Raw genomic sequence first — 57671 nt, 5'->3', positions numbered from 1 at the left:
GGGCTTCGACTTCGCTCAGCCTGACAAAGCAGAACGAAGTAAAATTTTATTTATATGTCACCCTGAGCGAAGTCGAAGGGCGCACAAAGAACGTCGACTTCGTTTAGCCGGAGATAACGAAACGAAAAAAGCTTTGTCAAAGTTTTTTAGACGAAGTTTTGTCATTTCGACCGAAAGGAGAAATCGCACTAGAAGCTCCGTAAAGAATGTCGTCAATCTTTGTCGAATCCCGTGTGCGATTTCTCCCTTCGGTCGAAATGACAAACTTTGAGCAAATATATAATTTGTAGTAATTTTCTTTTATTTTTTAATATATTTGAAGTTCCTATAAATGTCAAATATATGAAACTCAAAGAAATTTTGCCCGTGTGGTATGGTGGCGGTATTGGAAACAACCGTAACGCTTTTGACGGCGTAGGACACCTTAGCTATGCGGGTTTTTACTTCCTAATCGTCAAAATTATGAACACAAACGCCCTTTCAAAAGAAACAGAATTGAGATTAAATGATTTTTTCAACAATTCAATCGATCCTAAACTTATGGCAAAAACCATTCGAAAAGTAAATTATATACTTGCTTTAAGTATAATGCGGGATTGTGAAACAATGGAAACCGAGAAAATGAATCTTGAAGAAGGTTTTTATTGGCTGAATGAATTAGCCGAAATTCTGAACCCTTATCTGGATGTTGAATGATCAAAAACAAGAAAGGTTGTCGTAATTGACAGCCTTTCTTGTTTTGCACAAAGTCTTGTCACCGTGAGCGATCCCGAGGCTTCGGGAGAAGGGTGTGCCAATTGGAACTGGGCTTCAACTTCGCTCAGCCTGACAAAGAAATGTCAATGTCTAATAGATTATTCACATGTCACCCTGAGCGAAGTCGAAGGGCGCAATGAGCGTCGACTTTGTTTTGTCATTTCGACCGAAGGGAGAAATCGCACTAGAAACTCCGCATAGAATGTCGTCAATCTTTGTCGAATCCCGCGTGAGATTTCTCCCTTCGGTAGAAATGACAAACTTTGGGGTTATTTAAATGAAAAAAGCTTTGTCAAAGTTTTAAACTTTGACAAAGCCTATGAGAAAAAATCTTAGCACCTTAGTATCTCAGAACCTCAGAACCTTTCTACAAAAAATCTGCATCCGAAACTCCTTCATTAATCTTGATATCTGTCATTTTGATATCTAATTCAAAACCTACATTTTGAACCAAATTAAAAGGAACTTTTACACCTTTTACTTCTCTGTAATCGTTGAAGTTTGTTATTTGAGAAACCGATTTTCCGTCTTGTTCACGTAGTTTTGATTTTGCAACTTTCAATCCAGATTTCACATCATAATAATGAGTTGTGTTGCCATCTTTAATTGCATAAGCATCACTTCCGTTAATTGGTTCAATGCTGTCAACTTTAAGATCTGTTCTTTTTACCAATTGTAATTCTTCAAAAGGAGCGGCGTTTGCTTTCATTTCTTTAAGATCTTCGCCTTCAAGGTTTTTACGTTTTCCTTGCTGTTCGATATAAGCACCTTTATCATTTACAACCTGTTTCATCAAATTCATAGTTCCCATAGAAAGAGAAATCATCATTTTTCCTTTAGAATCCAATTTTGAAGTAAAAGTCAACGGAGCCGGAGCTTGCGGAACTTTTGTTGTTCCGTCCATATAAAGTGTTTTTACGGCCGTTACGGCTTTTTCTCCGCCAATGGCTTTGATGTAATTTTCGAAAACCGTTTTTGCTGTAATTCCTGCTGGAGCTTCTTTTTTAACAGCTGGTTTTTCAATTGGATTTCCGTATTTATCAAAATAATAAATCGGAATTTGAAGTTTTTCTAAACCAGCAATCACATCAGAACCTTTTCCAACAACAACAATTCGCATGTTGTCAAGTAAAAAGTATTTGTTTGCCACACGATAAATATCATCAGCGGTTACGTTTGTAATCGTCTGAATATATTTTTCGTAGAAATCAGCCGGAAGTTTTTCTGTTTCAATGTTTAAAGCATAACGCGCCACAGCCTGAGGTTTTTCAACCTGCATAACAAAACGGCCGATATATCCTGCTTTTACATTTCTTAAAACTTCCGGATCAACTCTTTCGGTACGAACTCTTTTAATTTCTTTTATAAACTGAACCACGGCGCTGTCTGTAACAGCATTACGAACCGCAGACGAAGCTTTGAATTTAGTTACATATTTTCCGCTTCCAATGCTTGAATTTGCGCCATAAGTCCAAGCGTGCTGCTCGCGTAAATTCATGTTTAAATAACTGTTGAAATCACCTCCTAAAATTTGATTTGCAATTACAGCAGGGAAAAAATCAGGATCGCTCATTCTTAAATTTACCGTATTTACCAACGAAATCTCTGATTGAACCGCATTTGGAACATCTACAAAATCAATTTGAAGTTTAGAGGCGTTTTCAGGATTTGGATAGGTATTTTTTGGAGCGGTTTGTTTTTTCCATCCACCAAAAAGTTTTTCTACAGATGCTTTAGTTTCCTTGAATTTTACATCTCCAATGATAACCAAATAGGCATTTTCAGGCACAAAATAAGTAGCATAATTTTTTTGAACATCTTCAAGTGTCACATTTTTTACGGTTTCTTCAGAAAGATATTCTCCAGAAGGATGATTTCTTCCAAAAGCTAAAACGTCAACAACACGATTTGCAATTGCCGGAACGCTTTTTTCATCGGCTTTAAGCCCTTCTAATAATTTTGCTTTTTCTTTATCAAATTCAGTCTGTGTGAAATTTGGCTGTAAAGTACCTTCGGCTAAAAGCTCTAAAACACGTCCAGAATATTTAGATAATGAGCTTGCAAAAGCACCTTGCGATGTAAAATTGATGTTTGCACCATAAAAATCAATTTCTTCATTAAAAGCTTCTTTTGCAGTTTTTTTAGTTCCGTTACCAATTAAACTGCTGGTTAATTCATCAACACCTTTTTTATTTCCTTCTGTAAAAGGAGCATTGTCCAGCGTAAGGTTAAAACTTACTCTTGGTAATTTATGGTTTTCGACAACCAGAACTTTCATACCGTTTGCCAAAACAAAGGTTTGAGGTTTTTTAATATTAACTACAGGCGGGTTTCCTGGTTTTGGTTGTGGACGATCTTGTGCTTGCATAATTCCAGTTAGGAATAAAATGATTAAAAATGTATATAAATTTTTCATGATTCGATATTCTTAGTTCTGAGATTTTGGGGTAGGAATGTAATCTAAAATTAAGCGCTGATTAGGGTTTAGATACTTTTTGGCTACTTCTCTAATTTCCTCTCTTGTAATAGAATGGTAAATATCAATTTCGGTATTAATTAAATTTACGTCTCCGTAAAGTAAATAATACGAAGCCAGATTTTCTGCAATTCCTTCTACGCTTGCATTTGCATTCACAAAATTGTTATCGAATTTGTTTTGTAATTTTTCGTAATCTTTCTCAGAAATCAAATCGGTTTGAAGTTTTACGATTTCTTCATCCATTTCTTTTAAAATATCGGCTGTCGTATTTGGAGCCATTGGCAATCCATATAATATATAGGTTCCGTAATCTTCCTGACTAAAACCAACAGCACCAATTTGAAGTGCCATTTTTTTATCGTCGACAATTTTTTTGTACAATTTAGAGCTTTTTCCGTCGCTTAAATAAGATGAAATCAAATCTAAAACTCTGGCGTCTCTTGTTTTCATAGATGGCGTTCTATAAGAAGCCACAACCATTGGAATCTGAATATTCGGATCTTCGTAAGTTGCTTTAATAGTTTGCGTAATTGGTTCTTCGGTATAAGTTTGCTTTTTAACGTCTTCACCTTTTGGAATTGGTCCAAAATATTTCTGAACCCATTCTTTAGCTTTTGTTTTGTCAAAATCTCCTGCAATTACTAAAACTGCATTATTTGGCGTATAGAATTTTTTATTAAAAGCCTGAAATTCTTCAAGAGTTGCCGCATCCAAATCTTTCATAGAACCAATTGTAGTCCAGCGATACGGATGGTTTTTGAACATATTCTTTTTAACTTCCGGAAGAATATTTCCGTAAGGCTGATTGTCGTAACGCATTCTTTTTTCTTCTTTTACCACTTCATTTTGCGTGTCAACTCCAATTTTATTGATAATTGGGTGCATCAATCTTTCAGATTCCATCCATAAACCTAATTCTAAATTGTTAGATGGAAAAACTTCATAATAATACGTTCTGTCGTCAGAAGTATTGGCGTTGTTTACTCCGCCGTTTGCAGTAACGATTTTCATCCATTCGCCGCGTTTTATATTTTGAGTTCCTTCAAATAATAAATGTTCGAAGAAATGTGCAAAACCTGTACGATCCGGACGTTCGTCTTTTGAACCCACATGGTACATTACAGAAGTAATAACCACGGGTGCCGAAGGATCGTTATGCAGAATAACATGCATGCCGTTATCTAAATTGTATTCTTCAAAAGCCACCTTTTGAGCATGAGCTACTCCGCCAAGCATTAGTGCTGCACTTAACATCATTATCGAATTTTTCATAAAGATTAATAAATTTAAATACCTAATAAAATATGTAGGTAGCCAAGAGTTGATTATAGTTACATCAAAAATAACTTTTTTTAATTATCAATTAGAGGTTTATCTTTGTTTTGATTACAATTTAACAATCTTTTACCTCTAATTGAGGGTGAAATTCTTTTAAAAAGCCTTGAAAAACAACGGTTAAACTACTTAAAATATTTTTAGTGTAAGAGATTGCACAGTAAATTATTAGTTGTATATTTGCAACCTTAAAAATCAATAAATCAATTTGGTATGTATGCAATCGTAGAGATAGCAGGGCAACAATTTAAAGTAAGCAAAGACTTAAAGGTTTATGTTCACCGTTTAGCTAATGAAGAAGGTTCAAAAGTTTCTTTTGACAAAGTTCTTTTATTAGATGATAATGGAAATGTAACTTTAGGCGCCCCAGCTATAGAAGGTGCTTCAGTAGAAGCTAAAGTGTTACAACACTTAAAAGGTGATAAAGTTATCGTTTTCAAAAAGAAAAGAAGAAAAGGATACAAAAAAAGAAATGGTCACAGACAATATCTTACACAAATTGTAATTGAAGGTATTACTGCAGCAGGAGGAACTAAAAAAGCAGCAGCTAAAAAAGCGGTTGTAGCAGAAGAAGCAGCTACTGAAGAAGTAGAAGCTCCTAAAGTGAAAAAAGCAGCAGCTCCTAAAGCGAAAAAAGAAGCTACTAAAGAATAATAACAATATTTAAACTCATACGTCATGGCTCACAAGAAAGGTGTCGGTAGTTCGAAGAATGGTAGAGAATCAGAATCAAAACGTTTAGGCGTTAAGATTTATGGTGGACAAGCTGCTATTGCTGGGAACATCATCGTTAGACAAAGAGGTTCAAAACACAATCCAGGTGAAAATGTTTACATTAGTAAAGATCACACACTACACGCAAGAGTAGCTGGAGTTGTTAAGTTCCAAAAGAAAAGAGATAACAAATCTTATGTTTCTATTATTCCTTTCGAGGCATAATTAACAAGATTTACTTTTTATAAAAAACCCGTTCTGAAAAGATCGGGTTTTTTGTTTTTAGTCATTGCGAGGAACGAAGCAATCTCACGAGCTAAATCAATTGCGGGTCATTGTTAGTGCGGTTGCTTCGTTCCTCGCAATGGCGAAGATTGGTTTTTATTGTTGAGTTTGATAAACGTAAAGCAAGACCTGACAGGTTTTTAAAACCTGTCAGGTCTAACTAACATTGTCGAATTTCTTTATAGAGTTTCATGCGGAGATTGCTTCGTTCCTCGCAATGACAAATCGCAAAAAAACCTTTGTCAAAGTTTTAAACTTTGACAAAGGTCTATAAGATTTATTCTAAACTGATGAGAATTGGAATTTGGAATTTAGAAAATTGAAATTTTAAATTTATCTTATTCAGTATCCTTAGTCTCCTCCAAATCCTCAGTTTTACGTCCCACTTTTACTTTAGGATTATCCTGAGTTCCGGTAACAGTTAACGGGATTCCAAATATTCCCAATGGAGGTAAACCTAAACGCATTTTTAAATTCAATTTTCCGTCTAAGCTTGTTGTTCCTTCAATTCTTGGTCTAAAGCCCGCAAACTTAAATTTAAAGCGTTCTACGGTCATAATATTATTCTTGATCGTACTTTTGATGTCTACTTTTGAAACATCAGGATTCTTCATCGATTCAGAACTGGTTTGTTTGCTTACAGCATTAAACATTTTCAATCCTCGTACTTTTACATCTTTTACAGAAAGTGTTCCACCGCCAACAAGCGAAGGATAAACAGGTTCCATATTTCCGTTTAAACGCCCTTTTAATTGATAATCTAACGAAACAATTCCCTGGGCTTTTTCAGCAGCGCTTGCCATTTTTCTAAAAACTTCAATTTCGTTGTACGCTCTTTTAATGTCAAAGTCAGATGCTTTTATAGAATAATCAAAATTTGCTTTTTGCGGCGTTACAGCTTGATAATTCGCATTCATGGCAACCTTACAGCCAATTAAATCAAATCCGGTATTTTGCATCGTCAATTTACCTTTGTTCATGGTTAAATTACCCGTTGCATTTTGAAGGTTTAACTTATCGAAATTTACTTTTTGGGCATTGGCTAATAATTGTAAATTCAGATTTGTTGGAATAATAATAACGCCAGTTTGTGCAGCTTCGGTTTTTGTTTCTGGTTTTGGAGCTGCATTTTTTGTTACAGAAGCATCTGCTGATGTATTCGACATAAATTCATCAACATTAATATATCTTGCCGAAACATTAAAAGAACCTTTTAAAACTCCTGTATTTGTTGTAGCATAATTGAAAACATTTTGAAGATAACCATTCATTTTAAAATCAGATTGTCCGTATGCTGCCGTGAAATTATTAAACGACATTTTATCCTGATTGATTTTGAAAATCCCTTCTTTGATAATGAATTTTTTTGGCAGATATTCTGATGCAATCCCAATATTTCTTAACTCAAGCGTTCCTTTGTTATACAATTTGCTGTAGTTTCCTTTTTCGGCATCGCTTTGTTTTCCTTTTAAAACTAAATCAGCTTTTACGAAACCATCTAAATCTAATCCTTTTTGAGAGAAAACTTTATAGATTCTGTTTACATCCAGTTCTCCTTTTGCTTTAATATCGTAAGCTAAATCATTAAAATCACTTAAATCAGCTTCTACAAAAACAGGTTTTCCTTCAAAAGTAAATTGAGCAGGTTTTAGTTTTATTTTTAAATCGTCAAAAGTTCCTTTTTGATTGTCGATTTTAGATTTTATAGTAATATTGGTAATTGGATTTGGATAGTATTTTGTTTTCACATACCCATTTTCTAAATCAAAAACACCTTTTGTAACAGGGAAAAGTTTATTTTTTTGATCGAATTTTCCATTTGCCTGAATATCTCCGGCTAAAGAACCTTTTAATTCAATATCTGGAATTCCAAGTGCTTTTGTTAGTTTGCTAAGGTCGATTTTAGCTTTAAAATCGGCATTAATTTCTGGCGCGTTTACACCTTTTACAAAGAATTTAGATTTTATATAATCCTTATTAATATTTAAGGATAAGTTTTTAGCATCAACCGTTAAAAGATCCGGATTTAAAGACGGAACTTTTGTTTTTACTTCAAAATTTAAATTAGAAACCGGAAATGCACTTTTGTTATAATTCACAAATCCGTTGTCGATTTTTACGTCAAGATTTAAATCTGGAGCAATATTTTGCGAAGTAATATAATCCCCTTTTAAGGTAAAAAGCAAAGTCGTATTTCCTTTTAATTCTGTTTTAGAAAGCCATGTAATGTATTTTGGCGGAAAAGCTGTAAATACATCGTACAAATCACTGTTATCAGATTTAATGACAAAATCCATATTGTAACCATCTTTCAAAATATCAAATTTCCCTTTAAAATCGACCAAAAGCTGATTGATTTTTAAGTTGTTCTGCTGGAAGAAAAAGGATAAAGAGTTAATGTTTACTTTGGTAATTAAATCGGCATCAATTTTTTTATTCATTAAATACGGTTCATCTTCATAAATGATATTTAACTTTTCGATTTTTGCTTTTGAAGATAAATCGAAAACCGCCTTATTCAAATCGCCTTTTCCTAAATAATTAAAGCCTAAAGCGTCAAAATGAACTTTTGTTGATTTGTCATCATAGATAATCTTACTGTTTAAAATCTCAATTCTTTCCAGTTTTAAAGCGGTATCTGTACTGTCTTTTGTTTCTGTGGCTTTGGCCTGGGATTTATAAATGTTGTAATTGGCTTCTCCGTTTGGGTTAACTTTTACATTGATAAACGAATCTGATAAATAAATCTGGTCAATTTTTACCGATTTACTAAAAATTAAACTGGCTACATTTATTCCAAAAGAAACCTCTTTTGCCGTAATGAATTTTTCGTTTTTGTATGGCGCTGAACCGTTAAGACTCAAATTGTCTAAAGTTAAAGTCAGTGACGGAAAATGACGAAAAAACGAAACTGAAACATCAGAATAATTCAATTCTGCGCTTAGTCTTTCGTTGGCTGTTTTTTTGATCTGTTCTTTTATCTGATCCTCAAAAACGATTGGCGTTAAAAATAATAGTGCTAAAATAACAGCGAAAGTTATCCCTATATACTTCGCAATTTTGAATACGATTGATCTGGATTTACTTTTTTGCATAGCAATTTGTGGTGTTTAAATAATAGAGTGAAAAAGAGCGTAGTTTATCCGTGAACGGTTTCTGATTTACCGTAATTGGTAATAATAGAACCTTCATATTCAATCCATTCTTTCCATCGTTTATCGATGTCGATATTGTCTTGGTATTTTCTGGCGAATCCTAAAAAAGTAGTATAATGTCCGGCTTCAGAAATCATTAAATCGCGGTAGAATTTAGCTAATTCTTCGTCTTTTATGTTTTCAGAAAGTACTTTAAAACGCTCACAGCTGCGGGCTTCGATCATGGCCGAAAATAATAAACGATCGCAGAGCGCATCACGTCGGCTGCCGTCTTTTTTCATGAATTTAAAAAGCTCATTTACATAATGGTCTTTTCGTTCGCGTCCTAAAGTAAGACCACGTTTTTTTATAACATCATGAACCATTTGTAAATGCTCCAGTTCTTCGCGGGCAATTACAAGCATTTCGGTAACTAATTCTTCTAATTCAGAGTTGTAAGTCACGATACTGATTGCATTTGAAGCTGCTTTTTGTTCGCACCATGCATGATCAGTTAAAATTTCTTCAATATTTGACTCGACGATATTGACCCAGCGAGGGTCTGTAGCTAATTTTAATCCCAACATAATTTCCCAGCATTTAATTCTTGCAAAATTAGTGATTTTTATTACTAAAAGTCAGGAAATGTCGTGCGATTGCGCTGAAAAAAGCATTATTTTGTATGTTAAAATAAATAACCATGAATCAGATAAAAAAACTTCTTATAATTGGGTTTGTCTGGCCTGAGCCAAATTCTTCTGCGGCAGGCGGAAGGATGATGCAGTTAATTTCCATTTTTAAACAAAATGAATTTGAAATTACATTTGTAAGTGCGGCTCTGGACAGTGATTTTATGGTTGATTTATCTGAATTTGGTGTTACCAAAAAAAGTATCGAACTTAATTCTGCCAGTTTTGATGATTTTATAATGGATTTAAATCCAGATGTTGTTTTGTTTGATCGTTTTATGATCGAAGAACAATTTGGTTGGAGAGTAACAGAAAACTGCCCGAATGCAATCCGAATTTTAGATACAGAAGATTTGCATTGTCTGCGAACAGCAAGGCAGAAAGCTTTTAAAGAAAATCGAAATTTTGAAATAGTAGATTTGTTTTCTGAAGAAGTAGCAAAACGTGAAATCGCCAGTATTTTAAGATGTGATTTATCCCTAATTATTTCTGAATTTGAAATGAATATCCTGCAAGATGTTTTCAGAATAAACAAAGATTTGCTTTTCTATCTTCCTTTTCTGGTTGATAAAATATCTGAGAATGATCTTTCGAAATTACCTTCGTTTGAAGATCGCAAGAATTTTGTTTTTATTGGAAATTTTCTTCATGAACCCAATTGGAATACGGTTCAATATTTAAAAGAAGCGATTTGGCCTTCAATAAAAAAAGATTTTCCAGAAGCTGTTTTAGAAGTTTATGGCGCGTATCCGTCGCAAAAAGTATTGCAATTGCATCAGCCTAAAAATGGATTTTTTATTATGGGAAGGGCAGAAGATGCAATTGAAGTAGTAAAAAAAGCACGAGTTGTTCTGGCGCCAATTCGTTTTGGAGCTGGTTTAAAAGGAAAATTATTAGAAGCGATGCAATGTGGAACGCCAAGTATAACGACTTCAATTGGTTCAGAAGCGATGCATGCTAATTTGCCATGGAACGGATTTGTTGAAGATGATGCTTCTGAATTTGCTAAAAAAGCAATTGCACTTTATCAGGATGAAAATCTTTGGAAAGAAACTCAAAAAAACGGCATTGCTATTATTAATGAATGTTATCAGAAGGATAAATATTCAGATGAATTAGTGTCTTTGGTGAATTCATTATTAATGGATTCCAAAAGCCATCGACTTCATAATTTTATGGGGAATTTATTGCAGCATCACGCCTATAAAAGCACAATGTATATGTCAAAATGGATTGAAGCGAAGAATAAAAATTAGGCTTCCATTTTTCCAAAACCTACCGTTTCACGATAAATTTGCGGCGAAACATCGGCATTTGTTTTAAAAAATCGGCTAAAATAATGTTCGTCGTCATAACCCAATTCATAAGCGATTTCTTTTACCGTTTTGTTGGTCATGTATAACTCTCTTTTTGCTTCAATAATGATTCTTTCGGCAATTAAATCGGTTAAGGTTTTGTTGAAATAATTCTTGGATAATTTTGCCAGAGCTTTAGGTGAAATGTTCAGTAAATCAGCATAATTTCCGGCGGAATGCTTGGTTTTGAAGTTGAGTTCAATAGCGTCTTTTAAATTTTGAAGAATCACAGGTTCTTTAGAATCCGGAACTGATTTCATTTCTTCTAATTGTTCTGTTTTTAATCGGGAAGCTGTTATTAAAAAGATTTTTAAATAGGAAATAAGCAATTCGTATTGTGCTAGTTCTGCATTTTGAATTTCAGTTTTCATTTGGTCTAAAACCATTGCAAAAGTCTGCGTTGCTTGTTCTGTAATTTTGGTATATGGCGGCTGGTAAACGTTGTTGAATAAAACGCCGTTACAGGAAACTTCTTTTTGATGCATGTGAATGCAGAAAAAATCAGGGTGAAAATGAATCGCAATTCCTTCAATTGGTTCGTTTACGCAAAGCATAAAAGGCTGATAAGGAGAAAAGGCGAGGAGTGAGTTTTCTTCAAATTGATGTTCAGCAAAATCGGCTTTTACTTTGCCTTTTCCTTTAGTAACCCAAATTAATGAGAAAAAATTATTTCGCTGTAAATGATCAAAATGGCTGTTGTCATCAAATGGCAGCAGTTTAAAAGCTAAATTTCCATTTTGCGGATTAATTAAAGTGAAAACATTCTGACTCATGATTTGTTGTGGTTTTTGGAAATATAAAGATAGTCATGAATTGAATTCACAACTATCTTTATAAATTGTTTTTTGTTTGAATCTTTTTGAAGTTATAGGCTTGAAACCTCTGGGAAATCGATTTGTGTATTAGCAGTATTGTTGAAGTAGTTTGTTAAAACATTCAATGCTACATGTGCTACAGTTTCTGCAATTTCAGCATCAGAAACTCCTGCGTTTTTGGCTTTGTTTACATCTTCATCACTTACTAATCCGTTTTTGCTGATTAATGTTTTAGCTAATTGTAAAATAGCTTCTGTTTTAGCATCTGCTGAATTTCCTTTTCTTGCGTCTTGTAAAACTTGTGCGTCTGTTTTTAATAGTTTTCCGCCAATAAAAGTATGAGCTGCCACACAGTAATCACATGAATTGCTTTCTGAAACTGCTAAGGCAATTAATTCGCCTGTTTTTGCGCTCAATTTTCCGTGGCTTAATGCACCGCTAAAGTTTAAATATCCTTCAAGAACTGCTGGTGAATTTCCCATTGTTCTCATCATGTTTGGAACTACACCTAATTTTGATTGTACTGCGTTGAATAAATCTTTAGTTTTTCCTTTTACTTCGTCTGGGTTTAATGCTGTTAATCTTGTCATTTTATTTAATTTTTTATATTATTTATTAGTTGTTGTCTTTTGACATTACAAAGGTGCGACGATTACAGATTTTAGAACATGGAGAATTTACGCTATGTGGTGGACAATTTTCCCTGAGGTGTTTTTTGAATGAAAAAAATCCCCAATTACATTCGTAATTGGGGATTTAAATAATTATTATTTATCCCAAAGGGATTACATATCGGTAGAAAAAAAATTGCGATCGTTTTTATTGTCCCGTTAGGGACTATACATTACAGCGAATAGTTTAGTCCCTAACGGGACAAATGATCATAATGCATAATATTTTTTCTACCGATATGTAATCCCTTCGGGATATAAATTGTACACGGAATTCGTGTTTGTTTTATTTCAAAATACCTTCAACAGCCTGAATGGTTGTTGCATGATAACCAGATTTTGCTTTTTCGAAAATTTGATTTGCCCAAACTTTTCCTTCTGGTGTTTTAACCATTTCTTTATAAAGCATCATTACAGAACCTGTTCTGCTGATTCCAATTAAAAATTGTTCAATTGCAGGATAGGCAGGTTTATATTGGTGAATTAGTGCCTGAACAAACCATTGGCGTTTAATGATGAAATTGCCTCCTTTTGTAAAGTTAAATTCACTGTCAATCGCTTCCATTTCTTTTGCTGTAATATCGGCCGGAAGATGATCTATAAAGTGCTGTTTTTCTGCTGTAGTTGTAATTTTTTTGCTTAAACCTGCGACACCAGTTTCTCTCCAGCTTTTTTGGATTTTATCGATAGCATCAAAATCTACTGAACTTACCGGAAGAATATTTGATGGAATTCCCGGTTTGTAAATCCAGTCTTCTAATTTGATTTTATCCGCTAATGCTTTGTCGCCTTTGATAAGGTTTTCGTTTAAATATTTCACGAAATCTTCTGTAGTAATTGATTTGAAAGCATGTGAATCAAAATAATTCTTAATGAACGGATCGAATTTGTCACGTCCAACAGCATTTTCGATAACTCTTAAAAAGGCATATCCTTTTACGTAAGGAATTTGACTGATTCCATCATCAGGGTTTCTTCCTGTCAGCGAAACTTTAAGTCTCGTGTCTGGACTTGTGTCTCCGTATTCTGCTACATTATCAACTAATTCTTTGTTTGTGATAACGTTTTGCATTTCAAATTCTTTCTTTCCGAAAATAGCTTCTCCAATGCGGTGTTCTACATAAGTTGTGAAACCTTCGTTTAACCAAATATCATCCCACGTTGCATTTGTAACTAAATTTCCGCTCCAGCTGTGACCTAATTCGTGTGCTAATAAACTAGTTAATGAACGGTCTCCGGCGATAACTCCCGGAGTTAAGAAAGTTAGGTTTGGATTTTCCATTCCTCCGTAAGGAAAACTTGGAGGTAAAACCAAAACATCGTAACGTCCCCAACGGTAAGGTCCATAAAGTTTCTCGGCAGCTACAACCATTTTACCAAGTTCAGCAAATTCCCAAGCTGATTTTTTCAGCATTGATGGTTCTGCGTAAACTCCGGTTCTGTTGTCGATTGCTTGAAATTCAATGTCTCCAACGGCAATTGCCATTAAATATGACGGAATTGCTTTGTCTTGTTTAAAAGTATAAACTCCAGTATCATTTTTCTTCTGCGGATTTACGGCGCTCATTACGGCTAATAAATCTTTAGGAACAGTAACTTTTGCATTATAGGTAAAACGAATTCCCGGTGAATCCTGACATGGAATCCATGTTCTTGACCAAACGCTTTCTCCTTGAGAGAAAAGGAAAGGTTTCTTTTTGTCTGCAGTTTGTGCAGGTGAAAGCCATTGTAATGCAACAGCATCTTTAGTTGTGCTGTAATAGATGTTTACTTTGGTTGTATTTGGTTCAATGGTAATGTGAAGAGGTTTTCCGTGAAATTCGACGTCTTTTCCAAGTTCAAATTTGGTTTCTTTTTCGTCGTCGCCTAAAGTTACTTTGGTAATGTTTAATGTGTTTTCATCGAAAATAATCTCGTTTCCTTTGCTGATGTTGTCAATTGTCCACGAAGCTTTTCCTGAAATAGTTTGTGTGTCAAAATCAACTTTGATGTCAAGATCAAGGTGTTTTACTACAGCAAGTTCAGGTTTAGAATAACTGTGTTCATCAACAACGCTGGTTGGTTTTTCTGTTTGTTCTTTTTTCTGGCAGGCTATTGCTGTAAGAAACAAGATTAGAAGGGTTAGTTTTTTCATATTATGAAGTATAGAATTTTGAGGATGAAAATTAAACAAAAAATCCCGTTTTGAACAAACAAAACGGGATTTAATTATAAAATTAACAACTAATTACGCCAGCATTGTAACTGGGCTTTCGATGTATTGTTTTAATGTTTGTAAGAATTGAGCGCCAGTTGCACCGTCAATTGTTCTGTGGTCACAAGCTAATGATAACATCATTGTGTTTCCAACTACTATTTGACCGTTTTTAACTACTGGTTTCTCAACAATTGCACCTACAGAAAGGATTGCAGAGTTTGGCTGGTTGATAATTGAATTGAATTCAGTAATACCAAACATTCCAAGGTTAGATACTGTAAAAGTACTTCCTTCCATTTCTTGTGGTCCTAATTTTTTGTTTTTAGCTCTTCCAGCAAGATCTCTTACAGCAGCACCAATTTGAGATAAACTCATAGCGTCTGTAAATTTCAATACAGGAACTACTAATCCGTCTTCAACAGCTACAGCTACACCAATATTTACGTGGTGGTTGATGATGATTGCATCTTCTTTCCACTGAGAGTTAATTTTTGGGTGTTTTTTCAATGCTAAAGCACAAGCTTTAATTACCATATCGTTGAAAGATACTTTTGTATCCGGAACAGTATTGATTGTTGCTCTTGCGCCCATTGCTTCGTCCATGCTTACTTCGATCACTAAGTTGTAGTGAGGTGCAGTAAATAATGATTCAGCAAGACGTTTTGCGATAATTTTACGCATTTGAGAGTTTTTGATCTCTTCTGTGTAAACTTCTCCGGCAGGAACAAATACTTTTGGTGCAGCAGGAGCAGAAGCTTCTTGCTTAGCAGCAGGTGCAGATGTAGCAGCTTGTCCTTGTGCAGATGGAGTAAAGTTTTCGATATCGCTTTTTACGATACGTCCATTTTCTCCAGAACCTTTAACTTGGTTCAATTGAATTCCTTTGTCAGAAGCGATTTTCTTAGCTAAAGGTGAAGCTAAAATTCTTCCTCCGTTAGAGTTGTCAGCTACAGCTTCTGGTGCTTTTTCAGCAGCAGGTGCAGCTTTTGTTTCTTCTACAGCAGGAGCACTTGCAGCGCCTCCGGCAGTATAGTTGTCAGCAATTCCAGAAATATCAGTTCCAGCTGGCCCAATAATAGCTAATAAGCTGTCAACTGGTGCAGTGTTTCCTTCTTGAATTCCGATGTATAATAATGTTCCAGCATTGAAAGACTCAAACTCCATTGTAGCTTTGTCTGTTTCAATTTCCGCTAAAATATCACCTTCAGCTACAGTATCACCCACTTTTTTCAACCAAGTTGCTACTGTACCTTCAGTCATAGTATCGCTCAAACGTGGCATAGTTACTACTATAACGCCTTTTGGCAATTCAGCTGCAGCTTTTGCAGGAGCAGCAGTTTCTGTTTTTGCTTCTGCAGCAGGAGCGTCCGCTTTTGGAGCTTCAGCAGCAGCAGGAGCGTCACCACCAGCTAAAAGAGCAGAAATATCTTCTCCTTCTTTACCAATGATTGCTAATAATGAATCAACCGGAGCAGTTTCTCCAGCTTGAATTCCAATATGTAAAAGAGTTCCTTCGTTAAAAGATTCGAACTCCATTGTTGCTTTATCTGTTTCAATTTCAGCTAAGATATCTCCTTCGCTAATTTTGTCGCCTACTTTTTTTAACCAAGTCGCTACCGTTCCTTCCGTCATAGTATCGCTCAAACGAGGCATTGTTACTTTAATCGCCATGATGTTATAGTTTATGAGGTGTAAATGGATAGTCTTCTTGTGCGTATACTACATCGTATAATTGTTGTAAGTCTGGGTATGGAGATTCTTCAGCAAATTTCTGACATTCTTCAACCAAGTCTTTAACTCTTTGGTCAATTACTTCAATTTCTTCTTCAGTAGCATATTTTTGATCCAAGATTACATCAAGAACTTGCGTAATTGGGTCAATTTTTTTGTACTCTTCTACCTCTTCTTTAGAACGGTATAATTGTGCATCAGACATTGAGTGTCCTCTGTAACGGTACGTTTTCATTTCAAGGAAAGTTGGCCCGTCTCCGCGACGTGCTCTTTCGATAGCTTCGTGCATTGCTTCGGCAACTTTTACAGGATTCATTCCGTCAACAGGTCCGCAAGGCATTTCATAACCTAAACCTAATTTCCAGATATCAGTGTGGTTTGCAGTTCTTTCTACAGAAGTTCCCATTGCATAACCGTTGTTTTCAACGATAAATACAACTGGTAATTTCCATAACATAGCCATGTTGAAAGCTTCGTGTAAAGAACCTTGTCTCGCAGCTCCGTCACCAAAGTAAGTCATAGTAACTCCGCCAGTATTGAAATATTTATCAGCGAAAGCTAAACCTGCACCAACAGGAATTTGACCACCAACGATTCCGTGACCTCCATAAAAACGGTGTTCTTTAGAAAAGATGTGCATTGAACCTCCCATGCCTTTAGAAGTTCCTGTAACTTTTCCTAAAAGTTCTGCCATTACGTTTCTAGGATCAACTCCCATACCAATAGGCTGAACGTGATTTCTGTATGCAGTAATCATTTTGTCTTTAGTCAGGTCCATAGCGTGCAGAGCGCCCGCTAATACAGCTTCCTGACCATTATATAGGTGTAAAAAACCTCTAACTTTTTGTTGAATGTATAATGCTGCAAGTTTGTCTTCAAACTTTCTCCAAAGCAGCATGTCTTCGTACCACTTTAAATATACCTCTTTTGTAACTTCTTTCATCTGAATTCTTTCTTTTGCTAAAGTTGTTTGTGTTATCAATTGTTGCCTGTAACGCAAAATAGTTTCCTCCCACAAATTTGCGCCCGAAAGGTCGGGATGCAAAAATAAGACATTCCGTTTAAGAACTAAAATTTAAAAGGTCTTTTTTGGCTTTTTTTTACAAGAACTTTTTATCAAACATAAAAGGGAGCAGATTTTTTAGGGATGCCGATTTGTAAACTTCGCCAATTTCGCCCATAAAATAAATTTCAATAGGGGTGTCTTGTTTGATTTCATATTCTGCAATCGACTGACGGCAAGAACCGCACGGTGGAATTGGAGCCTGAGTTTGATTTGTATCTGAAGCGGCAGTAATTGCCATTTTTAAAATTTTGGCTTCGGGATAAGCACTTCCTGCATAAAAAATGGCTGTTCTTTCTGCACATAATCCTGACGGATATGCAGCGTTTTCCTGATTAGATCCTAAAATTACTTTACCATTATCAAGAAGTAAGGCCGCTCCAACTCTAAATTTCGAATAAGGGGCGTAAGCTTTTTTACGAATTTCGATGGCCTGATTCATTAAATCTTGTACATCTTGAGAAAGCTCATTGATGTTATCGTAAATAGTGAACGACGATGTAATGCTAATTTCTTTCATTGTTTTTATGGGAAAAAAAATCCAAATTCCTAAAAATTTAGAAATTTGGATTGTAATTGTTTTTTATATCGTTTGTTTAATAAACTTCGTATTTGTCGCCAAAGTTAAAAGTTAAAGAGAAACGAAGTGTGTTTTCTAAAGGATTTTTAACTTTTGATGCCGAAAATAAGTAAGAAACATCAACTTTTATAATATTGTATTTAAAACCTGCGCCTAAAGAGAAGAATTGTCTCGCGCCTTTTTCAGGGCTTTCGTGATAATAACCTAATCGCATTGCAAATGAATCCTGATACATGTATTCTGCTGCTGCGCTATACGTTATTTCTTTAACTTCTTCGCTGAAACCTCCCGGAGCATCTCCAAATGATTTGAAAATTCCTTCTACCCAGCCAGTGTCTTTGTATTTGTTATAGCTAATCGCGTTTGCTTCTGATTGTGAAATGTCATCAGGATCTGTAAAATCGCCATCTCCATTTGCGTCAAAAGGTGTTCCAGGCCCCGGAGGAGTTGGAACTAATAGTTTAGTAAATTCAGCACTTACGCTAACTTTATTATAATCGTCTAAAATAAAATCAAAACCTCCTCCTAATCTTAAGTTAGCTGGTAAAAAGTTTGAGCTTAAATCATCATTATCATAACTGATTTTTGGACCTAAATTTTGAAAGTTGAAACCTGCTCTCCATCTTCCGTTAAAATCACTGTATGCAATTTCTTCTGATTGATAAAAACCAGCAACATCTACAGCAAATGATCTTGCAGCGGAAGCATCAACTTCTCCGGAAGGAATTTTTAAATTTGAGCTGATAAATCTACCGGCAACTGCCATCGAGAAAGTTTCACTTAATTTAAGAGAGTAAGAACCGTCTAATGCAAATTCATTAGGGCTTACTTCTCGTGTTGCTTCATTTGGATCTCCGGTTTCTCTTAGTTCAATTCCTCCAAAACCAAAATAACGAAAACTTGCTCCAAAGGCACTTTTTTCGTTGATTTTGTTATAATAGGTTAATTGACCAAGCGAAATATCGTTGGCAAGATCCGTTAAATACGGGGTGTAACTAATTGAAAGTCCCTGTGCATCTTCTGCGAAAGCATATTTTGCAGGATTCCATTGTTGTGAAAAAACATCTGAAGAAGTAGCAACTCCCTGGTCTGCTAAACCGGCTGCTCTTGCATCGGCTGCGACTAATAAAAAGGGAACTCCAGTTGTAATAGGTTCAATGTTTTGGGCTTTGGCGAAGGAAATTACTAATAAACAAATTAATAAAAGTGATATTTTTCTCATTTTTGGGACTAATGGTATTTATGTTACAAATATATATAATATTATAGAATGACAAGTTTTTCGTATTTTTCTGCTTTTTTATTTGTTAAGTTCGATTTTACAGTCAGTTTGTAAATGTAAACTCCTTTTCCAATTCGGTCGCCAAAATCATCTTTTCCATCCCATGTTATTTCCCTTGATAAAAAGCCTTCAGTTGTAATGATTTGGTTTTTTGTCCAAACCACTTTGCCTGTAATTGTCATAACCTGAACCTGAACATCTAAAGGTTCATACGGTCTATTATGTGAAAACCAAAATTGTGTGTATGTTGAAAAAGGATTAGGATAATTGAGCACATGTGTCAATTTTAATTCTTCGTCACCAACCACAACAAATTGTATTTCGCTTGTTACGGGATTGTTATAAACATCCCATGCCGTAAAACTAATGGTATGCAATCCGGCAGATAAATTTCGTAACGGAAAACGTAAATTTCCATTTGTATAATCATCTAATTTTGTTTGATAATAATCATTCAAAATATACGGATTACTTACGTCTCCATCCAGAACTGCTATGATATCATGACCAATTCCGCTAGCTGTATTTATACCATTTTCATCTTCTAAAAACGCTAAAAGAAAGGGCGATGCATTTGTAATTCCGCCAGATACAAAAGTTTCATCGTTCATATATAACTTAACTTTCGGACTTATATTGTCCTGAGGTGCATTTTCATTTATTCCTCCAATTTTTATCACATTATTATAGCCCGATTGATTCTCAAGTGCTTGGCTTTTTTTAGAATAAAAACTAATTCGGCCATTGTCAACAGGAATACGAATATCTCTTGGTACAACAAAGCTAAACTCAAACTGGCCGTTGGTTACAGAAGCATTTCCTCTAAATATAGTTTCTCCAAGAGTTTTGAATGACATTGCAGGGCTATATCCATCGTTATTTAAGGTCGAAGACGTAATCATTTTATCGAAAATCGCTGTAGCAAGTTCTCCGTTATAATTGCTTAAAAGTACATTGTTTTCGTCTGTAATTTCACCCGTAATTTTAATTTTTGATAAGGATTTAAAGTCAGGAATTGGCTGAGAAATCACAATATCGTTTACTTTCGTTAAATTAATTCGTGGTTTTGGAATAGCTAACATCAAAGCCGGATCTCCCAGATATACAACAACATTACTCGAAGAACTCGGGTTTTCATTTTTTGAAATTCGCAGCGATTCTGCAATACTATTATATTGATTTGAGCCGTATGAAAGCAGGTTTTTACTTAAACTATCATTGAAATTTTCAGCATTAAACTGTCCGATAGTTCGAATTGTTGTCAGCATAGAAATTGCTCCGCCCTTCGGATTCCAAAAAGTATATTCGCCGGCAGTTGGTCGGGTAGGGTCGTCAAATCGGGAAAATTCGCAGGTAATGGTTATAAATAACGGATATTTATATTGATTGTTCAGATTTTGCCCGTCTGATTTTTCCCAGATTCTTTCACCTGCTAATCCGTCTTCACCTCCATGACCTAAATAATTAAAGACTAATGCGCCTTTTTCAAAAGCATTAAAAATATCAGTTCTTGCTTTTGGATATCTTGATCCTCCGGCAGAAGCTTCTTGTGTATAAGAATCTAAAAGTATCTTGTCGATATTTAAAAATGGTTTTTCAGTTGCAATTACATCGGCTAAACTATTTTGACGTGATTGTAATGAAGCGTCAGAACTTTGATCAGAATCATCACTGATTAGGACAAAATTATTTCTCCAGTTTCCGTATGATTTAGTATCATGATATTCTAAAACTTTATTGACCATTTCCTGGGCTTGTGCATTGTCTGAAACTAACATTCGGCCAACAGCAATGTCTATTCCTCCAAAAGGATAAGCCACAATTCCTTCAGTCGGATCCATAAGTCCGAAAAAGTCATCAGATGCAAAAGAGGCTTCGCCAGTTGTGTTACTGCTTAATGATTGATATATAGGTACAATATTGGTATTGTTAGAAATTCGGTCTTTATAATCGTAAGAAGCATCACCAAATAAGTTTACGTATTTGATTCTTTTATCTGGAGAAGAAGCGTTGTCATATATATAACGTATACAATTTCTAATGGCAGCAATATCTTGTTTTCCTGATGAAAATTCTTGATAGATATCTTCTAATGAAATAACTTTTACAATTAAACTGGAATTGGTCCTGTGGAAATTCGCCAGTCTCTCAGCTTGTGATGCTAATGATCTTGGAGTTATAATAGCGTAATCAATATCCTGAAAACTATTCTGATTGTTTTTTAAGAGTGTTCCTTTTAAATTTTGATTGGCAATTTTTGACTGATTTTCTTTTAATGGAGTGTAATAATCAGCAGGATCAATGGCGATGTAATTTCTAATTTCGCCCAGATTAGCTTTAAAGCTAAAAGAAGCTTGATTTGCATTTTCAACCTTTGATACATTATATAGGTCTGTAATATCCCAAATTTGAGAAATTCCCGAAGCACTTCCAATAGTGTAGTTTACAATTCCTGCGGTTGAACCTGCTAAATTGTACTGAAATTTAAATTGTTTGCCTATTCCTAAAAGTTTTCTTTTTGCAATTAGATTGATGTAATCTAAATATCCTTTTGAGCCCGGTACACCATTATTATTATAGGTAAGTTTTATTTTTACACTTTCTGCGCCTGTAAATGTCGTATTTGCGGGAGTTTTGTTCGTTAGATACTTAATTTCTGAACTAGCTGTTAAACTTGCAAAATTTAGCGTTGCGATGTTTTGTCCGTTTGCAGCAACAACGAATGAAGTTGGCGTAAAAGCAGCCGAAGCGGCGTTTAATTCAATTTTTACAGGTATAGTCGTGTCAAGATTAGGGAAATTAAAGGTAAATTCCTGTTCCTGATTAATATCAAATGATTCTCCAAGCCATTGACGTCCCAAATGAACAATATTGGTTTGGTCGATTTCATGATATTGATAGTCATCAAACGTGTTCAGTTCCAGAGTACTGTTGGCTGTTGGCTGACCTAGATTTGTAATTCTTTTTCCATCGTTTCCTGATGCGGTAACATAATAATAAGACCTATTACTATATAAGTTTAAATTAGTCTGGCTTTCATCGTTCCATTTATCTACACCCTCGGCATAAAATAAGATATAATCTTCGTTGTTAAAAGTACCATCGCCTTCGCCAATAATTTGAATGGCATTTTCGGTTAAATCTTCCGGATAATAAGAGTTGTTGGCTAATGGAACCATTCTTCCGCCATTTCCATAAATTTTAATCCTTCTTGGATCAGTTTTACTTGCGTCAAAACCCAGACTTTGCAGAAAGGCTCGTGTAATTCTATAAACTCCGGATTTTTCTACATAAAAGCGATACCAGTCTCCAGAAGCTAAAACAGAATTTGAAATAACCGCTGCTTTTTGAAATACCGATGAGTTGCTGCTTTTTGCTGAAGAAGTATTTATATTGTAAGAAAATGATCTAATTCTTTTATAGCTACTTCCGTCTTTTATAATAGGATAGAGAGACAAAAATGCCTGTTTTGTATCTCTTGAATTAGTGATTTTTATCGTTTCGGTTATCTTATTCGGAATGTTTTCTATGGTTAAATCTCCTAAATCAGTTCTCGAAATGGATTCGAAATTTATATTTGTGATTTCTACAGAACTATTACTTGCGACGTTTGACTGATTGAGATTAAGCAGCAGTGTTATGCTTTTTTTTGTAATGTCGAAGCGAAAAGCGTTTCCGGAAAAGTAAGGAATAATAATTTTACTATCGCCGTAATTCATCTCTTTTTTACTCTGCCAATCGAGCGTTAAGCTACCATTTATCTGGGAAAATGATAAGATAGGAAGTAGAAAAATGTATAGGATTATGGCTTGTTTCATTAGCTTAAAAACCGAAATTTAATTAAAATAAAATTAGTAAGTAAAAATATAGTATTTCATGTTACAGTAAATAATAAAAAGTATATTTTTGCGTTCGTAACTATAGGTTATTTTCTGGTAAAAAACAGCTAAATAAAATTATTAGAACAGATGTTGCTAATTAAATGTTAATTATTATATTGCAGCACCTAAATTTATCACCTAAGAATGAGTATGAAAGTAAACAAAATTGTAGTCTTGCAATTAATGATGTCAATGGTATTGATGTTGGGCACGGCTAGTTGTAGCAAAAAATCGAGTTCGAGTCACGCTTCTAGAGCAACTGGCTGGGATGTAGATAGTCAGAACGGAACAGCTGCTAGAAATGCTGGGAAAAAACAACAAGCTGGACCTGGTTTAGTTTTTGTTGAAGGAGGTACGTTTACTATGGGTAAAGTACAGGATGATGTTATGCACGATTGGAATAACACACCAACTCAACAGCACGTTCAATCATTCTATATGGATGAAACTGAAGTTACGAATGGTATGTACTTAGAATACCTTGAGTGGTTGAAAAAAGTTTTTCCTCCAACAGAAGAAAATTACAAAAATATTTACGAAGGAGCATCGCCAGATACTTTAGTTTGGAGAAATCGTTTAGGTTACAACGAAACGATGACTAATAACTATTTAAGACATCCTTCTTATGCTGACTATCCTGTAGTTGGTGTTAACTGGATTCAGGCTGTTGAATTTAGTAAATGGAGAACAGACCGTGTAAACGAGGCTGTTTTAGAAAAAAACGGATATCTTAAAAAAGGAGCTAAAACACAAGATGTTAGTGCAGAAAGCTTATTTAATACAGAAACTTACTTAGCTTCTCCAACTACTACTTATGGTGGAAACGAAGAGTTAGTTTTAAAGAAAAATCCAGCTGGAAGAAGACCAAAAGCAGGAAAAGATGGTGTTGTACCTGAAGAGCATAATGTTTATGCACAACGTTCTTCTGGTGTAATTTTACCAGAATACAGACTTCCTACTGAAGCAGAATGGGAATATGCCGCTGCTGCAGATGTTGGACAAAGAGAATATAACATTTACAAAGGACAAAAGAAATATCCTTGGTCTGGAGATTATACTCGTTCAGCTAAACGTAAAAATAAAGGTGATCAATTGGCTAACTTTAAACAAGGAAACGGTGATTACGGTGGAATTGCTGGTTGGTCTGATGATGGTGCTGATATTACAAATAAGGTAAAAAGCTATGCTGCAAATGATTTCGGATTATACGATATGGCAGGAAACGTAGCAGAATGGGTTGCCGATGTTTACAGACCTATTATTGATAATGAAGCAAATGATTTTAACTACTACAGAGGAAATCAATATGCTAAAAACAAAATTGGTAAAGATGGTAAAATTGAAATCGTTTCGACTACTTCAATTAAATACGATACTTTAAGTAATGGTAAAGTGATTGCAAGAAACCTTCCTGGAGAAATTGCTCAGGTTCCGGTTGACGAACAAGAAACTTACTTAAGACAAAATTTCAGTACAAGCGATAACATCAACTATAGAGACGGAGATAAACAATCTTCAAGATTCTTTGACTTTGGAGAGTCTGAATCTGGACCTAAAGCTGATCAGGCAATGTACAATTCTCCTAAACATAACGTTACAGTTGATAGTTTAGGTAAAATGATTAGAAAATATGATAACTCTAGTAAACGTACTACTTTAATCGATGATAAAGTAAGAGTTTACAAAGGAGGATCTTGGAGAGATAGAGCTTACTGGTTAGATCCAGCTCAAAGAAGATATTTCCCTCAGGATATGGCAACTGATTACATTGGATTTAGATGTGCAATGTCTAGAGTAGGTGCTAAAACTGAAAGAAGAAAATCACCAAGAAACTAAAGTTTAAAAAACTCAATAAAAAAATTCCAAATTCCATACTGAAAATTCAGATTTTGGAATTTGGAATTTTTTTATTTTTATAATTTAAAGTGTTATAAATGAATATTCAGGAAATTCATAACTTGTTTTTAAAATGCAGATCTCTTTCAATAGATACTAGAAAAATTGAAAAAGATTCTATGTTTTTTGCTATAAAAGGCGAAAATTTTGATGCAAATACTTTTGCTAAACAAGCGCTTGATTTAGGTGCTCTATATGTTGTTATTGACAACGAATCTTATTTTATTGACGATAGAACGATCTTGGTAAATAATAGCTTAGAAACGCTTCAGGAACTTGCAAAATTTCATCGTGCTTATTTAAAATTGCCTATTATTGCGCTTACAGGAAGTAATGGAAAAACGACGACAAAAGAATTGATAAATGCTGTTTTGTCTCAAAAATTTAAAACCAAAGCTACTATTGGGAATTTAAATAATCATATTGGAGTTCCTTTAACACTGCTTTCTTTTACAAAAGAAACAGAGATTGGAATTGTTGAAATGGGAGCAAATCACAAAAAAGAAATTGAATTTTTGTGTGAAATCGCCCAGCCTGATTTTGGTTATATAACCAATTTTGGAAAAGCACATTTAGAAGGTTTTGGAGGTGTTCAAGGTGTTATTGAAGGAAAAAGCGAAATGTATCAATATTTAGCAAAAAACAATAAAATTGCTTTTGTTAATCTTGAAGATGCGATTCAAATTGAAAAATCAAACGGCATAAAATCTTTCACTTTTGGAATAAATAAAGAAAATGCAGATTTAAAAATTAAAGACATAAAGGCTAATCCTTTTGTAGTGATTGACTACAATGATTTTGTAGTAGAATCGCATTTAATTGGACTTTATAACGCGAATAATATTAATGCTGCTACTGCAATTGGAAGATACTTTAAAGTAAAAGACGCTGCGATAAAACATGGAATAGGAAATTATATTCCGGAAAATAACAGATCTCAATTACTGAATAAAGGTTCTAATCAAATTATTTTGGATGCTTACAATGCAAACCCAAGCAGTATGGCAGTTGCAATTGCGAATTTCCTTCAATTGGAGAATCAAAATAAAATTATGATTCTGGGCGATATGTTTGAGCTAGGAGATGAAAGTCCGCAGGAACATAAACTGATTGTAGATTCTTTAGCAAATCAAAAAGAATCACTTTGTTATTTGATTGGAAAATCATTTTATGAAAATAAAATTTCGAGTGATACGATTCAGTTTTTTGAAACTTTTGATGCTTTCGCAGCTTATTTAAAAACAACTCAATTTAAAGATAATACTATTTTGATAAAAGGATCGAGGGGAATGGCTCTCGAGAGAACTTTAGAATATATTTCGTAAACAAAAAGGCCTTCTGTAACAGAAGGCCTTTTTTCTTTTATATACTCATTAAAAACCCAATAAGGTTTTCCTTTTTATTTAATCCGAGTTTTTTTCTCAAACGATAACGGGCTAATTCTACTCCTCCGGTTGAAATATTCATGATTTCGGCAATTTCTTTGGTAGACATATTCATTAATAAATAAGTCGATAAATCGAGTTCGCGAGGAGAAATTGTTGGATATTTTTCCTTTAAACGTTTTAAAAACTCAAAGTGAACATTCTTGATGTGTTTTTCTAAATCTTTCCAGCTTTTATCTGTATTTACTTCTTTTACAATACTCTTGTTTAGTTTGCTTACTTGAAACTTAGTAGAGTCGTCTAACGCTTCGACATCAATTTCTTTCAATTTGTGAATAATTCCGTTTAGGATTTTATTCTTTTTTACTACCTGCAAAGAGTTGTTGACTAGTTCCTTGTCTTTTGCTAAAATCTTAATTTGCAGTTTGTCGTTTTTTAATTTTTCGATTTCTTTTTCAAGATCATATTGTTCCTGTCTAATTCTTGATTCTTTTTCCAGATAAAGTCTTCGCTGCTCAATAGTTTCATAATACTTATTCTTTCTAATTTTCATTTTAATTCGACTAGAAATTACATAAATGGCAATTATTAAAACGATGAAATAAAACATAAAAGCCAAGAAGTGTCTGTACCAAGGCGGAGAAACTGTAAATGAAATTGTTGATGGTTCAGATTGAACTCCGTAACTATTTCGCACTTTTACATTCATCACATAATCACCTTCACGAAGGTTTGTGTACTCTTTAATTGAAATGGTTGACCAATTGCTCCACTTTTCATCAAAAGGCTCTAATTGATAAGAAAACTGCACGTTTTCAAGGTTTTCATAGGTAGGTGACGAAAAAGTAAAACGAACATGATTAGACGAATAAGGAATCCGTATGTTTTCGGTTCTGTTTTGATTATTTCCAAGAATTATGGTATCACCCGGAAATGAAAAGCTGCGAACGAATGCTTTTGGTTTCGTTACAAAATTGTTTAGAAGTTCAGAATCGTAATGCGCCAAACCATCTGTTAATCCAATAAAGATATTTTTAGAGTCAATCGTATTTACCGAAAGATAATTAGTGACCAAGTTACCGGTTAGGTTAGAAAATGGTGCCACAATGTTTTTATAACCATTATTCTGCTTCATTAAAACTCCTAAAGACTCATCATAAGCATACCAAAGATTAGATTGCGAATCCTCACTTAGTGCATTTATGACTGGAATATTTTTAAAAAGACTGGTTAGTTTTTTGTCTTCATAAAATATTTCCTGTTCCGAAGAATATTTATAAAAATGATTGTTTGTTTGGAAGTATATTTTACCATCAATTTTTTGAAGACTTCCTATATTCTTAAACTGAGTTGTTAAGTGATCAATTTTTTTGATGCTTGAAAATCTTGTCAGATCATTGCTTAAAGACATTTTATATATGGATTCGTCTTTTTTAAGCCATAAATAAGATTGATCAAGTTCAAAACTATTTGATGATTTATCAAATCCTGCGACTTGATTTTTAAATGAAAATCCGTTTGCTGTTTTCTCAAAAATGGCAAATCCATCATAATTTGAACCAATATAGAAACCGGGATGGCTTGGGATTTTTTTAAATCCAAAATACCCTTTTGAATCTATAATATTAGTAACTCTTCCTCCTTTAATTATTAATGCCCCTCTGTTGTTGGCACAAATTAATTCATCGTCGATAACCTGTACGTTCCATGATTGGGCAGTTGTACCTTCAACAAGTTTAAAAACATCTTCCTTAAAACTGTTATTCCAGGCATGATAAAAAACACCCTGATTGGTTGCAACATATAAATTACCCTGATGAACTACGGATGCATAAACGGTACTAATGTCATAACTAAATCCGAAATAAGTAAATGGAGAACTTTCGTTAACGTAAGTAATACCATTGTCTAGTCCAAGCCAAAGATTGTTTTTGTTGTCAATAAAAGAAGTTAAAACCGTGTTGTTTTGCAGGCCTTTTTTTCTATTAATATGCTGGATAATTTTACCGTCAAAATCGCAGATAGCAATTCCGTCCAAAACCGAATTCAAAACAATAAATTTATTGTTTATGAGAACACCTCCAAGCGCATTGTTTCGTTTTACAAAATTATTAGCTTCCGTATTCCATTGTGTTAAGGTATTGTTCTCGTAAATAAATAAACCTCTTTCTAGTGTAATAATTAAGATTTTGTTTTTGCCTATAGAATACATTGCCCAAATCTCTGTGTTATTTAAACTGGTAGTATTTGGCAGGGGATAAAGTTTTCCGTTTCTATATTCTAAAATTCCTTTTCCTTCATCTTGAAAATAAAGTTTATTATTTACTACAAATGAGAATTGAAAACGTTTTGGAGCTTTTAATATTGATAATTTTCCTTCTTTAAAGATATAAGCTCTTGCAAAAGATTGAAAAACGGTTTGGTTGTCTATGGAATGAATTTTCCATATAAAGTCAATGATTTTGATTTTATTCTTATCCACTTTTTTAGAAAGTGATGTGTATTTGAGTTTTCCTTTATTATCTGGCTGAAAATATCCAAATTCATTATAACCTCCCACATATATCTTTCCTGAGTTATCAATCTTTAAGCATCGTACAGAAGTTAAATTTGGCAGTGGATATTTTTTCCATGAAGAGCCGTCAAACTGTAAAAGACCATTATTGTTAGCAAAATATAAATTTCCATTCTTATCCTGATCAATATTCCAGTTTTGGGTTCCTCCTTTATATTCATTACGCTTGTAATTTCTTACATCAGGCAATCCGATGTTTTTGACCTGCCCAAAAATGGCAATTGTGAATAATGTAAAAAAAGTAATATAAAAATATGATATTGTTAATTTCATTAATTATTCGATTTAATTTGTTTTTTGGATTCTAAGTTGTTTGTTTTTAGGTATTTACGAGCATATTTCCTCTACTATCACGTTGTAGAAAAGCATTTCGTTTATAAAAATAAGCAATCTTATATAATTGTAGTGTTTATTTTTTCAATTAACATTTTCATAACATCTTATTTTTTGTTTTTAAATATCACTATATTAGTTATTTATAAAAAAAATGATGTGTTTTTGTAATGTATAAAATTTTAGTTTGATGTGTTTTTGTAATGAAATTTAAATGTTGATAGTAAAAAAATAACATTATTATTGCATCAAATTACTAATTAATTAACCAAAATTTTTAGAAAAATGAAATTAACAAAATTACTTATTTTTTGTGTTTCGTCTTTGTTATTCTCGGTTATAGCTGTGGCTCAGGATGTCACAGTAAATGGAATGATAAACGATGAAAGTGGAATGCCGGTTCCGGGCGCAACAGTTGTCCTTAAAGGTACAACAAAGTCGACCGCATCAGATTTTGATGGGAAATTCCAAATACAAGTACCTTCAAACGGAGTTTTGACAGTTACTTTTATAGGATACACTACAGTTACTGAAGCTGTAAACGGAAGAACAAAAATTACAATTCAATTAAAACCAGAATCACAATCATTAAATGAGGTTGTAGTAGTTGGTTACGGTACTCAAAAGAAAGCAGTAGTTACTGGTGCAATTTCAAGCGTAAAAGCTGCTGATTTAGAGAAAGTACCAAATGGTAGAGTTGAACAGGCTTTACAAGGTCGTGTTGCCGGTGTAACAATCGCTTCCAGTTCAGGTCAGCCGGGTTCAGGATCTACAATACGTGTACGTGGTATTACAACGTTTGGAGACGGTGGAAATAACCCACTTTGGGTTGTTGACGGTAACGTTGTTGATGCTGGTGGAATTGGTTACTTAAACCAATCAGACATAGAGTCTATCGAGGTGCTTAAAGATGCTGCTTCTGCTGCAATCTATGGTACACGTGCTGCCACAGGGGTTATTTTAGTTACTACTAAAAAAGGTAAGGCGGGTAAAATTACAGTAAACTATAATGGTTTTGCTGGTGTATCTTCTCCAGCAAAAAAATTAGATTTATTGAATGCTACAGAGTATGCTACAATAATGAACGAAAAATCAGTTGCTGATGGCGGAGGGATTCTTTACTCTAATCCAGCTGCATTTGGAAAAGGAACAAACTGGCAAGATGCTATTTTTAATGACAGCGCTTTCAGATACACACACGAATTAAGTATTAGTGGTGGTGGAGAATTTTCTACTTTCTATGCTTCATTTGGTATTCAGGATCAAGAAGGTATTGTTGCTACAGAAATTTCTAATTATACTAAAAAGAATTTCCGTTTAAACTCTACTCACAAGATTTCTAAATATTTCACATTTGGACAAACTTTTGGATATACAAGACAAAAGACTGTTGGAATTGGAAATACAAACAGTGAGTTTGGGGGGCCTTTAAGCTCTGCTATCAACTTAGATCCATTAACTCCACTTGTAGTTACTGATCCAACTGTTGCAAATTCAGCTCCATATTCTACAAACCCTGTAGTTCGTGATGCTAACGGAAATCCTTATGGAATTTCAAGCGTAGTTGGTCAGGAGATGACAAACCCACTTGGATACATCCAAACAAGATTAGGAAGATATGGATGGTCTGATGATTTCGTTGGAAATGCTTATTTAGAAGCTGCTATTACTCCACATTTAAAAGTTAGATCTACACTTGGTGGTAAACTTTCTTATTGGGGAGACCAAGGATTTACTCCTGTATATTTCTTAAGTTCAAACGTGAATGTTCTTAAAAACAGTTATTACCAAAATAACAATAAATCATTCAACTGGAATATTGAAAACGTTCTTACTTACTCTAACAAATTTGGAGATCATAACTTAAGCGTTTTAGCTGGACAAGGATCTTATGTTGATAATATTGGTGGATACGTTGGAGCTACAATGTTTGGTTTACCTGTTACAAGCTATAAAGATGCATCTTTCAAATTTGATATACCACAAGCTGATAGAAACAGTGCTACAGATGATTTTATTCAGCACAAAGTAACCTCTTTATTTGGTCGTATAAACTACGATTATATGGAGAAATATCTTTTAACTGGAGTTATTCGTCGTGATGGATCTACTCGTTTTGGAGAAAATCATAAATTTGGAGTTTTCCCATCATTCTCTTTAGGATGGGTTGTTTCAAAAGAAGGTTTCTGGAAAGAAAATAATGCTGTAAATTCATTAAAACTTAGAGGAGGTTACGGAATTGTAGGTAATGACCAGGTTGCTGATTTTAGATATATTTCATTAGTATCTGGAGGTTATAACTATTCTTTTGGAAATACTGGTTCAATTACAACAGGTTATGCTAACGTAACTCTTGATAACCCTGATTTGAAATGGGAAGAGACTTCTCAGGCAAGTATTGGTCTTGATGCAAGAGTATTTAATGATTTCACAGTAACATTAGATTTCTACAAAAAGAAAACAACAGGTATCTTAAGACCAGTTGTAATTCCTGGATATGTTGGAGTTGCTGAGCAGCCATGGGCTAACGTTGCTGATATGAACAACAGCGGTATTGAATTTGAATTAGGTTGGAAGAAAAAACTTGGTGATTTTAATTTAGGTGTTAACGGAAACGTGGCTTACTTGAAAAATGAAATTACTTACGTAGGAAAAGATAATGACTTTATTATTGGAGATGCTTCTTTCCAATCTATGGGACCTGTTACAAGAACTCAAGTTGGTCATTCATACAATGAATTCTATGGATACAAAACTGCAGGTATTTTCCAAAACCAAGCAGAGATTAACGCTTATAAAAATGGAGCAGGTGGTTTAATCCAGCCAAATGCAAAACCAGGCGATTTCCGTTGGGTTGATAACAATGGTGACGGATCTATTTCTGATGCAGATAAACAATTCTTAGGAACAAGTATTCCTAAATACACTTTCGGTTTAACATTAAACTTAGATTACAAAGGATTTGATTTTATGACATTTGTTCAAGGTGCTGCTGGAAGCAAAATCTTCCAAGGATTACGCAGATTAGATATCTTGAATGCTAACTATCAAACAGAAGCATTAGGTCGTTGGACAGGAGAAGGAACTTCAAATGATTACCCAAGACTTGCTAATAATGATGGTAATGGTAACTTCAGCAAAATGTCTGATTTTTATTTAGAAAGCGGTGATTATGCTCGTTTGAAAATCGTTCAGGTAGGATATACTCTTCCAGTTGATCTTTCTTCTAAAATTGGGGCAGACAGAATTCGTTTCTACTTAACTGGTGAGAACTTATACACTATTACAAAATATACAGGATATGATCCAGAAATTGGAGGTCAGGTATTTGGTGTAGATAGAGGTGTTTATCCACAAGCAAGAACTTTTATGCTTGGAGCGAACGTACAATTTTAATAATTAAAGAATGATGAAAAATAAATTTAAATATATATACGCTGTTGTAGCTTTGGCAGCTTTAGCAGGATCTTGTTCAGAAGATTTCGTGAGCGTTGACCCAAAGGGATCTTTCCTATCAACTAGTTACTACAAAGACGAACAGCAAGCTACTGCTGCTCTTGTTGGGGTTTACGATCCATTAAGAAAAAATACTGGAGGTTTTGAAAACTTGGTTGCTATGCTAAATGCCGGTTCAGATGATTTCTATGCTGGTGGTGGTGGAGCTTCAGATGGTCAGGGAATTCAAAATTTTTCAACTCACTCATTAACTTCATTAATTATTCCTGGAAGTTTCTGGAATGATCATTATCAAGGTGTTTACAGAGCAAACGTTTTGTTATCAAAAATGTCTGGAGTTAATATGTCAGATGCATTAAAAGTTAGATTCACAGGTGAAGCTAAAGCTTTAAGAGCATTATACTATTTCAATTTAGTTAGAATGTTTAAGAATATTCCATTAATCTTGGAACCGCTTACAACATCAACTATGTTAAATGTCGAGCAATCAGCTCCAACTGCTGTTTATGCTCAAATCGAAAAAGATTTGGTAGAAGCTATTCCAGCTTTACCTACTAGTGTAGATGCTGCTACAGGATCAGGTCGTTTAACAAGAGGAGCTGCTCAGGCATTACTTGGAAAAGTTTATTTATATGATGGGAAAAATGCAGAAGCTGCTGCAATTCTTGCTCAAGTAAATGGTACACCAGGACAAGCTAACCAATATGGAAATAAATTACTTGCTAAGTTTAGTGATTTATGGGTTGTGGCTAACAAATTTAATTCAGAATCACTTCTTGAAGTATCTCATACTAGTGCTGGAAACTCTGATTGGGGATTCTGGGGGTCTGGAAGAGACGAAGGAAACTCATTAAACGTAATGGTTGGACCTAGAGGTTATTCTAGACCTGCAAATTCTACTGCAGCAGACCTTCCTTCTGGATGGAGTTTTAGTGTTCCAACACAAAAACTATACGATGCAATGAAAACTGATCCTAGATTTGACGCAACTATTTTTGACTTAAAAGCGTTAAAAGCTGCTGGTAAAGCTGATTATATTCCAGGTTACCAAGACACAGGTTATTTCTTGAACAAATTTTTACCAAGAAAAACTGATGTTCGTACGGGTGGTGGAGCTGCTGAGTTGAACTACAAACAAAACTCTTATGTTATCAGATTAGCAGATACTTATTTATTAGAAGCTGAAGCATTAGGTGCTACTGGTGCTAGAGCACAAGCTTTACTTGATGCAGTAAGAGCGAGAGTTGGCCTTGCTTCAATTCCGGTAACATTAGCTGCTATCAAAAATGAAAGAAGAATGGAGCTTGCAGGTGAAGGACACAGATTCTTTGACTTAGTAAGATGGGGTGATGCTGCTACTGCTTTATCTGACAGAGGATTCAATGCTGGGACTGATGAAATCTTCCCAATTCCTTACGTAGAATTAACAGGGACTAAATTAAAACAAAATCCTAACTACGAATAACAAAAAAACTATCTAACCAAAAACCAAAAAGAAAATGAACCTAAGTATAATTTTAAAAAGAAGTGCTTACCTAATGCTTGCGATAGCATTAGGTTCGCTTACTGGCTGTGATGATGATCCGGCTAATAACGGTTTAACAGCTGCAAATGTTGATGCTGCTTTTACAATTGCTCCTGTTGCAGGAAAAGTAAATACTTATCTTTTAACTGCTCAGGAAAATGGAGTAATTTCATCAAAATGGGATATTGGATATGGAGCATATATGGGTAAAATGACAGAAGAAGTTGTTTTACCAGATGCCGGTACTTATACTGTAACTCATACAGCTATTGCTGCTGGAGGTGCTACATCTAAAGTTTCTCATGATATTGTAGTTGCAGCTTCAGATCCTGCTAAACCTAATTTAGTTAGAGGAGGATTCTTTAATAACGCAGCTGATATAGCTCAATGGTCATCAGCAAAATTAAGCGCTACTGGTGCTGCATTTTGGTCATTTAATTCAGGAACTGCAACAATTCATTCTCCAGGAGGATGGGCGCAAGAAGGAATTTATCAAGCAATTGATGTTGTAAAAGATAAAGAATATACAATTGATATGCTTGTTTCTTGTCCAAGTGGATCTGATGAAACATGGTTTGAAGTATATGCTGGGAAATCTGTACCTAAAGATGGTGTTGAATATAAAGATAACAAAGTAATGGGTCTGAGCACTTGGGATGGCTGCGCAAAAGGAGCTTTTACAGGAAGGCTTTCTTCAGTTGGCTGTGTTAAAAATGACGGAACAGCTTCTGTTTCAAATGTTGTAAAATTTGATACTACAGGTAAAATCTATCTACTAATTCGTTCTGGTGGTAATACTTTCACAAAAGATGGAATTACTGTGAGCAGAATCGAAATGAGAGGAAAATAAAAGTTTAAGTTAAGTTTAAGTTTGGTTGTAAATAGCCCATAATCATTATGAGTATGGGCTATTTTTAAATCCTAAGCAATCAGAGAACGAGTTTCTGAAAACTTCTTTTAGAATTAAAAAATCAAAGAAAAGAATGAAAAAAAATACTTTAAAGTTTCTGTGCTTTTTGTTTACAGTCACCGCTCTTGCACAGCAGACAAAAGCAAAGAAAGAATTTACAACCAACGGGAAAAAGATAACGGTTTATACTACTGCCGAAAATTCAAAACTAAGATTAACATCAACAGATAATTTGACTTTTTCAGCATCAAAACAACCTCTTGAAACGGAGATTTCTGTTTTTGTAGAACCGTCTAAAAAGTTTCAAACCTTTATGGGAATTGGAGGTGCCATTACTGATGCAAGTGCCGAAATTTTTGCTAAACTTTCAAAAGAAAAACAAACAGAATTTTTAAATGCCTACTACGATAAACAAAAAGGAATTGGCTATTCTTTGCTAAGAACCACAATTCAAAGTTCTGATTTTAGCAGTGGAAGCTACTCTTATATCACAGAAGGAGATAAAGATTTAAAAACGTTTACTATTGATCACGATAGACAATTTCGTATTCCGTTAATCAAACAGGCAATCCAGACTGCAGGAGGAAAATTATTGACTTATGTTGCACCTTGGTCACCAAATGCTTTTATGAAAAGCAACGGAAACGTACTAAAAGGAGGAACATTATTACCAGAATATTACCAAACTTGGGCAAACTTTTATGCCAAGTTTATAAAAGCATACGAGAAAGAAGGAATTCCAATTTGGGGAACATCAACTCAAAACGAGCCAATGGCTGTTCAAACTTGGGAATCGTGCATTTATACAGCTGAAGCTGAAAGAGATTTCATTAAAAACTTTTTAGGTCCAACTTTGAAAAAAGAAAAACTTGGAGATAAAAAAATTATCGTTTGGGATCACAATCGTGACCTAATGAATTACAGAGCAAACGTAATTTACTCTGATCCGGAAGCAGCAAAATATGTTTGGGGAATGGGTTTTCACTGGTATGAAAACTGGTCAGGAGGAGATTCAATGTTTGACAATGTTGCAAAAGTAAATGAGGCATATCCAGACAAAAAACTTTTGTTTACAGAAGGATGTGTTGAGAAATTTGATGCTGCAAAATATCAGTTTTGGGGTAATGGAGAACGTTACGGAATTTCTATGATTAATGATTTCAATAACGGAACCGTTGGATGGACAGACTGGAACATTCTTTTAGATCAAAACGGAGGGCCTAACCATGTTGGAAATTTCTGTTTTGCACCAATCCATGCTGACACAACAACAGGAGAGTTAATTTACACACCATCTTACTATTACATAGGGCATTTTTCAAAATTCATTCGTTTAAATGCAAAAAGAGTTAGTTCTGCAGTAAGCAGAAGCGGTTTGTTAAGTACATCATTCTTAAATACAGATGGTACAATGGCAACAATTGTAATGAACAAAACAGATAAAGAAATTACATATAATTTGATAATAGCAGCAGAAAAATCAGTAATCAAAATTCCTGCACACGCTATACAAACGCTTGTTTATTAATATTTTTTGAGTTAACAGAAGAGGGCTGATTTGAATCATCCAACCCAGCCCTCAATTTTTTAATTTGAAATAAAATGCTTTTTGAAGTAACAATGAAAACCATCAATAGAATCTTATTAGTTTTAATAATAATTTTGCAAGTAAGTTGTTCAACATCAAAAACTGCAAACGGATCAGCTGTTTCTGCATCCAAAACAAATAAAAAAATTACGGTTTATACTACAGCCGAAAATACCAATTTGAGATTATCATTATCAGATAATCTAATTTCAAATTCTACTACACAACAAACAAAATCAACGGTTTCTATTTCTTTAGATGCCGATAAAACAGATCAGACTTTCTTAGGAATTGGCGGCGCAATTACAGACGCAAGTGCTGAAGTTTTCGCGAAGCTATCTCCAAAAAAACAACAAGAATTCCTAACCGCTTATTACGATAAAAATAAAGGAATAGGATATACTTTAGCCAGAACAAATATTCACAGCTGCGATTTTAGCAGTGACAGTTATACTTATGTTGCCGAAGGTGATAAAGATTTAAAAACCTTCAACATTGATCACGATCGAAAATATAGAATTCCATTAATAAAAAGTGCAATTGAAACTGCCGGCGGAAATTTAACATTATTTGTTAGTCCATGGAGTCCCCCAGCTTTCATGAAAGACAATAATGATATTTTACACGGCGGCGTTTTGTTGCCAGAGTTTGCACAATCATGGGCAAATTATTATGTTAAATTTATAAGAGCTTATGAAAAAGAAGGAATTCCGGTTTGGGGATTAACCATTCAAAATGAGCCGATGGCAAAACAAAGATGGGAATCTTGCATCTATACTCCAGAAGCAGAAAGAGATTTTCTTAAAAACTTTCTTGGACCAACTTTAGAAAAAGAAGGACTTAGCTCTAAGAACGTTATAATCTGGGATCACAATCGCGGAGATATGTTAACCAAAAGAGCCAATCTTGTTTTCTCAGATCCTGAAGTTTCAAAATATGCATGGGGAATTGGATTTCATTGGTACGAAACATGGAACGGCGGGACACCCAAATTCGAATCAGTAGGTGAAGTACATCAAGCTTTTCCAAATAAAAATTTACTTTTTACTGAAGGCTGTATTGAAAAATTTGATGCTTCAAGATTTCAGTTTTGGGGAAATGCAGAACGATATGGACTTAACATGATCAACGATTTCAACAACGGAACCGTTGGCTGGACAGACTGGAATATTCTTCTGGATCAAAACGGAGGCCCAAATCATGTTGGAAACTTCTGTTTTTCACCAATTCATGCTACAAAAGACGAATTAATCTACACACCGATGTATTATTACATTGGACATCTTTCGAAATTTATTCGTCCAAATGCAAAAAGAATAATTCAGACAATAAGCGACAAAAAATTAATAAGCACCTCTTTCAAAAATTCTGATGACAAAATAATAACCATTGTCATGAACCAATCAGATAATGAAATTGTTTACACACTAACTAACCACAACTCACAAAATACTATAACTATTCCGGCACATGCTATACAAACCATTGTATACTAGATGCTGAACTAAAAAACTATTAAAAATGAAACTAAATTTTAAAAACACTATAAAAATATTGTTCTTTTCAATGGCAGTATTTTCTCAGGTAAAATGCTCTACATCAAATGACGCAGTTGACCCTGTGGTAAATCCACCAGTTGTAAACCCGCCAGTAGTAGTAACAAACGATGTTGATTTTTGGTTAACTAAAGGAGATCAAAGCGTATTATTAGCAAAACAAAGTGGAACATTAGGATTTGGTACAATACCAAATTCATATAATAATATTGAAGTTAATGCAGCACAAAAATATCAAACTGTAGATGGTTTTGGATACACATTAACCGGCGGAAGTGCTGATGTAATTAATCAGTTAACTGCGGCAAAGAAAAGTGCACTTCTACAAGAATTATTTGGTACTGGAGCTAATTCAATTGGAATTAGTTATTTAAGAATCAGTATTGGAGCGTCTGACTTAAATGCAACACCATTTACATATGATGATCTTGCAGCAGGCGAAACTGATTTGACTTTAGCAAAATTTAGTTTAGACAAAGACAAAGCAGGAGTAATTGCACTTTTAAAAGAAATCTTAGCGATTAACCCGAAGATTTTAATTTTAGGCTCACCTTGGTCAGCACCGCTTTGGATGAAAGATAAAGACAGTTTTATTGGAGGAAAATTGCAAACGCAATATTATGATGTCTATGCAAAATATTTTGTAAAATACATTCAGCAAATGAAAGCAGAAGGAATTACAATTGATGCAATAACTCCGCAAAACGAACCTTTACATGACGGAAATAATCCAAGTATGTATATGTCTGCAGCAGAGCAGGCTAACTTTATTAAAAACAATTTAGGGCCGGCTTTTAAAGCAGCAAATCTTAATGTAAAAATTATTGCTTACGATCATAATTGTGATAACCCAAATTATCCAAAAGCAATTTTGGCTGATGCCGATGCATTTCCATTCGTAGACGGATCAGCATTCCATTTATATGCCGGAGATATCAGTGCACTAAGTAATGTTTACAACTCTTACCCAACAAAAAATGTGTATTTCACAGAACAATGGACATCTTCAGCAGGAGATTTTGCAGGAGATTTAAAATGGCACACTCGAAATGTGGTTATTGGTTCGATGAGAAATTACAGTAAAAACGCATTAGAATGGAATTTAGCTAACGACGGAGCTTTTCAACCTCATACAAACGGCGGCTGCTCCATGTGTAAAGGTGCGTTGACCGTAACTTCAAGTGAAAACGTTCAACGAAATGTTGCCTATTATATTATTGCACACGCATCAAAATTTGTTCCTACAGGATCTATTAGAATTGCTAGTAATTCAAGCGGAAGTTTACAAAACGTTGCCTTTATAACACCATCTGGATCAAAAGTTTTAGTGGTAGTAAATGATTCATCAGTAAGTGAAATTTTCAATGTTAAATTCAATGATAAATGGATCACAACTTCTCTTGAGGCAGGAGCTGTTGGAACTTATACTTGGAAATAAAGTAAAGGCAAAGTAAAATTGATTTTCAAATGAAAAAAGCAATAATAGCATTACAGCTTTTGTTTTCTGTTACAATTTTTGGACAAGGATTTCTGCATAGAGACGGACAAAAAATTGTTGACGGAAACGGAAAGAACGTTATTCTAAGAGGCTTAGGTCTTGGCGGATGGATGGTTCAGGAAGGTTATATGTTACAAACACAGCCTTTTGCAAGCCCGCAATACCAAATCAAGCAAAAAATTGAAGAAGTTATTGGAGAACAGGGAACAAAGGAATTTTACGCAGCTTACAAAGCAAACGGAATCACGAAACGTGATATCGATTCGCTGGCAGCTTGGGGTTTCAATTCGATTCGTCTCCCAATGCATTATAATTTATATACGCCGCCAATTGAACAGGAAAAAAATGGAGAAATTACCTGGATAGAAGAAGGTTTCACCATAACAGATAATTTATTGAAATGGTGCGAAGCAAATAAAATCTATTTGATTTTAGACTTACACGCTGCGCCAGGCGGACAAGGAAATGACGCTGCAATTTCTGATTACGACACCACAAAACCATCATTATGGCAAAGTGAAGCTAATCAGAAAAAAATGATTGCTTTATGGAAAAAACTGGCTTCCAGATACAGAGACAGTCAGTGGCTTGGAGCTTATGATATTATCAACGAACCAAACTGGAATTTTACCGGATCAAATAAAAATGGCTGCGACGAAAACTCAAACGGACCTTTAAGAGACTTAATGGTTGCCGTTACAAAAGCAATTCGCGAAGTCGACACCAACCACTTAGTAATTATCGAAGGAAATTGCTGGGGAAATAACTACAATGGAGTTTTCCCTTTATGGGATGAAAACATGGCGTTGAGTTTCCACAAATATTGGAATTACAACGACAAAGAATCTATCCAGAAAATGCTGGATTACAGAACCCAATATAATGTTCCTATCTGGTTAGGAGAAAGCGGCGAAAACTCAAACGTTTGGTTTAAAGATGCTTTGACATTGGTAGAAACCAATAATATTGGATGGGCTTTTTGGCCAATGAAAAAAATCGAAAATATTGCTGGTGTGACTTCGGTAACTAAAATTCCGGAATATGATGTTTTACTGAAATACTGGAAAGACGGCGGTGAAAAACCATCGGCAGAATTTTCGAAAAAAACATTAATGAAAATGGCCGATAACTACAAAATGGAAAACGTAACCGTTAAACCAGATGTAATCGATGCGATGTTCAGACAAGTGCAGACAAACGATACAAAACCCTATAAAAAGCACACAATTCCCGGAAAAATAATTGCAACGCAATATGATTTGGGAACAAACGGATTTGCTTATTCTGATAAAGATTTTATCAATTACAGAGTCGCAACAGGAAATTTTGATCAATGGAATAAAGGAAATACAATGCGTAATGATGGTGTTGATATCCTGCCTTGTAAAGATGCCGGATCAAACGGTTATCAGGTTTCATTTATTGAAGATGGAGAATGGTTACAATTTACAGCACAAGTTAAAAAGCAAAATAAATACAATGTTGCCATTCGTTATTCAAGCGAAAACCTAGAAGGGCAGCTTCATTTAGAAACAGCAAATGGTATAAAATCAAAAACCATAACATTGCCTGTAACTGGTGGAAATGAAAAATGGAAAACTATTATTTTATCTGATGTAGAATTAAACACAGGAGAAAATAAAATAAAAGTAGTTTTTGAAAAAGGAGGATTCAATTTGAATTATCTGGATTTTTTGGATGGAAAAAAAAGTGTTTCTAAAAAATAAAAGCAAATGAAAAAATTTAAAAATATAATGAACAAAGCAGGTTTTCTAACCGCTATTTTACTTCTGATATTTCAATCTTGCAGCAGCAGTAACGATAGCTCAGATGGAGGTTCGGATAATCCTGCCCCATCAAACCTTACTATTCAGGTTGAAGTTGTGGGTAAAAATGCAGCAAATCCTGATGGAGATGGAAGCGGTAAAGTGAACTTAAAGATTAATGCAGCAAACGCAGTTTCGTATAAAGTTTTAATAGACAATCAGCTTAAAGAAATTTCAAACGGAGAACTTACCTACACATTTACAGGTTCGGGAACAAAATCTTATTCCATAATTGTTTCAGCTTACAATGCTGGAGGACAATTTATCAGTTCAACTTCTTCTGTAAATGTATATGTTGCCAGAAAAATACTTTGGGCAGATGAATTTGATGTAGATGGTGCTCCAAATACATCAAAATGGGGTTACAATACTGGAACCGGAAATGGCTGGGGAAATAACGAATTAGAATATTATACAACTCGTCCTGAAAATGTAATTATTTCAAATGGAACTCTAAAAATTAAAGCTATTAAAGAAGAGTATATGGGAAGCCATTATACATCGACAAGAATGCTTACAAAAGGAAAATTTTCATTTAAATACGGCAGAGCCGAAGTTCGTGCAAAATTACCAGTTGGTGGCGGAACATGGCCGGCATTCTGGATGTTAGGAGATAATATCGATACTGTGCCTTGGCCTGCTTGTGGTGAAGTCGATATTTTAGAATCAGTTGGAAATAATCCAAACGTGAATCACTCTTCATTGCATTCGCCTGGACGTTCAGGAAATACACCTGATACTAAAACGACAACAGTTCCTAATTCAGCGACAGAATTTCATATTTACGCTGCAGAGTGGAGTGCTGAAAGCATTAAGTTTTATGTAGATGACAATTTGTTTTATACCTATGTAAATTCAAGTTCAACACCATTTAATGCTAATTTTTTCCTGATTTTAAATTTAGCAATGGGAGGAAATTTTGGAGGAACAGTTGATCCAAATTTCACTAGTGCAACTTTCGAAGTTGATTATGTGAGAGTATATAATTAACATAAGTTTTAAATAAGTTTTTTTCTTTAAGGTTAGAGAAACACTAGCTTTACGGATTAAAAATTTAAAAATTATGAAAAAGACAAGTAAATTTATTTTAGTAGTATTCTTACTTTTTGTAAGTGTTTCATTTTATGGTCAAAATTTAAAAATCATGACCTACAACATTCGTTTAGATGTAGCATCAGACGGAGAAAATGCATGGCCGAAACGAAAAGATTATTTTACTTCTCAAATACAATTTTATGGTCCGGAAATTTTTGGAGTTCAGGAAGCAACCCCAAATCAAGTAATAGATATCGCAGCAGCTTTTCCAAATTATAACAGATTTGGAATAGGAAGAGAAGAAAACGGAACGGGAGAAGCGTGTACTATTTATTACAAAAAAGATCGTTTTAAGGTGCAGAATTCCAATACATTTTGGCTTTCAGAAACACCAAACGTAGTTTCAAGAGGCTGGGATGCAGCTTGTAACAGAGTTTGTACTTATGCACTTTTTACAGATCTAAAAACAAAAAAAACGTTCTGGGTTTTTAACCTGCATCTGGATCACATGGGTGAGGAAGCAAGAGTAAAAGGAGTACAGCTTGTTTTGAAAAAAATAAGTGAGTTAAACACAAAGAAATACCCGGCATTTTTAATGGGAGATTTTAATTCAGAACCGAATACGCCGCAAATTGGAGAAATAAAAAAAGTAATGGATGATACTAGAGATGTGTCAATAGAAAAACCTTTTGGACCATCAGGAACGTTTAATGATTTCAAACATAACGAGCCAGTTACATTATTGATTGACTATATTTTTATTTCAAAAAATAGCGGATTAAAAATTCAAAAACATGCAGTTTTAAGTGATTCTAAAGATTTAAAATATCCGTCAGATCATTTACCTGTTCTAATAGAAATAGATTAAAAATGAAAAACAGCAGCAAAAAACTTCAAATCTTACTTTTACTGCCGCTTATTGCGATGCAGATAAAATGCGGATCTTCAAAAAATGCAGTTGCCAATTCTGGAAAAGCAGAATCATGGATTACAACTACAGATGAATCTTCCAAACTTAAAAAACAGGACGATTTAGTTTTTAATACAGAAACTAATTCAAACCAAACCATTGAAGTAAATCCTTCTCAAAAATTTCAAACCATCGAAGGTTTCGGATTTTCGTTAACCGGAGGAAGCGCTCAGACAATTTTAAAACTGGATAAAGCAAAAAGAGAAGCATTGCTTCAGGAATTGTTTTCCAGAAAAAATGATGCAATTGGTTTAAGTTACCTGCGTATTAGTATTGGAGCTTCAGATTTGAATGAGAAAGTTTTTTCGTATGATGATATGCCGGAAGGACAAACAGATTTAAAACTGGAACATTTTAATCTTGGTCCAGATTTAAATGATGTTGTACCTTTGTTAAAAGAAATTTTAGCAATAAATCCAAAAATAAAAATTATGGGTTCTCCATGGTCACCTCCAGTTTGGATGAAAGACAACGGAAGCTCAAAAGGAGGAAGCCTGCAACCAAAATATTATGAGGTTTACGCTCAGTATTTTGTAAAATATATTCAGGCAATGAAATCTCACGGAATTGTTATTGATGCCATTACACCACAAAACGAGCCGTTGCATCCGGGAAATAATCCAAGTTTGTTAATGCTTGCAGAACAACAGGCAGATTTTATTGGAAATAATTTAGGGCCAGCTTTTAAAGCAGCAGGAATTAAAACTAAAATTATTGTTTACGATCATAACTGTAATAAACCAGAATATCCTTTAACTATTTTAAAAGATGCAAAAGCAAACCCTTTTGTTGCAGGTTCAGCATTTCACTTATACGAAGGAGATATTAGTGCATTAACAACAGTTCACGATGCATTTCCAAACAAAGATTTATATTTTACAGAACAATATACAGGATCAGGAAGCAGTTTTGAAAATGATTTAAAATGGAGTGTAAAAAATGTTGTAATTGGTTCAATGCGTAACTGGAGTAAAAATGCACTTTCGTGGGGATTGGCAAACGATGAATATTACAAACCATTTACACCAGGCGGATGTTCAACTTGTAAAGGAGCTTTAATGATCGATCAAGGTCAAAACATTAAGCGAGAAGTGGGGTATTATATTATTGGACATGCTTCTAAATTTGTTCCGGAAGGTTCAGTAAGAATTGGAAGTAATATTGTTGGAAACTTACACAACGCAGCTTTCAAAACACCATCGGGACAAATCGTTTTAATTGTAGAAAACGACGGAACTTCGGCAGAAACATTCAATATCAAATACAATCAAAAACAAACTTCAACTACATTAAACGCAGGTGCAGTAGCAACTTACGTTTGGTAACCAAAATCAAATTCATGAAAAAAATAACCACATTTGCTTTGTTGATGGCCGCGCTTTTTGCGACGGCACAGCAGCAGACAATAGATCAGAAAGTAAATGATCTGTTGAAGAAAATGACAATTGAAGAAAAAATTGGTCAGCTTAATCAATACACAGGAGACAATCAGGCAACAGGGCCAATTACAATAAACCCAAACAAACAAGCCGAAATCAAACAAGGTTTAATAGGTTCGATGCTAAACATCATCGGAACAAAATATACCAGACAATATCAGGAATTGGCCATGCAGTCAAGACTTAAAATTCCGTTGTTGTTTGGACAAGATGTTATTCACGGATATAAAACAACATTCCCGCTTCCGCTAGCCGAAGCAGCAAGCTGGGATTTACAAGCCATTGAATTAGCTGCCAGAGTTGCTGCAGAAGAAGCTTCTGCAAACGGAATTCACTGGACATTTGCTCCAATGGTAGACATTAGCCGTGACCCACGCTGGGGACGTGTAATGGAAGGTGCTGGAGAAGATACTTACCTAGGATCTAAAATTGCATATGCAAGAGTAAAAGGTTTTCAGGGAAATAAATTAGGAGATTTAAACTCTGTTATGGCCTGTGTAAAACACTTTGCAGCATATGGAGCAGGAGTTGGAGGTAGAGATTATAACTCAGTTGATATGAGCGAAAGAATGCTTCTTGAAACGTATTTACCGCCTTTTAAAGCCGCTTTAGATGCTGGAGCAGCAACATTTATGAATTCTTTTAATGATTTAAACGGAATTCCTGCAACTGGAAATTCACATTTACAAAGAGATATCTTAAAAGGAAAATGGAACTTTCAGGGATTCGTAGTTTCTGACTGGGGATCAATTGGAGAAATGGTAGCTCACGGTTATTCAAAAGACCTTAAAGAAGCTGCATATTCTGCAATTACTGCCGGAAGTGACATGGACATGGAAAGTAATGCATACCGATATAATTTAGCACAGTTAGTAAAAGAAGGCAGAGTTTCTATCGACTTGGTTGATGATGCTGTAAAACGTATTCTTCGCAAAAAATTTGAATTAGGTCTATTTGATGATCCTTATAGATATTCTGACGATAAAAGAGCGGAGAAAGTTTTGGCTAATCCGGCAAACAGAAAAGCGGCGCTTGAAGTAGCTCAAAAAAGTATCGTTTTATTGAAAAATGAAAACCAGACTTTACCAATTTCTAAAAGTGTAAAAACTATTGCATTCATTGGCCCAATGGTAAAAGAATACAAAGCCAATATGGGATTCTGGTCTGTTGAACTTCCAGATGTGAATTACGATAAATGGGTAGTTTCACAATGGGACGGTTTACAAAACAAAGTAGGTAAAAACACAAAATTGCTTTACGCAAAAGGCTGTGATATTACCGGAGATAATAAAGATGGTTTTGCCGAAGCAGTTGAAACAGCGAAACAAGCAGATGTAGTAATTTTGAGTATTGGTGAAAGACACGATATGAGCGGTGAAGCAAAAAGCCGTAGTAATATCAATTTACCAGGAGTTCAGGAAGATTTAGTAAAAGCAATTCAGGCAACAGGAAAACCAGTTATCGTTTTAATTAATGCAGGAAGACCTCTTATTTTTAATTGGACAGCAGATAACGTTCCTGCGATCGTATACACTTGGTGGTTAGGAACAGAAGCTGGAAACGCAATTGCAGATGTTTTATTTGGAGATTACAATCCGTCAGGGAAATTGCCAATAACTTTCCCTAGAGAAGTAGGTCAAATCCCAATTTATTACAATCATTTTAGTACAGGAAGACCAGCTAAAAATGAAGATTCAAAAAACTATGTTTCAGCATATATCGATTTAAAAAACTCTCCTAAATTTCCTTTCGGATACGGTTTGAGTTATACAAAGTTTGATTATTCAGGATTGAAATTATCTTCAACAAAAATCAAAAGCAGCGAAACAATTAAAGTTTCATTTCAACTATCAAATGTTGGAAAAGTTGCAGGAGAAGAAGTGGTTCAGCTATATTTAAAAGACAAATTTGGATCAGTAGTTCGTCCGGTTTTAGAACTAAGAGATTTCCAAAAAGTGAAATTAAATGCAGGAGAAACTAAAACAATCGAATTTACAATCGACAAAGAAAAACTTTCTTTCTATAATGATAAGTTAGAATGGACGGCAGAGCCTGGAGATTTTGAAGTGCTGATAGGAGCTTCGTCAGCAGATATTAAACTAAAATCAGATTTTGAATTAGTACAGTAATATAGAATGTCAATTAAAATTGGCGTTATGGATTTTATAAAGGTTTTGAATTATTTCAAAACAGTATGTATAAAATCCATAGCGCCAATTCCTTTATAAGATGCATACAAAGCTTTATCAAAAGCTTCGCGTTTTGCTTTTTTATCTTTAGCCTCAGTTTTAACGATCATTTCGTTAAAAATTCTTTCTTGTTCTTCGCTGTATTTTAGCGAAGCCTCTAAAAGGTAAGTCTTAGAAACAAATCCGAATGAAGTCCAGATTTTGGATCTAATTTTTTTGTTTATATTTTTTAGCGGATTGACACTCATAATCTCGTTTATTAAATTTCAATTCTCTATTTATTTGAAGAATACAAAATTAAACATTTGTAATCTTTTTCTTTCTTAATTTTTAATATTTAACAATTCCTTAATCAAATGTGTTATTATGACGCAATGTACTTATTTTTTCAATTCATTTCGTAATTTTAACTAAAATTGTGATTTGCACACTTTTGATTTTTCAATGTCTGCTTATTTAATAAAGACGTACTTTTTATAAAAATGTAACAGTTTTTGAAAAATAAAAGTAAATTGCAAGTTTAATAAGAACTTAAATGCTGAAATTTATTATAGAAAATAACGAAAATTACCAGCCAGGACTTTCCATAGATTGCGTCATTTTTGGGTTTCATGATAATCAATTAAAAGTCTTGCTGATTAAAGTTCCGCATAGTGAAAAGTGGTCTTTACCGGGCGGATTTATTCCGATAGATCAGGATATTGATACAGCAGCAGTGACCATTTTAAACGAAAGAACCGGAGTAGAAGGTGTTTTTTTAAGACAGTTTGCAGCATTTGGAAAAATTAAACGGAATGATGATCATTTTGGGAAAGCGGTTCTAAAATATTTAGATATCGATCCCGAAAAAGGCAAATGGCTGACACGACGTTTTGTGACCATTGGTTATTATGCTTTAGTCGATTTTTTAAAAATTGTTCCAGTCCGAACAAGTTCTTCTGAAGTAATTGAATGGATTGATCATAAAGAAGTTCCAGAACTCATTTTAGATCACAAAGAAATTCTTGATAAAGCTCTCGATACATTAAGGACAGAATTAAATTTAATGCCTGTTGGATATAATTTATTACCGGAAAAATTTACAATGCCGGAACTGCAAAAATTGTATGAAACAATTCTGGACAAAAAACTTGACAGAAGAAATTTTATGCGAAAAATAACCAACATCGGAATTCTGAATAAATTGGATGAAAAGAAAAATAATGTAGCACACAAAGCTCCAAACTTATATTCTTTTGATAAAGAAAAATACGATGAAGTTTTAAAAAATGGTTTGAATCAAGGCTGGTAAATGAAGATTTAATTTTAAAATTTACAATTATGGTTTCTATTGAAGATTTTAGAAAATCGGCTTTATCCTTTGAAAATGCAGTTGAAGAACCACATTTTGAGAAAACCTCTTTTAGGATAAACAAAAAGATATTCGCCACTTTTGACGAAAAAAATAATCGAGCCGTTTTAAAATTAAACGAAATTGATCAATCTGTTTTTTGTGCATCCAGTGAAATGATTTTTTATCCAATTCCAAATAAATGGGGAAAACAAGGCTGGACAATTGTAGAACTTTCTAAAGTTCGGTCAGAAATGTTTGAAGATGCTTTAAGGCTTTCCTACCAAAACGTGGCTCCAAAAAAGAAGAAATAAATCTACCTTATAATAGTTCTAAAAGTCAAATTTACTCTTGGTTTTTGAGTGGTTTTTGTTGGCGGTAAGCGATGCAGCCAATATGTCTGCGTTTCATCTTTCATAACCAATAAACTTCCATGTTGTAAAATCAAAGAAACCGTTTCTTTAGTTTCTTTATGTTTGAAAGCAAACTTTCTTTCAGCACCAAAACTTACAGAACCAATGGCACCATTCTTTTTCAAATCTTTCTCGGCATCGCTGTGCCAAGCCATTCCTTCCTCGCCAGAATGATATAAGTTTAATAAACAAGAATTAAAGGTTTCTCCCGTTTCATCTTCAATTATTTTCTTTAATTCCAATAATTCCTTTGTCCACGGAAGTGCTTTTTTTGTAGTATTCGAATACGTATATTCAAATTCCTTATCGCCGTACCAAGCCACTTTTCTTTTAGTCAAAATTAATTTTCCAAAGATTATGGCTTCATCATTTTTCCATTCAATTGTATTCAATAAAACATCCAAATAATGATTAGAATCTTCTCTCGAAAACAATTTTCCGAAGTAATTTACAGTTCCATCTTTTGGAAGCAAGTTTGTTGTTTCGTTTATTTCAGGATTAAATAAGTCCATTTTTCCAATTTAAATATTCAGGTTTCATACAATGTCCGCAAGGTCTGAAACCATTTTGTTTTGCTTCATTTTCAGAAGAAAAGAAAACCCGATTTTCACGTTTCATTCTTTTTCCCGAAGAACATTTCAGTGTTCCATAAATTTTTAGTTTCCGGTTGCCGCCGAAACAAATCTCCGCATTTTTAATTTTATTCCGAAGATCTGAATCTGAAATTTTATTGTGTTCGATCATAATTTTACCACATTTTATACTGTAGAGACGCACAGCAGTGCGTCTACGCGAAGATTGTCGACACAGATTGAATACGTGACATTAACGCACTGTATATGATGTTTTTTGCGACAGATTAAAGGATTAAAAATCTGTTTAAATCTGTGAAATCTGCGTGAGAAATTGCCTTTCTTTTTTTGATTCACGTTGCGTAGACGCACTGCTGTGCGTCTCTACAGATATTGCATGTCTATAAATTTTACGATAATGCATCATGAAAAATAATTCCTAACGTATATCTCTCACCAGAATGAATTTCGCTTACCCCATGTTTCATATTCACCCGATAATAACCTTTTGTGCCTTTTACAGGTCTAAAATTGGTTGTAAAAACCAAAATATCTCCTTTCTTAGGTTTTAAAACAATTGCTTTCGATTGTGCTCTCGGCGTTTGCTGTGTCAAGACAAATTCACCTCCGGTAAAATCTTCATCTGGTTCAGAAAGAAAAAGCACAATTTGAATAGGGAAATAAATATCTCCATATAAATCCTGATGTAAAGTATTGAAACCGCTTTTTCCATATTTTAAAATTAAAACAGTTGCTTTTAATTGATTATTATCGTGACATTGTTTTAATAATGCTGAATGTTTATCAGGAAAAATGGTATTGATATTCAAAGCTTTCATCCAAGCATTTGCAATTGGAGCCAATTTAGGATAAATCGAAGAACGTATATTTTGAATTAAATCGGGCAGGGGATAATTGAAATATTTGTATTCACCCAAACCAAATCGATAACGTTCCATAACAACCGTTTTTCGATATAAATTTGGATTATCATAATCGAATTTTAAATCTTCACATTGTTCGTTATTGAGTATACTCGGAATAATAGCAAAGCCATTTTCATGCATAGATTCGGTGATGCTTTCCCAATTAAGAGAAGCAATTTTTGATTGTATATTTTGCATAATAATTTTAGATAGGATTAAATGCCAAAGAATTTTTTGCGCATTTTTTTATTGTAGAGACGCACAGCAGTGCGTCTAACGTGACGTATTGCCACGAAGATTTTTGTCGACAATCTTTGTGTAGACGCACTGTTGTGCGTCTCTACGATATACTTTGTGTTGAAAATATTATATCAATCGTAACAATTGATAATAACTTTAGATTATTGGATTTATCTGCGCGCCTTCCCAACCAATAATAGCCGTTTTACGGGTGTTTCCCCACATATAACCGCCAAAGGTTCCTGAAGACTGAATAACACGATGACATGGAATTAGAAAAGCAACTGGATTGCTGCCAATCGCAGTTCCGACAGCTCTTGACGCATTTGGTTTCTCAATTTGTTGCGCAATCGAACCGTAAGTAGAAAGTTGTCCCATTGGGATTTTTAGTAATGTTTCCCAAACTTTCAATTGAAAATCGGTGCCTTTTAAGTGCAGTTTAATTTCAGACAATTTACTCCAATCGTTTTGGAAAATAAATAAAGCATTTTGTTGTGATAAATCTAGTTTTCGTGAGAATGATGCATTTGGGAATTTGGTTTTTAAATCCTGAAATCCGGTTTCTTCATCTTCGGCGAAAGCCATAAAACAAACTCCTTTATTGGTAGAAGCAACAATGATATTCCCAAACGGACTTTCGGCAAAACTGAAATTAATTTCGAGATTTTTACCGCCATTTTTATATTCGGCGGGAGTCATTCCTTCGATATTTACAAATAAATCATGAAGTCGGCTTGTTCCGGATAATCCTGTATCAAAAGCGGCGTCAGATAAAGTGGCTTTGTTTTCTTTGAGGATTTTTTTGGCGTGTTCGACACTAATATATTGCAAAAACTTTTTCGGGCTTGTTCCTGCCCATTCGGTAAACAAGCGCTGAAAGTGAAACGGACTTAAATGCACTTTCTCGGCAACCTCATCTAAGTTGGGTTGTTCCTTAAAGTTAACTTTGATATAATCGATCGCATCGGCTATTCGATTATAATTGATGTTTTCCTGTGTGTTCATTTTCGTTCAATTTTATAATGCAAATATCGATTGGTTTTTGCGGGCATAAAATCCGAAACTTGCTGTCTTTTTTTTAACCGCAAAGTACGCTAAGGTTTACGCAAAGTACGCTAAGGTTTACGCAAAGTACGCTATGTTTTTTGCTCGTAAAGACGCTAAGGCGCAAAGTTTTTTTTCAATATTGTCACTTTGAGCGAAGTCGAAGGGCACAAAGTACGTTCATAAAGATTGACTTAAATTTTAAAATAGAACTTTGCGATTCTGCGTCTTTGCGAGAGATTATTACAATAAATGCTTCTCCATTTTGTAATTAATCAATTCAACGCCTAATCTTATGTTTTTTTGTTCTGCTTTTACAATATATCCTTTCTTTTCGAAGAATGGTTTTGCGGTTATGCTAATATCTGATGTTATGATTTTTGAATTGTGATTTTTCGCCTCAAGTTCAAGTTCAGTTAAAAGTTTATCGGCAATTCCTTGTCGTTGAAAATCTTTATGTATGTAGAAGAAATCAATATAATTTCCATCTTTTAAAGTTCCGAAACCAGCGATTTGATCTTTAATGATGGCTAATAAAACAAATTGTGTTTCGATAACTTCTGTCCACCGCTCGGTATTGTTTACACCGGAGCTCCAGGCTTCTCTTTGCGCAACATTATAATCGTCTTTGCATACAGATTGTATGGTTTCGATATACAATTGCTGCATTTCTTTCAAATCTGAAATTTTGGCTTTTTGAAAAATCATTTGTTTTTTGAATTACGCGATACTGTATTTTGCAGTACTCTGATTTCCTGTAATATTTAATATTTTCAGTTCGACACCTTTTTTTAAATCTCTACTGGCAGTTGCTGCAGAAATATCTTTAAATATGTTCATATAATCTTTTCGGGTAAATACTTTAATTCCTAGAGAACAAAAGTATTCTAATCTATCAATGTCCCGGAGTGTTCTGTTGTTGTAATTCAATAAACCATTTAATGACTTATTAATTACATCGAGCATATATTCAATAAAATGAGTAGATTTTCCTGTATTATCGCTTAGTGCAAGAGATTTATAATAATCATCTTGAGTTTGACTAATTAAAGTTTCAAAAGGTAAAAATTCAAAAACCGGATATTCCTGCATTAAAATTACAGTTTGCCATAATCTTCCCATTCTTCCATTTCCATCAAGAAAGGGATGAATAAATTCCATTTCATAATGAAAAACACAGCTCTTAATTAGGGTTAATTCGTTTTTATTATTTAAATATTCAAATAAGTCATTCATTAAAAAAGGAACATTATCATACGGAGGAGCAATGTGAGCAACTTTTGATCCTTTAACGATTCCAACGCCTTGTTTTCTGTATTTTCCCGGATCAATTATTAAATCTTTCATTAATAATTCATGGGCTTTCAGAAAGCTTTTTGCAGAGGTAGATTTATATTGATCTAATTTTTCATAAACTTTAATAGCATTTAGAACTTCTAACACATCTTTTTGTGGACCAATAATTCTCTTATTTTCTATTAAAGCGGTTATTTGTTCTTCTGTTAATGTATTACCTTCAATTTGTAAAGACGAGTGAATTGTTTTAATTCGATTTTGTTTTCTTAATTGAGGAGATTGTTTATCAAGATATATAGCGTTTATTGCACCGATCTTTTCAGATATAGCGCTTACCAGCATTAATATTGCAGGAGTAATGTCATAAGGAGGCTTCATGATAGTATCATTTGATACTATCAAAAGTAATTATTTTTGATTTAATGCGCCGTAGTTTTAGAAAAAACATTAATTACAATAACGCCAATTATAATTAAACTCAATCCGATTATAGCGGGTAAATCAGGTATTTCTTTGAAGAATATTGCGCCAATAGTAGTAATTAATACAATACCAACTCCAGACCAAATGGCATAAGCAAATCCGACAGGAATGGTTCTGATAGCAAAACTTAAAAAGTAAAATGCAGCAAAATATCCTATAAGTGTAATAATACTTGGGACAAGCTGAGTAAATTGTTCGGACTTTTTTAATGCGGTTGTTGCGATGATTTCGAAAATAATAGCAATGAATAAAAATAAAAAGTTCTTCATGATTGACGTTTTTTACAAAGTTACTTTTTTCATGAGATTTATTTACCTCAGATGAATTTCTAATTCTTTGTTTTTTGCCTCATCAAAACAGTCGGCACATAACATTTTAAAATCGGCATTGGTTTTAAAAACGTCAGTCCATTCTTCGCCGTTATCCAATAGCCATTGTTCGCATGCTCCGCACCAGGCAATTTGCGGGAGATCTTCTTCGGCTTCTGAATAATAAAAGCCTACTTTTTCTTTTTCGTCTAATGCCATTGCAATATGTATGCAGGTAAAAGACATGTCTTTAGAACCGTGTTGGTCGCATAAAACTTTCTCAATCATATTTGTATTGTTCTGAAATTGTAAAAGAGGTATTATTTTTTCTTGTCTTGTTTTTCTTTTTCTTTTTTAGCTTTTTCCTCTTCTTTTAATCTTTTTTCTTCTTCTTTGGCCTTTTTCTCCTCTTCGTGTTTTTTCTCTAATTCCTCTTTTTTGACTTTATCGGCCTGTATCTGGTTTTGTAAATCCTGAATTTTATTGGAACTTTTTTCGATTTCGGTTTTTGATTGGCTTATTTTTTCTTCGGACTTGGCAACTTCTTTTTTAGATTTTTCGATAGCTTTTAAAGTGGTTGCATTAGTATCAGTATTGGTTTCTAGGACTTTTAGTTCCTCGTTTTTTGTTTTTAAATCAGCTTCTCTTTGTTTTGCTTTTTCCTGAAGTTTTGTGCGTTTTTTTTCTTCTTTAGCTAATTTCGATTCTTTGGTTTCGATGTTGTTCATCATGGTTGCCAGAGCGCGTTGTTGCTGTTGCTGCTGCAAAAACATCTGATTTTGTTGTCTTAACATTGCATTCGAGGCTTGCATTTGTCTTTGCATGCTAGATTGTGCATTGGCAAAAAAAGGCAACAGTAATAATAGGATTAAAGTAAGGCGTGTTCTCATAGGTAGGTTTTGGATATTGGGGATTTGAATTTCAAATGTAAAACTTAAACTTAAGAATATACTGAATATCTGATTAAAATTGTTGTTCTTGATTTACGTGAGCGTGAGGGATAGGAGCAGGCTACCGAAGTAGCGTGGATAGCCCGACAGCGTCCCGGTAAGAGGGCGTATAAGCGCAAAGTAAGTTGCCCTCTTGACGGGATGGTGGCACGCCCAACTTATTTTTAGATTTCTGAGTTTAGATTTTAGATTGAAAGGGGAGCTTATTTATGGATTGAGCGATAATCCTACGCTGAAAAACAGTCTTACTTTGTCGATATTATTGATCCATGAAGTATCGAAATGTATAGGGCCTAAAATGGATTGATAGGAAATTGCAGCGCCTCCGGATATTACAAGGCTAGGGTCGAAACCATCATCCCATTTTCCTTTTGGACTAAAGGCTTTGTTGATGTATTTATCGAAAGATTCAAAACCAACGGTTGCGATATTAAAATGGGGAGTCAGGTAAATTTTGCCCATAAGATTGATCTGAGAAGCTAGTTTTAAGCCCATATATTGCGAAACATTGAGCTCGTCTTCGTGCAGGCCGGGAAACGAAAAACGATTGCTACCGGAGCTTGGTATGATGCCGCCTAAGAAATATTTTGAGGCATAACCAAAATCTGAATAAGGGATTTGATCGTCTTTGTATTTATCCTCAAAAATAAAATAAGAATCGAACCCAACGATTCCTGTAATTTTCTTTCGTAAAAGTGCTCTTTTTTGATAACTGAAACCAAATTTTGTATAACCATTGGTTGCGCCAGATATGCTTGAATGCTCAGGATCGTTAAAAGAGGTGTAGACATCTGTTAGCAATGATCGGGTGATATTGGCTTTCATAATTGTTCCGTTTTCAGCAAAGAAAACTTTATCCATATCATTGTAAGCATAGTGCGCATTTATTTCTATAGTATTTAAATTATAATTAGAAATGTTGGGAGAGTTGGGATTGTATTCTCTGTCGTATTTTGGTTTTAGATTAGAATATTGATAGTGTAAGCCATAACCAAAATAGCTTTTAAGGGAGTTTATATTTCTGTTGATTTCATTAGTAAATTCGACAGAATTATACAGTACGTTATCTGAAGCTTTACCATTAAAGAAGATTTCTTGTCTTAATAAGGCTCCATAAAGTTCAGATGACCACCACCAATCTCGGTTTCCTCCAAAATTTTTCTGATAATTGATTCTTGCTTTGGGTTGTTCGGCGATATCGATTGTTACCAGAAGGCGGGATGCTCTGGCGAGAACATTTCTGGCGGTGTAATTAAAAATGATTCCAACGCCTCGATACGTGTCATAATGAACCGATGTATTCAGTTGGTTTTTGGCACGTTCGTGGCCAAAGATGGTAACACCTAATTTATTATCGTCTTTGATGAAATAGTTGTACGTAATCTCGTCAAAAAGATTGGTACCCATTGCTCTGTTAATACCTGCTATTAAATCTTGTGTGGTGTATTTTACATGTGTTTTAAGATTTATTCTTCCTAATACCAGCGCAAGGTTCTCCGGACTGATTTTTTTGTATACAATCGTATCCAGAATAATTTCTGAAGGCATGTGTGGTAATTCGTGAACTCGTTGCTGATATCCTTTTAATTTTTCGGATAATGCGACTAAAGCCGGAAGATTTTCGTTGGTTGCAATTTTACCATCTTTATAGATTTCGGCACTATCTGAAAAGTCTGCCGTCGAAAAACGAAGGTTCGGCATGTGATCTACTAAAATGTCGCAGAGTTTTCTATTAGCAGGATTTTTAATGTTGCTCGGGAACATACTGGTTTGTGTCAGTATGGTTAAAACATTGTTCAGTTTATCTATGGGCTCTAATCCGCCACCAACGTCACTGCCAATAATAATGTCAGCACCCATTTGTTTGGCAACATCTGTAGGGAAATTATTCAAAACCCCTCCGTCAACCAAAACTGTTTTTTCGTACGACATAGGTTTAAAAATAGCCGGCAGAGACATACTGGCTCTCATGGCATAAGCTAAGCTTCCTTTGCTTAAAATAACCTCTTTTCCTTCAGACAAATCGGTAGCCATGGCTCTAAACGGAATAGGCAGGCTGTCAAAATCTCTAATGTTATATACCGGATACGTTAATTCAGAAAGATATTCTCTTAAATTTTGGTCATTTAATAAAGAGCCAATACTGTTAAGTTTTTTGTTTTTAATCCCAATTCCGACTAAATACCGCTGAAACTCTCTTTTTTCTTCTACGCTTACAGATCGCAGTGATTGGCCTCCGCCAAGTAATTTATCCCAATTAATGTTTTTGGTTAATTTTTCGATACTATCACCAGAATATCCCATTGCGTACAAACCTCCTATAATACTTCCCATACTGTTACCCACAATAAGGTCTGGAACGATATGAAGAGAATCCAGTTTTTGCAAAAGCGGAATGTGTGCAATTCCTTTTGCACCGCCACCACTTAGCACTAAAACAACTTTAGGCTTTTTTTCCTGCGAAAAAATTACGTGCGGAAGACACAACAAAAACAATAAGACGAATAAATAAGATGTTTTTTTCAAGAGTACAGTTTTTATGTAGTTGAGAAATAGTAACTTATTCTGATTCTTAAAATTAAGGAGTTATTCTTTAAAAAGTATGTTTTTTATAGAAATCTTTTTTTATCCGGAAATAAGTCTCTCATTTTTAAAAACAAAACCCGACAAGTTTTAAAAACCTGTCGGGTTTGATATGTAATTAAAGAAATCTAAAATCAGAAATCTTCAATCTAAAATTACTAGTATCTGTAGTATTCTGGTTTGAATGGACCTTCAACCGGAACACCAATATAAGCAGCCTGATCGTCACGTAAAGTTTCCAATTCAACTCCTAATTTAGCTAAGTGCAAAGCAGCAACTTTTTCATCTAAATGTTTTGGTAACATGTAAACGTCATTGTTGTAAGCAGCGCTGTTTTTCCATAATTCGATTTGTGCCAAAGTTTGGTTTGTAAATGAG

General features: G+C 34.3%; 44 protein-coding genes. 19 read left to right on the top strand and 25 right to left on the bottom strand.

All coding sequences use genetic code 11. The annotated features are described in order from the left end of the window. Positions 1 to 462 precede the first annotated feature (462 nt). A complete protein-coding gene (locus B3C18_RS13320) occupies positions 463 to 696 on the top strand; it encodes a hypothetical protein (RefSeq protein WP_291147561.1) in 234 nt (77 codons plus the stop codon). A gap of 427 nt (positions 697 to 1123) precedes the next feature. Here the strand turns inward: B3C18_RS13320 and B3C18_RS13315 are convergent, their stop codons facing one another. Next, a complete protein-coding gene (locus tag B3C18_RS13315) occupies positions 1124 to 3172 on the bottom strand; it encodes a M16 family metallopeptidase (protein ID WP_291147540.1) in 2049 nt (682 codons plus the stop codon). Between the two features lie 12 nt (positions 3173 to 3184). Further along, the gene (locus tag B3C18_RS13310) at positions 3185 to 4507 is read right to left on the bottom strand and encodes a M16 family metallopeptidase (RefSeq protein WP_232676269.1); all 1323 of its coding nucleotides are present in this window, start codon (positions 4505 to 4507) and stop codon (positions 3185 to 3187) included. A 276-nt stretch (positions 4508 to 4783) separates the two neighbouring features. On the opposite strand from B3C18_RS13310, the gene rplU reads away from it, so the two are divergent. Together rplU and rpmA are read left to right on the top strand one after the other, a co-directional pair. After that, positions 4784 to 5224: a 50S ribosomal protein L21 gene (gene rplU / locus B3C18_RS13305; protein ID WP_053472561.1), complete on the top strand. Its 441-nt coding sequence runs from the start codon at positions 4784 to 4786 to the stop codon at positions 5222 to 5224. 24 nt (positions 5225 to 5248) lie between these two features. Further along, positions 5249 to 5509 (top strand): 50S ribosomal protein L27, encoded by a 261-nt coding sequence (gene rpmA / locus B3C18_RS13300; protein ID WP_012023622.1) that lies wholly within the window; start codon positions 5249 to 5251, stop codon positions 5507 to 5509. A gap of 398 nt (positions 5510 to 5907) precedes the next feature. On the opposite strand, the gene B3C18_RS13295 is transcribed toward rpmA, so the two are convergent. Both B3C18_RS13295 and B3C18_RS13290 read right to left on the bottom strand, forming a co-directional pair. Then, complete coding sequence (locus tag B3C18_RS13295) at positions 5908 to 8664, bottom strand: AsmA-like C-terminal region-containing protein (RefSeq protein WP_291147536.1); 2757 nt, start codon at positions 8662 to 8664, stop codon at positions 5908 to 5910. A gap of 44 nt (positions 8665 to 8708) precedes the next feature. Beyond that, complete coding sequence (locus tag B3C18_RS13290) at positions 8709 to 9290, bottom strand: tRNA-(ms[2]io[6]A)-hydroxylase (RefSeq protein WP_053472563.1); 582 nt, start codon at positions 9288 to 9290, stop codon at positions 8709 to 8711. Between the two features lie 113 nt (positions 9291 to 9403). On the opposite strand from B3C18_RS13290, the gene B3C18_RS13285 reads away from it, so the two are divergent. Continuing rightward, complete coding sequence (locus B3C18_RS13285; RefSeq protein WP_291147533.1) at positions 9404 to 10648, top strand: glycosyltransferase; 1245 nt, start codon at positions 9404 to 9406, stop codon at positions 10646 to 10648. Here the strand turns inward: B3C18_RS13285 and B3C18_RS13280 are convergent. The 8 genes from B3C18_RS13280 to porU all read right to left on the bottom strand — a co-directional run bounded on the left by B3C18_RS13280 (position 10645) and on the right by porU (position 22904). Next, complete coding sequence (locus B3C18_RS13280; RefSeq protein ID WP_291147531.1) at positions 10645 to 11520, bottom strand: helix-turn-helix domain-containing protein; 876 nt, start codon at positions 11518 to 11520, stop codon at positions 10645 to 10647. The two genes, B3C18_RS13285 and B3C18_RS13280, sit on opposite strands and share 4 nt — an antisense overlap. 92 nt (positions 11521 to 11612) lie before the next feature. Continuing rightward, the gene (locus tag B3C18_RS13275) at positions 11613 to 12152 is read right to left on the bottom strand and encodes a carboxymuconolactone decarboxylase family protein (protein ID WP_291147529.1); all 540 of its coding nucleotides are present in this window, start codon (positions 12150 to 12152) and stop codon (positions 11613 to 11615) included. Between the two features lie 367 nt (positions 12153 to 12519). Continuing rightward, on the bottom strand, positions 12520 to 14367 hold the full coding sequence (locus B3C18_RS13270; RefSeq protein ID WP_291147527.1) for a hydrolase/aminopeptidase: 1848 nt from the start codon (positions 14365 to 14367) through the stop codon (positions 12520 to 12522). 93 nt (positions 14368 to 14460) lie between these two features. Then, the gene (locus tag B3C18_RS13265; RefSeq protein ID WP_291147525.1) at positions 14461 to 16101 is read right to left on the bottom strand and encodes a pyruvate dehydrogenase complex dihydrolipoamide acetyltransferase; all 1641 of its coding nucleotides are present in this window, start codon (positions 16099 to 16101) and stop codon (positions 14461 to 14463) included. Between the two features lie 4 nt (positions 16102 to 16105). After that, complete coding sequence (gene pdhA, locus B3C18_RS13260) at positions 16106 to 17104, bottom strand: pyruvate dehydrogenase (acetyl-transferring) E1 component subunit alpha (RefSeq protein ID WP_053472631.1); 999 nt, start codon at positions 17102 to 17104, stop codon at positions 16106 to 16108. 157 nt (positions 17105 to 17261) lie between these two features. Then, entirely contained in the window at positions 17262 to 17744 is a 483-nt protein-coding gene (gene cdd, locus B3C18_RS13255) for a cytidine deaminase (RefSeq protein WP_291147523.1), read from the bottom strand. A 76-nt stretch (positions 17745 to 17820) separates the two neighbouring features. After that, positions 17821 to 19026 (bottom strand): type IX secretion system outer membrane channel protein PorV, encoded by a 1206-nt coding sequence (gene porV / locus B3C18_RS13250; RefSeq protein ID WP_291147521.1) that lies wholly within the window; start codon positions 19024 to 19026, stop codon positions 17821 to 17823. Positions 19027 to 19067: 41 nt separating this feature from the next. Next, positions 19068 to 22904, bottom strand: coding sequence for a type IX secretion system sortase PorU (porU, locus tag B3C18_RS13245; RefSeq protein ID WP_291147519.1), 3837 nt, complete (start codon positions 22902 to 22904; stop codon positions 19068 to 19070). Positions 22905 to 23117: 213 nt separating this feature from the next. Between porU and gldJ the strand changes: the two genes are divergently transcribed. Then, positions 23118 to 24803, top strand: a complete 1686-nt coding sequence (gene gldJ, locus B3C18_RS13240; protein ID WP_291147559.1) for a gliding motility lipoprotein GldJ — start codon at positions 23118 to 23120, stop codon at positions 24801 to 24803. Between the two features lie 98 nt (positions 24804 to 24901). After that, on the top strand, positions 24902 to 26188 hold the full coding sequence (locus B3C18_RS13235) for a UDP-N-acetylmuramoyl-tripeptide--D-alanyl-D-alanine ligase (RefSeq protein ID WP_291147517.1): 1287 nt from the start codon (positions 24902 to 24904) through the stop codon (positions 26186 to 26188). Positions 26189 to 26225: 37 nt separating this feature from the next. Here the strand turns inward: B3C18_RS13235 and B3C18_RS13230 are convergent, their stop codons facing one another. Continuing rightward, positions 26226 to 29096 carry a triple tyrosine motif-containing protein gene (locus B3C18_RS13230; RefSeq protein WP_291147515.1) on the bottom strand — a complete coding sequence of 957 codons (2871 nt, stop codon included), beginning with the start codon at positions 29094 to 29096 and terminating at the stop codon, positions 26226 to 26228. A gap of 345 nt (positions 29097 to 29441) precedes the next feature. Between B3C18_RS13230 and B3C18_RS13225 the strand changes: the two genes are divergently transcribed. The 11 genes from B3C18_RS13225 to B3C18_RS13175 all read left to right on the top strand — a co-directional run bounded on the left by B3C18_RS13225 (position 29442) and on the right by B3C18_RS13175 (position 47088). Next, on the top strand, positions 29442 to 32552 hold the full coding sequence (locus B3C18_RS13225; protein WP_291147513.1) for a SusC/RagA family TonB-linked outer membrane protein: 3111 nt from the start codon (positions 29442 to 29444) through the stop codon (positions 32550 to 32552). A 10-nt stretch (positions 32553 to 32562) separates the two neighbouring features. Beyond that, a complete protein-coding gene (locus B3C18_RS13220; protein WP_349680581.1) occupies positions 32563 to 34077 on the top strand; it encodes a RagB/SusD family nutrient uptake outer membrane protein in 1515 nt (504 codons plus the stop codon). A 34-nt stretch (positions 34078 to 34111) separates the two neighbouring features. Beyond that, a complete protein-coding gene (locus tag B3C18_RS13215; RefSeq protein ID WP_291147511.1) occupies positions 34112 to 34987 on the top strand; it encodes a hypothetical protein in 876 nt (291 codons plus the stop codon). Positions 34988 to 35120: 133 nt separating this feature from the next. Continuing rightward, positions 35121 to 36575 (top strand): glycoside hydrolase family 30 protein, encoded by a 1455-nt coding sequence (locus B3C18_RS13210; protein WP_291147509.1) that lies wholly within the window; start codon positions 35121 to 35123, stop codon positions 36573 to 36575. Positions 36576 to 36667: 92 nt separating this feature from the next. Next, on the top strand, positions 36668 to 38131 hold the full coding sequence (locus tag B3C18_RS13205; RefSeq protein ID WP_291147555.1) for a glycoside hydrolase family 30 protein: 1464 nt from the start codon (positions 36668 to 36670) through the stop codon (positions 38129 to 38131). Between the two features lie 25 nt (positions 38132 to 38156). After that, positions 38157 to 39629 (top strand): glycoside hydrolase family 30 protein, encoded by a 1473-nt coding sequence (locus tag B3C18_RS13200; RefSeq protein WP_291147507.1) that lies wholly within the window; start codon positions 38157 to 38159, stop codon positions 39627 to 39629. A 29-nt stretch (positions 39630 to 39658) separates the two neighbouring features. Beyond that, positions 39659 to 41416: a cellulase family glycosylhydrolase gene (locus tag B3C18_RS13195; RefSeq protein WP_291147505.1), complete on the top strand. Its 1758-nt coding sequence runs from the start codon at positions 39659 to 39661 to the stop codon at positions 41414 to 41416. A gap of 6 nt (positions 41417 to 41422) precedes the next feature. Next, positions 41423 to 42505 carry a glycoside hydrolase family 16 protein gene (locus B3C18_RS13190; RefSeq protein WP_291147502.1) on the top strand — a complete coding sequence of 361 codons (1083 nt, stop codon included), beginning with the start codon at positions 41423 to 41425 and terminating at the stop codon, positions 42503 to 42505. Between the two features lie 73 nt (positions 42506 to 42578). Then, the gene (locus tag B3C18_RS13185; protein WP_291147500.1) at positions 42579 to 43418 is read left to right on the top strand and encodes an endonuclease/exonuclease/phosphatase family protein; all 840 of its coding nucleotides are present in this window, start codon (positions 42579 to 42581) and stop codon (positions 43416 to 43418) included. Positions 43419 to 43420: 2 nt separating this feature from the next. After that, positions 43421 to 44845, top strand: a complete 1425-nt coding sequence (locus tag B3C18_RS13180) for a glycoside hydrolase family 30 protein (RefSeq protein WP_291147498.1) — start codon at positions 43421 to 43423, stop codon at positions 44843 to 44845. 14 nt (positions 44846 to 44859) lie between these two features. Beyond that, entirely contained in the window at positions 44860 to 47088 is a 2229-nt protein-coding gene (locus B3C18_RS13175) for a glycoside hydrolase family 3 N-terminal domain-containing protein (protein ID WP_291147496.1), read from the top strand. Between the two features lie 50 nt (positions 47089 to 47138). On the opposite strand, the gene B3C18_RS13170 is transcribed toward B3C18_RS13175, so the two are convergent. Further along, on the bottom strand, positions 47139 to 47396 hold the full coding sequence (locus B3C18_RS13170) for a hypothetical protein (RefSeq protein ID WP_056208019.1): 258 nt from the start codon (positions 47394 to 47396) through the stop codon (positions 47139 to 47141). 287 nt (positions 47397 to 47683) lie between these two features. Here B3C18_RS13170 and B3C18_RS13165 point away from each other — a divergent pair, with 287 nt between their 5' ends. Beyond that, positions 47684 to 48439, top strand: coding sequence for an NUDIX hydrolase (locus B3C18_RS13165; protein WP_291147493.1), 756 nt, complete (start codon positions 47684 to 47686; stop codon positions 48437 to 48439). Positions 48440 to 48468: 29 nt separating this feature from the next. Continuing rightward, entirely contained in the window at positions 48469 to 48792 is a 324-nt protein-coding gene (locus B3C18_RS13160) for an MmcQ/YjbR family DNA-binding protein (protein WP_291147491.1), read from the top strand. A gap of 2 nt (positions 48793 to 48794) precedes the next feature. On the opposite strand, the gene B3C18_RS13155 is transcribed toward B3C18_RS13160, so the two are convergent. The 11 genes from B3C18_RS13155 to B3C18_RS13105 all read right to left on the bottom strand — a co-directional run. Next, positions 48795 to 49403: an alpha-ketoglutarate-dependent dioxygenase AlkB family protein gene (locus B3C18_RS13155; protein ID WP_291147489.1), complete on the bottom strand. Its 609-nt coding sequence runs from the start codon at positions 49401 to 49403 to the stop codon at positions 48795 to 48797. After that, positions 49390 to 49635: an Ada metal-binding domain-containing protein gene (locus tag B3C18_RS13150; RefSeq protein WP_180856335.1), complete on the bottom strand. Its 246-nt coding sequence runs from the start codon at positions 49633 to 49635 to the stop codon at positions 49390 to 49392. The genes B3C18_RS13155 and B3C18_RS13150 overlap by 14 nt, the downstream gene beginning before the upstream one ends. Positions 49636 to 49873: 238 nt before the next feature. Further along, positions 49874 to 50587 (bottom strand): 2OG-Fe(II) oxygenase, encoded by a 714-nt coding sequence (locus tag B3C18_RS13145; protein WP_291147486.1) that lies wholly within the window; start codon positions 50585 to 50587, stop codon positions 49874 to 49876. A 198-nt stretch (positions 50588 to 50785) separates the two neighbouring features. Continuing rightward, on the bottom strand, positions 50786 to 51634 hold the full coding sequence (locus B3C18_RS13140) for a bifunctional helix-turn-helix domain-containing protein/methylated-DNA--[protein]-cysteine S-methyltransferase (protein ID WP_291147484.1): 849 nt from the start codon (positions 51632 to 51634) through the stop codon (positions 50786 to 50788). A 282-nt stretch (positions 51635 to 51916) separates the two neighbouring features. After that, positions 51917 to 52381: a GNAT family N-acetyltransferase gene (locus B3C18_RS13135; protein ID WP_291147482.1), complete on the bottom strand. Its 465-nt coding sequence runs from the start codon at positions 52379 to 52381 to the stop codon at positions 51917 to 51919. 12 nt (positions 52382 to 52393) lie between these two features. Next, a complete protein-coding gene (locus B3C18_RS13130; RefSeq protein WP_291147553.1) occupies positions 52394 to 53347 on the bottom strand; it encodes a Fic family protein in 954 nt (317 codons plus the stop codon). A 41-nt stretch (positions 53348 to 53388) separates the two neighbouring features. Beyond that, on the bottom strand, positions 53389 to 53721 hold the full coding sequence (locus B3C18_RS13125) for a DMT family transporter (RefSeq protein WP_291147480.1): 333 nt from the start codon (positions 53719 to 53721) through the stop codon (positions 53389 to 53391). A 42-nt stretch (positions 53722 to 53763) separates the two neighbouring features. Beyond that, entirely contained in the window at positions 53764 to 54048 is a 285-nt protein-coding gene (locus B3C18_RS13120; protein WP_173969226.1) for a hypothetical protein, read from the bottom strand. 32 nt (positions 54049 to 54080) lie between these two features. Next, on the bottom strand, positions 54081 to 54650 hold the full coding sequence (locus B3C18_RS13115) for a hypothetical protein (protein ID WP_291147476.1): 570 nt from the start codon (positions 54648 to 54650) through the stop codon (positions 54081 to 54083). Positions 54651 to 54917: 267 nt separating this feature from the next. Then, positions 54918 to 57236 carry a patatin-like phospholipase family protein gene (locus tag B3C18_RS13110; protein WP_291147474.1) on the bottom strand — a complete coding sequence of 773 codons (2319 nt, stop codon included), beginning with the start codon at positions 57234 to 57236 and terminating at the stop codon, positions 54918 to 54920. A 215-nt stretch (positions 57237 to 57451) separates the two neighbouring features. Then, positions 57452 to 57671 (bottom strand): adenosylhomocysteinase (locus tag B3C18_RS13105; protein ID WP_291147472.1); only part of this gene is annotated, 220 nt, incomplete at its 5' end.

The sequence above is a fragment of the Flavobacterium sp. UBA7680 genome (assembly GCF_002482975.1).
GTDB lineage: Bacteria > Bacteroidota > Bacteroidia > Flavobacteriales > Flavobacteriaceae > Flavobacterium.
This window is presented reverse-complemented; position numbering and strand designations above follow the sequence as displayed.

Coding starts and splice junctions, on each gene's coding strand:
- B3C18_RS13320 (WP_291147561.1), top strand. CDS start 463: ATGAACACAAACGCCCTTTCAAAAGAAACAGAATTGAGATTAAATGAT.
- B3C18_RS13315 (WP_291147540.1), bottom strand. CDS start 3,172: ATGAAAAATTTATATACATTTTTAATCATTTTATTCCTAACTGGAATT.
- B3C18_RS13310 (WP_232676269.1), bottom strand. CDS start 4,507: ATGAAAAATTCGATAATGATGTTAAGTGCAGCACTAATGCTTGGCGGA.
- rplU (WP_053472561.1), top strand. CDS start 4,784: ATGTATGCAATCGTAGAGATAGCAGGGCAACAATTTAAAGTAAGCAAA.
- rpmA (WP_012023622.1), top strand. CDS start 5,249: ATGGCTCACAAGAAAGGTGTCGGTAGTTCGAAGAATGGTAGAGAATCA.
- B3C18_RS13295 (WP_291147536.1), bottom strand. CDS start 8,664: ATGCAAAAAAGTAAATCCAGATCAATCGTATTCAAAATTGCGAAGTAT.
- B3C18_RS13290 (WP_053472563.1), bottom strand. CDS start 9,290: ATGTTGGGATTAAAATTAGCTACAGACCCTCGCTGGGTCAATATCGTC.
- B3C18_RS13285 (WP_291147533.1), top strand. CDS start 9,404: ATGAATCAGATAAAAAAACTTCTTATAATTGGGTTTGTCTGGCCTGAG.
- B3C18_RS13280 (WP_291147531.1), bottom strand. CDS start 11,520: ATGAGTCAGAATGTTTTCACTTTAATTAATCCGCAAAATGGAAATTTA.
- B3C18_RS13275 (WP_291147529.1), bottom strand. CDS start 12,152: ATGACAAGATTAACAGCATTAAACCCAGACGAAGTAAAAGGAAAAACT.
- B3C18_RS13270 (WP_291147527.1), bottom strand. CDS start 14,367: ATGAAAAAACTAACCCTTCTAATCTTGTTTCTTACAGCAATAGCCTGC.
- B3C18_RS13265 (WP_291147525.1), bottom strand. CDS start 16,101: ATGGCGATTAAAGTAACAATGCCTCGTTTGAGCGATACTATGACGGAA.
- pdhA (WP_053472631.1), bottom strand. CDS start 17,104: ATGAAAGAAGTTACAAAAGAGGTATATTTAAAGTGGTACGAAGACATG.
- cdd (WP_291147523.1), bottom strand. CDS start 17,744: ATGAAAGAAATTAGCATTACATCGTCGTTCACTATTTACGATAACATC.
- porV (WP_291147521.1), bottom strand. CDS start 19,026: ATGAGAAAAATATCACTTTTATTAATTTGTTTATTAGTAATTTCCTTC.
- porU (WP_291147519.1), bottom strand. CDS start 22,904: ATGAAACAAGCCATAATCCTATACATTTTTCTACTTCCTATCTTATCA.
- gldJ (WP_291147559.1), top strand. CDS start 23,118: ATGAAAGTAAACAAAATTGTAGTCTTGCAATTAATGATGTCAATGGTA.
- B3C18_RS13235 (WP_291147517.1), top strand. CDS start 24,902: ATGAATATTCAGGAAATTCATAACTTGTTTTTAAAATGCAGATCTCTT.
- B3C18_RS13230 (WP_291147515.1), bottom strand. CDS start 29,096: ATGAAATTAACAATATCATATTTTTATATTACTTTTTTTACATTATTC.
- B3C18_RS13225 (WP_291147513.1), top strand. CDS start 29,442: ATGAAATTAACAAAATTACTTATTTTTTGTGTTTCGTCTTTGTTATTC.
- B3C18_RS13220 (WP_349680581.1), top strand. CDS start 32,563: ATGATGAAAAATAAATTTAAATATATATACGCTGTTGTAGCTTTGGCA.
- B3C18_RS13215 (WP_291147511.1), top strand. CDS start 34,112: ATGAACCTAAGTATAATTTTAAAAAGAAGTGCTTACCTAATGCTTGCG.
- B3C18_RS13210 (WP_291147509.1), top strand. CDS start 35,121: ATGAAAAAAAATACTTTAAAGTTTCTGTGCTTTTTGTTTACAGTCACC.
- B3C18_RS13205 (WP_291147555.1), top strand. CDS start 36,668: ATGAAAACCATCAATAGAATCTTATTAGTTTTAATAATAATTTTGCAA.
- B3C18_RS13200 (WP_291147507.1), top strand. CDS start 38,157: ATGAAACTAAATTTTAAAAACACTATAAAAATATTGTTCTTTTCAATG.
- B3C18_RS13195 (WP_291147505.1), top strand. CDS start 39,659: ATGAAAAAAGCAATAATAGCATTACAGCTTTTGTTTTCTGTTACAATT.
- B3C18_RS13190 (WP_291147502.1), top strand. CDS start 41,423: ATGAAAAAATTTAAAAATATAATGAACAAAGCAGGTTTTCTAACCGCT.
- B3C18_RS13185 (WP_291147500.1), top strand. CDS start 42,579: ATGAAAAAGACAAGTAAATTTATTTTAGTAGTATTCTTACTTTTTGTA.
- B3C18_RS13180 (WP_291147498.1), top strand. CDS start 43,421: ATGAAAAACAGCAGCAAAAAACTTCAAATCTTACTTTTACTGCCGCTT.
- B3C18_RS13175 (WP_291147496.1), top strand. CDS start 44,860: ATGAAAAAAATAACCACATTTGCTTTGTTGATGGCCGCGCTTTTTGCG.
- B3C18_RS13170 (WP_056208019.1), bottom strand. CDS start 47,396: ATGAGTGTCAATCCGCTAAAAAATATAAACAAAAAAATTAGATCCAAA.
- B3C18_RS13165 (WP_291147493.1), top strand. CDS start 47,684: ATGCTGAAATTTATTATAGAAAATAACGAAAATTACCAGCCAGGACTT.
- B3C18_RS13160 (WP_291147491.1), top strand. CDS start 48,469: ATGGTTTCTATTGAAGATTTTAGAAAATCGGCTTTATCCTTTGAAAAT.
- B3C18_RS13155 (WP_291147489.1), bottom strand. CDS start 49,403: ATGGACTTATTTAATCCTGAAATAAACGAAACAACAAACTTGCTTCCA.
- B3C18_RS13150 (WP_180856335.1), bottom strand. CDS start 49,635: ATGATCGAACACAATAAAATTTCAGATTCAGATCTTCGGAATAAAATT.
- B3C18_RS13145 (WP_291147486.1), bottom strand. CDS start 50,587: ATGCAAAATATACAATCAAAAATTGCTTCTCTTAATTGGGAAAGCATC.
- B3C18_RS13140 (WP_291147484.1), bottom strand. CDS start 51,634: ATGAACACACAGGAAAACATCAATTATAATCGAATAGCCGATGCGATC.
- B3C18_RS13135 (WP_291147482.1), bottom strand. CDS start 52,381: ATGATTTTTCAAAAAGCCAAAATTTCAGATTTGAAAGAAATGCAGCAA.
- B3C18_RS13130 (WP_291147553.1), bottom strand. CDS start 53,347: ATGAAGCCTCCTTATGACATTACTCCTGCAATATTAATGCTGGTAAGC.
- B3C18_RS13125 (WP_291147480.1), bottom strand. CDS start 53,721: ATGAAGAACTTTTTATTTTTATTCATTGCTATTATTTTCGAAATCATC.
- B3C18_RS13120 (WP_173969226.1), bottom strand. CDS start 54,048: ATGATTGAGAAAGTTTTATGCGACCAACACGGTTCTAAAGACATGTCT.
- B3C18_RS13115 (WP_291147476.1), bottom strand. CDS start 54,650: ATGAGAACACGCCTTACTTTAATCCTATTATTACTGTTGCCTTTTTTT.